This is a genomic window from Streptomyces sp. NPDC014995 (assembly GCF_043080745.1).
GTDB lineage: Bacteria > Actinomycetota > Actinomycetes > Streptomycetales > Streptomycetaceae > Streptomyces.
Window position 1 is genome coordinate 114,693 of sequence record NZ_JBIBVX010000009.1, and the last position, 55,062, is coordinate 169,754.

Sequence of the window (55,062 nt, forward strand, 5' to 3'; positions counted from 1 at the left end):
TTCGACGCGAACAAGGGCGCCTCGGGCGGTGCGGAGCACCAGTTCCAGACGCTGGGCCTGTACCTGTACGAGCAGGGCTGGGTGAACCAGCACCTGGGCCGGGCCTCCGCGATCGCCTGGACGATGTTCCTGATCCTGATCGTGATCGGCATCGTCAACTACGTCATCTCGCGCCGGCTGCGCGCCAGTAGTTAAGGAGTACGGCCGTGACGACGACCCTGACGAAACCCGAGCCGCGGGATGCCGTTCCCACGGCCCGCCGGGTACGCCGCCCGAAGTCGGCGCGGGCCGGCGGCCAGATGCACGCCGGGCCGATCGCGTACGTGATCCTCGCCCTGTTCACCGTCGGCTCGCTGTTCCCGCTGGTGTGGACGGCGATCGCCGCGTCCCGCGACAACAACCGGCTGGCGCAGACGCCGCCGCCGTTCTGGTTCGGCTCGAACCTCTTCCACAACCTGGACGTGGCCTGGAACGACGCCAACCTGGGCAAGGCGTTCGTCAACACGACGATCGTGGCGGGGACTTCGGCGCTGACCATCGTCTTCCTGTCGACGATCGCCGGGTTCGCCTTCGCCAAGCTGCGGTTCAGGGGCCGGGGCGCGATGATGCTGATCGTGATCGGCACGATGATGGTGCCGCCGCAGCTGAGCGTGATCCCGCTGTACATGATGGTCGCCAAGCTGGAGTGGACCGACCAGCTCCAGGCGGTGATCCTGCCGTCGCTGGTGAGCGCCTTCGGTGTGTTCTTCATGCGGCAGTACCTGATCCAGGCGCTGCCGGACGAGATCATCGAGGCGGCCCGGGTGGACGGCGCGAGCAGTTGGCGCGTGGTGTGGCACGTGGTGTTCCCCGCGGCGCGCCCCGCGATGGCGGTGCTCGGCATGCTGATGTTCGTCCAGACCTGGAACGACTTCCTGTGGCCGTTCCTGGTGCTGAGCCAGACCGGCAACCCGACCGTGCAGGTGGCGGTCGCGGGCCTCGGCCGCGGGTACACGCCCGACCAGTCCCTGATCATGGCGGGCGCGCTGCTGGGCACGCTGCCGCTGCTGCTGGTCTTCGCGATCTTCGGCAAGCAGATCGTGGGCGGCATCATGCAGGGCGCGGTGAAGGGCTGACGCCCCATGCCGTACGGGGCTGACGCCCCGCGATCCCAGCGACATCGTTCTCGGGGGCCGGGTCACCGCCGCCTCGGCCCCTTTCGCACCCCCCGCATCTCTTCCCCCCATCCTTCGTCGGTCTCGATGACCTCGACGACCACCCATGGGAGCGCTTCCATGACTGAGTCCGCACAGCTGGTGAACCCGGTGACCTTTCCTCCCGCCTTCCTCTGGGGCGCCGCGACGTCCGCGTACCAGATCGAGGGGGCGGTGCGGGAGGACGGCCGCACCCCGTCGATCTGGGACACCTTCAGCCATACGCCGGGCAAGACCGCCGGCGGCGAGACCGGTGACATCGCTGTCGACCACTACCACCGCTACCGCGAGGACGTGGCGCTGATGGCGGAGCTGGGCCTGTCGGCGTACCGCTTCTCCATCTCCTGGTCTCGGGTCCAGCCGACCGGGCGCGGCCCGGCGGTCCAGGTGGGTCTGGACTTCTACCGCCGTCTGGTCGACGAGCTGCTGTCCAAGGGCATCAAGCCGGCCGTCACCCTCTACCACTGGGACCTGCCGCAGGAGTTGGAGGACGCGGGCGGCTGGCCGGAGCGCGACACGGCGTACCGGTTCGCCGAGTACGCGCAGATCGTCGGGGAGGCGCTCGGCGACCGCGTGGAGCACTGGATCACGCTCAACGAGCCGTGGTGCAGCGCGTTCCTGGGGTACGCGTCCGGCGTGCACGCGCCCGGCCGTACGGACCCGGCGGCGTCGCTGAGGGCGGCGCACCACCTGAACCTGGCGCACGGTCTGGGCACGTCCGCCCTGCGGTCGGTGATGCCGGCCCGCAACTCGGTGGCGATCAGCCTCAACTCCTCGGTGGTCCGGCCGCTGTCGCAGACGCCCGGGGACCTGGTGGCGGCCCGGAAGATCGACGACCTGGCCAACGGCGTCTTCCACGGCCCGCTGCTGCGGGGCGCGTACCCGGAGACCCTGCTGACGGCGACGTCGTCGCTGACGGACTGGTCGTACGTCCTCGACGGCGACCTGCGCGCGATCAACCAGCCGTTGGACGCGCTGGGCCTGAACTACTACACGCCCACCCTGGTCTCCGCGGCGGACGCCGACCCGAAGGGTCCGCGGGCCGACGGGCACGGCGCCAGCAACCACTCCCCCTGGCCGGGCGCGGACGACGTCGCGTTCCACCAGACGCCGGGTGAGCGCACCGAGATGGGCTGGACGATCGACCCGACGGGCCTGCACGAGCTGATCATGCGTTACACGAAGGAGGCGCCGGGCCTGCCGCTGTACATCACGGAGAACGGCGCGGCCTACGACGACAAGCCCGACTCCGACGGCCGCGTCCACGACCCCGAGCGGATCGCCTACCTGCACGGCCACCTCAGGGCGGTGCGCCGCGCCATCGCGGAGGGCGCCGACGTCCGCGGCTACTTCCTGTGGTCGCTGCTGGACAACTTCGAGTGGGCGTACGGCTACGAGAAGCGGTTCGGCGCGGTCTACGTGGACTACGCGACGCTGGCCCGCACCCCCAAGTCGAGCGCCCTGTGGTACGGCCAGGCGGCGCGGACGGGCTCCCTGCCGGCGCTCGAGATCGCCTGATCACCCGACCGACCGGCCCGGGGAAGCGGGGAGGGGCGCGGCACGTCGTGGGGGCGTGCCGCGCCCTGGTGTCGCGGGGCGGCCGGCGCCGCGGACGGCCGGGCCCGCACCGCCTCCGGGTGACACACGGTCGTGCCCGCGGCCGGCCGGCGAGTCACCGCAGGACGGTCACGGTCACCACGACGGCGACCACGGCCACCGCGACGGCGGCCCATGCCAGGGCGACGAGGCGGCGCCTGCTGAAGCGGCGGATGACCTCGATGTCGCCGGAGAGGGCGGGGAAGGCGTAGTAGACGTGGTGCGGGTCGGCGGAGGCCTGGACCCGGGCGAGCGGGAGGTAGCGGAGGCGGACCCGGCGGCGGACCTCCCGTTCCTTGACGGCCAGGAGGGGCGTGACCTGTTTGAGGTGGGCGTCCTCCAGGAAGTCCGGGAGTTCGCCGGTGGCGCTGGTCAGTTCGGCCGTGCGCCACTGCCCGGTCTTCAGCCTGCTGAAGCGCGGGTAGACGGGCTCCAGCCGGTCGAGGTCGGGGGTGTGGGTGATGACGCCCTCGGTCCAGACGGTGAGGCGTCCGGTGCCGTCGCACCCCCGGTGCGTGACGCGTTTGGCGCCCTTGCACGTGTCGCAGGGGGCGAGCCCTTTCCCCTTGCACGTCGGGCACCGCCACTTCCACTCGCCGGAGCATTTCGGGCAGGCCACGTCCGCGCCGTCGCAGCGTCTGCACCTGGCGGCCCGCGCCGGCGCGCCCTCGCGGCGGGGCCGGGTCGCCGTCCGGGCCCGCCGCGTGCGCGGTGTGCCGGTGCCGTCGCACTCCCAGCACGCGTCGGGGCCGCCCCGGCAGACCTCGCACTCGACCCAGGCGGGGCAGTCGGTCCCGCCGCGCCCCTCGCACGTGTCGCAGTCCTTCCTGCCGCCGACGCACCCCTCGCACGCCACCTCGTCGAGCGAGCCCTCCCGTACGAGCCTGACCACCTGGGGGCGCGAGGGGTCGGCGGGCGGTTCGACGGGGTACGCGTCGAGGTCGGTGTAGGACGGACGGTCGGCGATGTCCTTGTTCCTGCCGCGGGGCCCCTTGGCCTGCTGCGGCCGCTCCTTCCGCCGCTCGATGGAGCGGTGGACCTGGCACTCCAGCACCGACCGCCACGCCAGGGACGCCGCACCGGGCACGGAGAGGCGGGTGGTGATCCTGTGGCGGGCCAGGTACCGCTCGACGGCCTGCAACACCTCTTCGTCGGACGGTTCCTCGGCCAACGCCGCTCCCTCGTCAACGCGTGACACCTGCGGGAAGAGCAGGGTAAGAGGCCCTCAACCCAGCGGCAAGAGGGCCTCGTTCCCTACGCCCGGCGTGGCTGCCGGACGACCGCGACCCCGCCCGGCGGGACGGTGACCGTGCCGTCCGACAGCGGCCTTCCGGTGAGGAGTTCGGTCCCGTCGCAGGCGACCCGCACCCGCGCTCCCGCTCCCCCGTGGTCGATGTGTCCTCGGCCCACACCTCCTCGGGTCACTGCTCGGGGTTGTAGTCGCCGCCGTGGGCGATGCCGGGGACGCCCGGCTCGCGGCTCATCGGGCGGCTCCCGACAGCAGGCGGCGGGTCGTCTCCACGCCCCACCGGTCCAGGGAGAGCAGGCGGTCGCTGGAGGCCATCAGGCCGCCCGTCGCCTCGACGTGCGCCGCCCAGCGCTCGCGGGTCTCCACCGCCGGGCGGGCCATCAGACAGTCGGGGTCGTTGATCCACAGGCGGCCGTGCTGCCACTGGCGGCCCACGCCGGTGAACTCGGCGCTGTCCTGGCCGGGCTGGCTGTGGTCGTCGGCCTCGGGGCGGCGGTGCGGGGCCGTGTCGGGGCTGACCCGCATCGCGTCGAACAGGCCGATGGAGGGCAGCAGGGGCGCGCCGCAGCCCAGCAGGTAGGCGTCCGCGCCGATCGCCTCGCGGATCAGACCGATGCCGGCGCGGTACGCCGTCAGCGCGTCCACCGACGCGTGGCGTACGCCGTCCAGGGCGCCCGCGTACAGGAAGTCGGCCTTGAAGTAGTCGTAGCCCTCGGCGCGCAGGGTGCGGAAGACGTCCGTCAGGTACGCCGCCGCCTCCGGGTGGGTGGTGTCCAGGACGTTCAGGTCGTGGCCCCAGTTGCGGCCGGCGTGCGCGAAGCCGCCGCCGGGGTCGCGGACCAGCCAGTCCGGGTGCTCGGCGGCCAGGTCGCTCGCCGGGTCGACCAGGAAGGGGGCCGTCCAGATGCCCGCCCGGCGGCCCCGGGCGCGGATGGCGTCGGCGATGTCGGCGCGGGAGCGGAAGCGGCCCGAGAGGGTGAGCCAGTCGCCGAGCGCCTTCTGGTAGCCGTCGTCGATCTGGACGACGTCGATGGGCAGGTCGAGGGTGTCCATCGCGCGGAGGTTCTCGTGGATGTCGTCCTCGGTGACGGCGGTGAAGTACTCGTACCAGGAGCACCAGACGGTGGGTGCCGGGCGGGGATCGTCGAGGCCGAGGCTGTCGGCCCAGTCGGCGAGGGCGCCCTGGATGCCGCCGGGGCCCAGGTAGGAGTAGAAGTCCACCTTGCCGTCGGCGCTGATCTCCGCGCGGTCGTCGCGCACCTCCAGCCGGATGGAGGGGACGGAACTCAGCGGATCGACCGCCGCGCACACGACGACCGGCCCGTCCTCGCCCTTGGGAGCCACTGCCAGCAGCCCCTCCCCCTGGAAGGTCCCGGCCGGCACGGTGACACCCGGCCGGTAGCAGACGGTCGCCCAGTTGTCGTTGGCCGGGCGGTACGGGCGGGCGCCGAGGGGGTAGGCGCCGCTGGGGCTCCAGGACTGCCAGCCCTCCTCGTGGACGAGGGCGTTGCGGACGTCCACGGGGACGGAGGCGACCGGGGTGAAGGGGTGGTGCACGGGGGTCTCTTTCACGGAAAAAGGGGTGTCAGCCCTTGTTGGCGCCGAGGGTGAGGCCGCTGACGAACTGCCGCTGGAGCACGAAGTACACGATCAGCGTGGGGATCGCGGTGAGCAGGGCGCCGGCGGCGACCAGGTTGGGGTCGGTGAAGTACTGGCCGGAGAGGTTGTTCAGGGCCGAGGTGATCGGCATGTTCTCGCCGGTGGAGATCAACACGATCGCCCAGAAGAAGTCGTTGTAGATCCAGATGGACAGCAGCGTCGCCAGGGCCGCCATCGCGGGCTTGCACAGCGGCAGCACGATCTGCCAGTACAGGCGCCACACCGAGGCGCCGTCGACGAGCGCGGCCTCGGTCAGCTCGTGCGGCAGGGAGCGCATGTAGTTGCTGAGCACGAAGGCGCAGAAGCCGGACTGGAACGCCACGTGGATGAGGACCAGGCCGAGCGCGGAGTCGTACAGCTTGCCGCTCATGGTGATGCCGGGCAGGTCGATCAGCAGGTACAGCCGGTACAGCGGCGTGATGATGACCTGCTGCGGGAGCAGGTTGCCCGCGGTGAACACCAGCAGCAGCGCCAGGTTGAGGCGGAAGTCGAAGCGGCTGACGTAGAAGGCGACCATCGAGGACAGGAACAGCGTCAGCAGCACCGCCGGGATCGCCACCAGCAGCGTGTTCCCGAAGTAGTGCAGCATGTCCGACTGCTGGAAGGCGTTGATGAAGTTGTCGAGGCTCAGCTTGTCGGGCCAGGACACGTAGCCCTTGGTGCTGGTCTCGGCGTACGGCCGCATCGCCGCGTACATCGCCCACAGCAGCGGGCCGAGCCAGGCCAGCGCCGTCACGGCGAGGAAGGTGTGGAGCAGGATCCGGGCGGGGCGGACGGGGGTGCGCTGTTTCCCGAGCGCGCTCACGGTGCTCATGCGCGCCGCTCCTTCCGGAAGGTCGCGATCAGGTACGGGATGATCACGGCGAGCGAGATGACGAGCAGGACGACGGCGATGGCGGAGCCGTATCCGATCCGGCTGGACTCGCCGATGATGTTGTTGGTGACCAGGATCGACAGCAGCTCGGTGCCCTCGGCGCCCTTGTTGAAGACGAAGACCAGGTCGAAGGCGCGCAGGGCCTCGATGATCGTGACGACCAGGACGACCGTGTTGGTCGGGCGCAGCGTCGGGAAGACGACGCTTTTGAACGTCTGCCACTCGTTGGCGCCGTCCAGTGCGGAGGCCTCGCGCAGGGCCGGGTCGACGCTCTTGAGACCGGCCAGGTAGAGGATCATCATGTAGCCGGTGTGCCGCCAGGAGGCGGCGACGAGGATCGCCCAGAGGTTGAGGTCCGGGTCGCCGATCCAGTCGATGTAGTGGCCGGGCTCGTTGGCCCCGACGATGCTGTTGATCAGGCCGGTGTCGGGGTTGTAGACGAGCTGCCAGACGAAGCCGATGACGGCCATCGACACCACGACCGGGAGGAAGAAGGCCGTCTGGTAGACCCGGCTGAAGCGGATGTTCTTGTCGAGCTGCACGGCCAGGAACAGACCGAGCGGCGTGGGGATCAGGATCAGGACGACGAACCAGACGACGTTGTGCTCGACGGCCGGCCAGAACTGCGGGTTGGTGGTGAACAGCTCCTTGAAGTTGTCCAGGCCGACCCACTGGATCGAGTCGAAGCCGATGCCGTTCCAGGTGGTGAAGGCCAGCGCGATCGAGGCGAGCGCCGTCAGCCACACGAGGGCCACGTGCAGGATCGTCGGCAGCCCGGCCATCAGGCCGAGCGTGAGCCGGTCACGGCGGGTCAGCAGGCGCCGGTGGCCCTGCGCAGCCCGCCGCTTCTTCGCGGATGCGGCGCCCGGAGGCGGCACGGCGGCCGCCTCACGGGACTTCACGGGGGATTCGGTGGTCATACCGCTGTCGCTCATGGATCCCCGCTCAGGAGGACGCGAAGATCGTCTTCTTCTGGCGCTCGATCGACGCCAGCAGACTGTCGACACCCTTGGGGTCACGGATGAACTTCTGCAGGGCGGGCTGCATCACCGTGGAGGTGAAGTCGGGCCGGCTGTCACGGTCCATGAACTGGGTGAGGTGCTTGGCGCCGCTGATCATCTCGTACGCCTTCTTCTGCAGCGGCGTGTACGAGGAGGTGTCGGCCTTGGAGGAGGCGGCGACGACGCTCGGGTCGGCCTTGAGGTAGATCGCCTCGGCCTCCGGGGTGCCCAGGTACTCCAGCAGTTGGAAGGCGCCGTCCTTGTTCTTCGGGGCCTTGGAGAGCATGAAGCCGTCGGTCGGCGCCTCGACGGTCTCCTGGCCGTACGCCGGGTCGATCTCCGGGAAGGCGAAGAAGTCCAGGTCGTCCGCGTCGGCCTGGTTGGTGAACTGCTGCGCCACGAAGGTGCCCAGCAGGTACATGCCGGCCTTCTTGGAGACGAGCGTCTGGGCGGCGTCCTGCCAGGTGCGGCCGACGGCGCCGTCCTGGTGGTAGGGGAGGATCTCGGCCCAGTGGTCGAAGGCCTTGCGCACCTTGGCGTCGGTCCAGGAGGCCTTGCCGGCCATCAGCTCGACGTGGAAGTCGTAGCCGTTGGTGCGGAAGTTGATCTGGTCGAACGTACCGAGCGCGGGCCAGGCGTCCTTGTCGCCGAACGCGATCGGGACGAGCTTGTCCTTCCGCATCTGCTTGCACAGGGCGACGAACTGGTCCCAGGTGGTGGGGACGGTGTAGCCGTACTGCTGGAAGACGCTCTTGCGGTAGAAGATCGCCCACGGGTACGTGTACAGCGGCACGAAGTAGTACTTGCCGTCCTCGCCCTTGCTGAGCGCCTTCATCGCGTCGGGGAAGTTGCCCCCGATCTTCTCCCACACGTCGTCGACGGCGGTGGCGAGGCCCTTGGCCGCGAAGAACTGCATGCGGTAGCCGGCGAACCAGTTGAACACGTCATCGGGCGTGCCCTGGAGGTAGGAGTTGATCTGCTCCTGGAACGTGTTGTGGTCCTTGGTGTTCACGTCGACCGTGATCCCGGACTGCTTCGTGAAGGCCGCGTAGATGTCGGCGAAGGCCTTCTTCGGCACCGCGTCGGACGCGTTGGAGCCGACGGTGACGGTCTTCGGGTCGGCGGCCGTGCCGCTTCCGCCACAGGCGCTCAGCAGGGGGACGCCGGCGCCGAGGACGGCGGCGCCGCCTATGCCGCGCAGCAGGGTGCGGCGGCTCGTGGCGAGGCGGGAGAGGCTGGAGGGGGAGAGGTCGCGCATGAACGGCTCCAGGGGAACAGGGTTCGGCCACGGAGGTCTGGCTGAAATCCGGTCGTAAACGACCAGAAATCAACTTGACCGAACACGGTGGCGCCATCACAGCCGCATGTCCTGTCATGCGTCAAGAGCAGTCGCCTTCATTTGTCGAAACGTGACCGACACGGCCTCGCCCGCTTCGCCGGTGCGAGCGAGGTCCGGGACAGATGTGACACGAGAGGCGATCAAGAGACCTTTCGGACGGCTGTCCGAGCGGGGATCACCGGAAAGCGGCGAACGCCTTCGAGAACGCGTTCGCGTCCTGAACGACGGAGCTGCACGTCGCGTCCGCCGAGGGCTTCGCGCCGCCCGGGCACTGCCTGTCGCGGGTCGCGGACCACATCGACAGCCAGCCCAGCCCCTTGGCCTTCGCGAACGCGACCAGCTGGGTGGCGTCCTCGACCGCGAAGATCTCGGACGGGACGTCGTTCACACCGATCATCGGCGTGACGGCCACGGTCTTCCAGGCGGCGGAGTCGCTCAGCCCGAGGACGCTCTTGACCTGCGCCTGGGTGGCGGTGGCCGCCTGCTCGGCATAGGTGCCCATGTCGCCGCTGTACGCCGGGCCGTAGTCCATCGCCATGATGTTGACCGTGGCGATCCGCACGCCGTTGGCCCTGGCGTCGGCCAGCAGGTTCACGCCGTCCTGGGTCAGGCCCTCCGGCATCACCGGGAGCGTGAAGGAGACGTCCAGGGCCGGGTGCCGCTGCTGGAGCTTCGCTATGGCCTGGGCACGCCGGGTGTTCGCCGCCGTGTTCAGCAGCGCGCCGCCCTCGACGTCGAAGTCGACCTTGGTGAGGTCGTACGCGTCCACGACCTTGGCGTACGCCGCCGCCAGCGCGTCGGCCGACGAGCAGGCCGTGGCCAGCTCGGCGCCGGCCGCGCCGCCGAACGAGACCCGGACGTCACCGCCCCGGGCACGCAGGGCCCCGATCTGCGCGGCCACCGCGTCGCTCGCGAGGTCGGTGACCCCGCCCCACTTGGGCGTGCAGCCGCCGCCGTCGGTGACGAAGGCGAGGTTGTAGTCCTTCACCCCGGTCGCGGTCGCACTCGCGAGGAGGTCGAAGGCGGGGTGGAGGGAGGTGTCGACGTAGGGCGCGAAGGCGGCCGGGGCGGGGGTGCCGGTGCTCGGCGAGGCGGGGGTGGTCGGGCTCGCGCTCTGGGAAGGGGTCGCCGTCGAGGGCGCGCTCGCAGTGGCGGGCGGGGCGGTGGGCGGGGTGGAGGGCGGGGTCGTGGTCTGTGTCGGGCGGCCGCTCGGCTCGGGCGTCGCGCCGTCGTCCACCGAGCACTTGACGCCGTCGACGCGGCAACCGGCCGGATCACCCGCGCCGTTGACGACGAAGCCGACGGTGACCGACTCGCCGGGGGCGAGACCGTCGGTGTCCCACTTCGGGGGCGTCACCGTGATGTGCTGCCCGCTCACCCTCGACTCGGCGTTCCAGAGGGAGCCGAGCCCGGCCCCGGCCGGCAGGTCGAACTCCAGCGTCCAGTCTCCCTTCGCCCGCCCGCTGGTGTTCGTGACGACGTACTGGGCGGTGTAGCCGGTCGACCAGTCACTGGTCCTCGTGTAGGCGGCGCCCACACCGGCGGCCTGCGCGGTGCCGGTGAGCAGGACGGCTCCACCGCCGGCCACGGCCGCGGCGACCACGCCGCCGATCGCCTTGTTCCTGCCACTGATCCTGCGCCGGTGCGTGCTCATGGCGTGCCTGCCTTCGCTGTTCACGGGGGGTGGGGGTGCGGCAGCACGCTAGCGAGCGGGAAACGGACAAACTGCCTGATCGGGGCAGGGGTTGGCGATCTTAGGGCGCGCTTAAGGGCGGGATCGGGGCCGGTTAAAGAGAGAGACCGGCCGGCCCGGCCGACGCCTGCGCACCGTCCCCCGGTGCCCCCTGCGCACCGGCCCTCGCCCGTCCCGCCCGGCCCCTCCGGCCCGTCCGTCGACCTGGATCCATATCCGCACCTCGGCCCCGCCCAGCACCGACGACCCGATCCGTACGTCCCCGCCGGTCGACTCGGCGAGCCGGCGCACGATGTCCAGGCCGAGCCCGGTCGACCCGGCGCTTCCGGAACCCCGGCCGCGGGCCATCGCCGCCTCGGGGTCGGATATGCCGGGGCCCGCGTCGGACACGAGCACGATCACCGCGTCCTCGCCGTTGTGCACGTCGACCGCGAAGGCCGTGCCCTCGGGGGTGTGCCGGAAGACGTTGCCGAGCAGGGCGTCCAGCGCGGCCGCCAGGTCGGCGCGGGCCACGGGTATGCGCACCGGGCGGTCGACGCCGGCCACCCGCACCTTGCGGCCCTCGTCCTCCGCGAGTGCCGACCAGAACGCCATCCGCTCCCGCACCACCTCGGCCGCGTCGCATCCGGCCCCCGGACCGGCCGCCGCGGTCTGCGGCTTGGCCTCGCGGGCCGTCCGGATGATGGTGTCGACCTCGCCCTCCAACTGGGCGACGGCGGCCCGGGTCTGCTCGGCGGCCGGGGAGTCGCCGAGGGAGGCCGCGTTGAGCCGCAGCACGGTCAGGGGCGTACGCAGCCGGTGCGAGAGGTCGGCGGCCAGCTCCCGCTCGTTCGCCAGGAGTTGGACGACCTGGTCGGCCATGGAGTTGAACGCGACCGCCGCGAGCCGCAGTTCGTTCGGCCCCTCCTCCGGCACGCGTGCTCCCAGCTTCCCCTCCCCCAGTTCGTGCGCGCCCTCGACCAGTCGCCGGGCGGGCCGCACCATCCGTACGCCCAGCCGGTCGGCGACGGCGACCGAACCGACGACGAGGGCGACGCCGACCGCGGCGAGCACCGCCCAGGCCGTGCCCACGCCGTTGCTGACCTCGGACTCGGGGACGTACACCTCGATCACCACGGTCCCGAAGCTGAGCGCGACGGGCTGGAGCAGGGCGGAACCGCCGGGCACCTCGGCAGTCGAGACGCGGCCCAGTTCGCGGACGGCGGCGATGTCGGTGGCGGTGGCGCGCTGCCGGCCGAGGTCCACGGCGGCCCGGCCGTCGCCCGCGGGGATGTGCACCGCCATCCCGTCGTCGGAGCCGGCGGAGGCGAGGACCCGTTCCACCTGGTCGCGGTCGGTGGTGATGGACAGTGCGGGAACGACGACCGCGGCTTCCCGCTCGGCGTTGGAGAAGGCACGGTCGCGGGCCATCTCCTTGACGACCAGCCCGAGCGGGACGGCGAAGGCGACCACGACCATCGTGGTGACCGCCAGACAGACCTTGACCAGTGCCCATCTCATCGCGGCGGCTCCCCTCCGGGAGGCACCGCGGTGTCCGGCCCGGCAGCGGGCGGCCCTGCTGCGGGCGGTTCTACGGCGGATGGCCCGGTGGCGGGTGGTTCCACGGCGGGCGGTTCCAGTTTCACGCCGACGCCCCGCAGGGTGTGCAGATAGCGCGGGCGGGCCGCCGTCTCACCCAGTTTGCGGCGCAGCCAGGACAGATGGACGTCGATGGTCTGGTCGTCGCCGTAGGACTGCTGCCAGACCTCGGCGAGCAACTCCCGGCGCGGGACGACGACACCGGGCCGGCCGGCGAGGAAGGCGAGCAGGTCGAACTCGCGTCGGGTGAGGTCGAGTCGGGCACCGTCCAGCTCGGCCTGACGGCGCAGCGGATCCACGGTGAGGCCGCCGACGCGCAGGACGGTCGACGGCGGGGCGCTCCCGGCGCCGGCGCGGGAGCGGCGCAGGACGGCCGCCATGCGCGCCGAGAGGTGCTCCACCGAGAAGGGCTTGGTCAGGTAGTCGTCCGCCCCGGCGTTCAACAGCCGGACGATCTCCGTCTCTTCGTCGCGGGCGGTGGCGATGATGACGGGCACGTCCGTGATGCCGCGCAGCATCTTCAGGGCCTCGGAGCCGTCCAGGTCTGGCAGTCCGAGGTCCAGGATGACCACGTCGAAGCGGAAATGGGCGACCTCGCGCAGCGCCTCCAGTGCCGTCCCGACGCTGCGCACGGTGTGTGAGGCGTCGGTCAGGTGCCGGATGAGCGCCGAGCGCACGAACTGGTCGTCCTCGACCACGAGCACACTTGCCATGCGCCGCACCGTACGCCATGCGGCCGAGGGTCATCCGGGCCTGTGGACAACGCGCCCCCTGTGGACAACCGGTGGGCCGTCCGTGCGACACCCGTGAGTCGCGTGGGGCAAGATGGCCCGCGATGCGCAGAGGACTCGTACACCTACTGGCCTGGGCGCTCGCCACGGGCGCGGCGGTCACGCTGTCGTGGTGGGGTGTCCACACGGTCATGACCGGCACGGTGTACGACCCGCCGCGCGCCCTGCCGCTGACGGCGGGGGACACGACCGCACAGGAGTCGAAGGCCCCGGCGCCGGCCATCGGCCGCCCCACTCCTTCCGCTCCTCCTCCTTCCGCGAGCCCGTCGGACGGCCCGTCCCCGGGGCCGGGCCGGACACCCCGCTCGCCCTCCCCCTCGGACTCGGATCCGGCGGCCTCCGCTCCCCCGGGCGCCTCCGGCCGGGTCAAGAGCTACGACACCGACGGCGGCCGGGTGGTCTTCGACCTCGGGAGGACCTCCGCGAGCCTGGTCTCGGCCACGCCGGGCGCGGGCTGGTCGATGCAGGTGTGGAAGACGGAGACGTGGATCCGGGTGGAGTTCTCCTCGGGCGCGGACCGGGTGTCGGTGTTCTGCACGTGGCACGACGGGCCGCCGCGGGTGGAGATCGGTACCTACTGAGACGGGCGGCCTACCGGAACACCGACGGCGGCGGGGCCGGTGACGCCACCGCGGAGGCGTCCACGACCGGTGCGGCGCCGCCGGTGAAGTCGGTGAGCGGTCCGCCGTGCTCGACCCGGCCGGGGTGCGGGTCGGAGGCGGCCCGGCGGGTCAGTTCGGCGACCGGCAGGGGCAGGTCGGAGGCGACGAGGACGGCGTTGCCGAACCGCTTGCCGCGCAGCACGGTCGGGTCGGCGACGAGGGCGAGTTCCGGGAAGCGGGCGGCGACGGTGGCGATCTGGCCGCGCAGGTGGGCCAGTGGCGGGCCGTCGGCGAGGTTGGCGGCGTAGAGCCCACCGGGACGGAGGGCGCGGCGGACCTCGTCGAGGAACTCGGTCGAGGTCAGGTGCGCGGGTGTGCGGGCCCCGCTGAACACGTCGGCGATGACGAGGTCGGCCCACCCGTCGGGCACCTTGACCAGCCCTTCACGGGCGTCGACGGACCGGACCCGGATCCGTGCGCCCGGGTCCAACGGCAGCTCCCGGCGGACCAGTTGGACGAGGCTCGCGTCCCGCTCGACGACCTGCTGGGTGGAGCGGGGACGGGTGGCGGCGACGTACCGGGCGAGGGTGAAGGCGCCGCCGCCGAGGTGGACGACGTGCAGGGGCTTGCCGGGCGGCGCGGCGAGGTCGATGACGTGCCCGAGGCGCCGTTGGTACTCGAAGGAGAGGAACGCCGGGTCGTCGAGGTCCACGTGCGACTGGGGCGCGCCGTCGATGAGCAGGGTCCAGGCCCGCGTCCGGTCCCGGTCGGGTATGAGCTGCGCGAGCCCGCCGTCGACGGTCTCGACGACGGTGGCGTCGGCGTCCCGCTCCCGCCGCCGGGTGTTCCTGGACTTTCCCATACGGGCATTTTCGCAGGCGGGAAACGCCCGTGCCGAGCGGCGACCACCCACCTCCCCGCTCGCGGCCCTCGACAGCCGTCCACCTCACCGATCACCATCCGCCACCGACCGCTCACCGCCCACCGGCACCCGGCACCCGGCACCCGGCACTGTCCGCCCCACTGCCCACTGCCCACTGCCCACTGCCCACTGCCCACTGCCCACCGGCACTGTCCCCCCCCCGCCGGTCACCGCCCACGGCACCTGCCCGCCCCCTGGTCACCGCCTACCGGCAGTTGTCCGCCGCCTCGATCGTCCGTGCCGCTTCCCCCAACGCCCGCCGCAGCACCGCCGGATCCGTCGCGAGGTCCGCCTCGCCGGGCGGGACCAGCCAGTCCGAGCCCTCGGCCAGGGGCTCGGGGGCGAGTCTCAGTCCTCTCCCGTCGGTCCCCGTGCAGGTGCTCCCCGGGACGTCCCAGGCGGCCGCGGTTCCCGGTGGCACGAGGAAGGCGAGTGTGCCGCCCCCGTCGTCGTGCAGCACGGGCCCCACCGTGTCCCCGGTTCCCCTGCGCAGGATGTCGACCGCCTCCAGCCCGTGCCGGGTCGGCACCGTCACGAGGTCCCAGGCCGCCACCGACGGCGCACAAGGATCGTTGCTCTGGCTGGTCTCCATGCCGGCCTCCACCACGCAGCCCTCTTGCAGTCCACAGGACTCAACGCGGCACGCCGTCAAGGGCTACGGCGGAAGTCCGCCGCAAAGGATGGCAGTTCATGGCAGATCCTGGATGACATATCCGGTTTGTAGCCAAACACTGCGTGGCGGCCCGGCTACAGCAGGTACGTTCATGCCCGCCGGAAACCAGGGTGAGCGCCTCGAAAACAGCGGTCGGCTCAGTCGGGACCGGCATGGTTCGACGGTTCGCACGAGAGGACCCGGCCATGGCGTCGTCAACGGTGACCCCACCCCGGCCCAACCGGCCACCACGGCCCAACCTCGCCTTCCGGCAGGCGCGCGGGCAGCGCTCCCCGGCCGAGTTCGCCGCGCTGGTACGGCGGGCCGCCCACGAGATCGGCGAGCGGGTCAGCTGCGACGCGCGCTACATCGGCCGGGTCGAGGCGGGGGAGATCCGCTGCCCCAACTACGCGTACGAGCGGGTGTTCCTGCACATGTTCCCCGGCCGCACGCTCACGGATCTGGGGTTCGCGCCCCGCTCGTCCGTACGCGGACGGGGGGCGCGCGCCACCGGGGACGCGCCGGACGCCGATGAGACCCGCGCGGCGTACGAGCCGTACGACCCGCAGGACCCGTACGACACGCACCACGACCACGAGGAGAGCGACGTGCTGCGTCGCGCATTCATGACCGGCGGAGGCGCCACGGTGGCCGCCGCCTCGCTGGGCCCCCTCGGGCTCGCCCTGGACGCATCGGCGGCGGAACGTCCCGTGCGCCGCGCCGGGGCGGGCGAGGCGAGCGCCCTCGAAGAAGCGGTCCGCAGGATCCGGCTGCTCGACGACCGGCACGGCGCCGACGGCCTCTACCGACGGGCGGCGGCCCCCCTGCGCGCCGCGTACGCGCTGCTGGACGCCGGCGCCACCCGGCAGGCCACCGCCGACCGGCTCCACTCGGGCGCCGGTGAACTCGCCATCTCGGTGGGCTGGCTGGCGCACGACTCGGGCCGGTTCGACGACGCGCGCTCGCACTACGCGGAGGCCCTGGCGACCGCCCGGACGACCGGCGACCAGGCGCTGGAAGCGCACGCCTTCTGCAACACGGCGTTCCTCGCACGCGACGCGGGCCGCCCGCGCGAGGCCGTGCGCGCGGCCCAGGCGGCCCAGCGCGTCGCCCGCCCCCTCGGCTCGTCCCGGCTGATGTCGCTGCTCGCGCTGCGCGAGGCGGGCGGCTGGGCGGGGCTCGCCGACCGCACCGGCTGCGAACAGGCACTCGCGCGTGCCCAGGTCCTCTACGGGCGGGGCCCCTGCGACGCCGACCCCGAGTGGATGAGCTTCTACGGCGAGGCCGAACTGGAGGGACTGGAGGCGCAGTGCTGGTCCACCCTGGGCGACTGGCCGCGCGCCGCCCGGCACGCGCGGCGGGCGGCACAGCTCCAGCATCCCCACTTCACCCGGAACATCGCGCTGTACACCGCGGAGCTGGCGGACGACCTCGCGCGCGGGGGGCGGCCGGACGAGGCCGCGGCGGCGGGGATGCGGGTGCTGGACCTGCTGGAGCAGGTGCAGTCGTCCCGGATCCAGACGATGCTGGCGGGGACGGCGAGGGTGTTGCTGCCGCACCGGCGGGCCACGGAGGTGTCGGAGTTCCTGGAACGGCACGCGTCGGCGCCCCGCCAGATCTAGCCACGGGACACGGGACGTCGTGCCGCTGAGGTGAGAGGGTCCCCCGGCGAGAGCGAAGCCGGGAGCCGGGCGGGGCACCCCGCCCGGAGCCGGGTGGGGCACCCCGCGCGCGGGTGAGCGCACCCACCCGCCCGCGGCTGCCGCTGTCACCTGTGGCGCGTGGCCTGTCGCCTGTCACCTGTGGCCTGTGGCCTGTGGCGGTGGCTAGCCCAGGTGTCCCAGGTCGTTCCAGCTCTCGATGGCCGGTTCCCCGTAGGCCCAGCCCAGCACCGACAGCGACGTCGGGTTCAGTCGTATCCGCGCCGCGAAGTCCAGTGGCAGCCCCAGCCATCGCGCCCCGATGGACCGGAGGATGTGCCCGTGGGCGAAGACCAGCACGTCCCGGTCCTCGGCCCGGGCCCAGGCGATGACCTCGTCCGCGCGCGCGGTGACCTCGGCGAGGCTCTCGCCCTCGGGCACGCCGTCGCGCCAGATGAGCCAGCCGGGGCGGACGGCATGGATGTCGGCGGGGGTCATGCCCTCGTAGGCGCCGTAGTCCCACTCCATCAGGGTGTCCCACGCGGTGGCCCGCTCGCCGAAGCCGGCGAGTTCGCACGTCTCGCGCGCGCGTGCCAGCGGGCTGGTGCGGACCTCGACGTCGGACAGGCCGTCGAACGGCGCCCGGTGCAACCGCTCGCCGAGCAGCTTGGCGCCGCGGCGGCCCTCCTCCAGCAGGGGCACGTCGGTCCTGCCGGTGTGCTTGCCGGACAGCGACCACTCCGTCTGTCCGTGCCGGGCCAGCAGGATGCGCGGTGCCATGAGGAACCCTTCCGGGGAAGTCGAAGGCGGAACCCCTCCATCATCGCTCACGCCGAACAGGGGCAACCCGGTGGGCGATCTCAGCGTCTTTGAGGGCCGGGGGCGTCCGGAGCGGGGGCGTTCGCACGCCGTAAAGTGACACCTCCCGTGCCACCGGCGACGCAGTGACAAGAAGGGGGAGGCGATCGGATGCGGCAGACCGAGACACCGGGCACCGAGGCGGCTCCGGGGAGCCGGCTGCGCTGGTGGACCGAGCTGCCGCTGATCCTGTTGGTGTACCTCTGCTACTCGGCGGGCCGGCTGCTCGCGCGGGGCGACGTCGGCACCGCCGTCGACCACGGCCTGGCGATCCTGCGGATCGAGAAGTTCCTGCGCATCAACGCCGAGCACCCGCTGAACCGTCTCTTCAGGAGCGAGGCGTGGATCGGGATACCGGCGGACTTCTGGTACGCGTCGCTGCACTACCTGGTGACCCCGGTGCTCCTGGTCTGGCTGTTCCGCTCCCGTGCGGCGCACTACCGGGCGGCCCGCACCTGGCTGATGACGTCGACCTTCATCGGTCTGATCGGCTTCACCCTGCTGCCCACCTGCCCGCCCCGGCTGCTGTCGGCGGAACACGGCTTCGTCGACACGATGGCCCAGTACAGCGCCTACGGCTGGTGGGGCGGCGAGGCGAGCGCGCCCCGGGGGCTGGGCGGCATGACCAACCAGTACGCGGCGATGCCGAGTCTGCACGTGGGCTGGGCGCTGTGGTGCGGGGTGATGCTGTGGCGCCACGGCGGCACCCGCACGGCGAAGTGGGCGGGCGTGGTCTACCCGCTGGTGACGACGATCGTGGTGATGGGCACCGCGAACCACTACTTCCTCGACGCGGTCGCGGGCGCGGCCGTGATGGGGGCGGGCCTGCTGCTGGCGCCGCTGGTGATGCGCCGGATGGACCGGATCCGGGTCCGGATCCAGGTCCGGCTCGCGGCCCGCGCCCCGCTCGCCGCGGCGCCTGTCCCGTCCGTCTCGATTCCCTCTCCGAGCACGGAGACCTCGATTGTCAGTGGCGGATGCCAGACTTCCACGGGTGAGCGAATTCCACGGCAGCGCGAGTCAGGGTTCGGGCCCGGAGCCGAGCCGGATCCCTCCCCCTCGGACGCGGGGGACGGCACTCCGGCAGCGGCTCGCTGACCTGCGCGGTCCGGACGTACCCGCCAAGGCGCTGGACGCCCGGGCCCTCGCGGCGCTCGCCGCGAACCCGGGCTGCAAGCGGCGCGCGATCCTCGACGGCGCCGGGGTGAACAAGGCGGCGCTGGCGAGCGCGCTGGGCTCGCCGTCGGCCTTCGGACAGTCGCAGTTCGCCCTCACGCGCGGGAACGCGTTCGAGGCCAAGGTGAAGGCGGACGGCGGCGCGGAGCTGCTGCGTCTGGTGCACGAGAAGCTGGACCCGCGCGCCGTACCGCCCGCCGGGGCGAGCGTCCCCGACCTGTCGGCGATCGGCCCCGAGGGCCGCACCGCGCGGACGGCGATGACGCTGCGCGAGGCCGCCGAGGTGCCCGGTACCTGGACGCTGCTCGACCATCCGATGCTCGCGCTCGACGTCGCCGGCTCCCCCGCGTTCCTGGAGCCGGACGCGGTCGTGGTGCATCCGGACGGCAGCTGGACGGTGGTGGAGATCAAGTCGTTCCCGATGCTGGACGGGGCGGCGGATCCGGCGAAGGTCGGCGCGGCCGCCCGCCAGGCCGCGGTGTACGTGCTGGCGCTGGAGGAGATCGCCGCCCGCCTCACCCCGGCGCCGACGGTGCGTCACCGCGTCCTGCTGGTCTGCCCGAAGGACTTCTCCAACCTGCCCACCGCGTCCGCCGTGGACGTCCGCAAGCAGCGCGCGGTCACCAGCCGCCAGCTGGCCCGGCTCACCCGCATCCAGGACATCGCCGACGCCCTCCCGGAGGGCACCTGCTTCTCCCCCGAGCTGCCCGCCGAGCGGCTCACCGCGGCCGTCGAGTCGGTCCCGGCGACGTACGCGCCGGAGTGCCTGGCCGCGTGCGAGCTGGCCTTCCACTGCCGGGACCGCTCCCGCGCGGCCGGCGCGGTGACCACCCTGGGCCGCCCGGTCCGCGCCGAGTTGGGCGGGCTGGCGACGGTCGAGGACGTGCTGGCGGCCGCGCGCGGGGAGGCCGGCGATCCGGACGACCCGGCGGTGGCGGCCCTGCGCAGGGCGGCACAGCTGCGCAGCGAGGCCCTGGAGGCGATGTGTCGCTGATCGCCACCCTCGCCCGCCTCGAGGCCGTCACCACCGGCCGGGCCCAGCCCGCCGCCACCGTCCGGCACCGGCATCTGTCCGAGCGGCCGCTGGTGTTCGTCCCGCTGACCACCGCCGGTGAGGCCGGCGCCCCGCTGGGCGCGCTGGTCGGCACCGACCGGGACGCGCCCCGCCTGCTGGTCGTCCCCCAGCCGCGCGACCGCGACCTGAGGTTCGCGTTCCTGGCCGAACTGGCCGACGTCGTCCTGCCGTACATCGACTCCCACGCCGACGTCGTCGAGGCCGCCGAGCGCAGCGAGACCGACCCGGAGACCGGCAAGCGCGTCAAGGTCGAGGTGGAGCTGTGCGCCGACGCGCCCCAGCTGGTCGTACCGAGCCGCGCGGGCGTCGACTTCGTCCGCCTGCTGGGCCGTTCCATGCGCTTTCGGCGTACGACGGAGCAGGACCCGGAGACGCCATATCCGGCGCCGCCACGCGTGCCGCTGCTCGGGCGGTGGCTGACGCACTTCGGGGAGCGGGCCCGGGTGCCCGGCTCCTCGCTGCTGCTGGCGCTGACGGAGGTGCTGGGCCGGCACTGGGCGACCGGGCAGTCCAGCCTGGAGGACCAGCATCTGGGGGCGCTGCTCGCCTGGATCGACCCGCCCGAGGGGCTGACCGGCGCCGATGCCGCGCTGCGGGCCGAGCTGGCGCGCGACGCCGAGGGTCAGTTGCTGTGCCCGCCGGCCGGTCCGGCGACCGACCCGGCGTTCGACAACAAGCTGCTCGCCCCGGCCATCGAGCGCTACGACCGGGCGCGCACCGCCCTGGCCGCCGCCGAGGACGGGTTGCAGGCCGACGACCGGCTGGGTGAGCTGACCGCCGCCGAGCGGCGGATCCGCGACCTGGTGCGGAGCCGGACGCTGCCCACCTGGGACGCGGTGTGGCGCGGGCTGGACCTGCTGCGTGCGCTGCCGGAGGGGGCGCACGTCGAGGAGCGGTGGACGCGCGACCGGTGGTCCTTCACCGGCCACCGCGACCGGGTCCTGGCGGGCGAGCCGCCGCAGCCGCGCCGCGACGACGCGGTCACCGCGGCCAACAAGCTCGCCACACGCGAGCGCGAACAGGCCCGTCTGGAGGCGCAGGAGGCCCTGGACGACCCGCTGGTGATGGCGGGGCGGCGGCTGGCCGGGGAGGCGTTCGCGGGCGAGGTCGTCGACGTCGTCATGGCGTACAGCGAGGGCAAGCGGCCGAGTCCCCGCCCGCTGGTCACGGTGCGTACGGAGGACCGGCCGCACCTCGGGGAGCGGGCGAGGGTGTTCCGGTCGCTGGGCGGGAAGCCGCAGGCGGCGGAGTACGTCGGCCAGGAGGACGAGGGTCTGCTGGTGCTGCGGATCGTCGACAGGATGGGCCGCGGCAAGGAGCCGGAGCAGGGGTCGGTGCCCGAGAAGGGCGACCGGGTGTGCTTCACGCTCTTCGAGCACGAGCAGCGCGGCGGCGCGAAGCTGCCCGACCCGGAGGAGACGCCGTGGACGCACGGTGGGCCGCCCGGGGAGCAGGTCTCCGAAGCCGCCGACCCCCTCACCGAGGAGGACACCCTGTGACCACCGAGGCCGCCTTCGACCCCGGTACGGCCGCCGCCCGCGCCACCGACGCGATCCTCCACGACACGCTGCACGGCGCGGCACGCGGTGTGGTCGTCGACTCCCCGCCCGGTGCCGGCAAGTCCACGCTGGTGGTCCGCGCGGCCCTGGAACTCGCCGACGCGGGGCGCCCGTTGATGGTGGTCGCGCAGACCAACGCCCAGGTCGACGACCTGGTCCTGCGGCTCGCCGAGAAGAGCCCCGAGCTGCCGGTGGGCCGCCTGCACAGCAGCGACACCGACGCCTACGACAAGGCGCTGGACGACCTGCCGAACGTACGGAAGTCGGCGAAGGCGGGTGACCTGACCGGGCTGCCCGTCGTCATCTCCACGGCGGCGAAGTGGGCGCATGTGAAGGTCGACGAGCCGTGGCGGCACGCGATCGTGGACGAGGCGTACCAGATGCGCTCGGACGGTCTGCTGGCCGTCGCGGGGCTGTTCGAGCGGGCGCTGTTCGTGGGCGATCCGGGGCAGCTGGACCCGTTCGCGATCGTGGGCAGCGAGCAGTGGGCGGGCCTGTCGTACGACCCGTCGGCCTCGGCGGTGACGACGCTGCTGGCCCACAACCCGGGCCTGCCGCAGCACCGGCTGCCGGTGTCGTGGCGGCTCCCGGCGTCGGCGGCGCCCCTGGTCTCGGACGCCTTCTACCCGTACACCCGGTTCCGCAGCGGCACGGACCACGGCGACCGCCGGCTGGCCTTCGCCGTGCCGTCGGACGGCTCCGGTCCCGACCGGGTGATCGACGAGGCGGCGGAGTCGGGCTGGGGCCTGCTGGAGCTGCCCGCCCGGCACACGCCCCGCACGGATCCGGAAGCGGTACGGGCCGTCGCGACGGTCGTCCGTCGCCTGCTGGACCGGGGCGGCGCGGCCACCTCCGAACGCTCCCCCGTCCCCTCCCCGCTGACCGCCGACCGGGTCGCCGTCGGCACGGCCCACCGCGACCAGGCGGCGGCGATCCGGGCGGCCCTCGCCGACCTGGGCGTCACGGACGTCACCGTGGACACGGCGAACCGGCTCCAGGGCCGCGAGTTCGACGTCACCGTCATCCTCCACCCCCTCTCGGGCCGCCCCGACGCCACCGCCTTCCACCTGGAGACGGGCCGCCTCTGCGTCCTCACCTCCCGCCACCGGCACGCCTGCATCGTGGTGTGCCGCGCGGGAGTGGGCGACCTGCTGGACGACTATCCGTCGACGGAGCCGGTGCAACTCGGGACGCTCGTGAAGTTCCCGGACGGCTGGGAGGCGAATCACTCGGTACTCGCCCACCTGGCGGAACACCGGATCACCTGGCGACCATGACCGCACCACCGCACACGCTGGGCTTCGGGCCACGGCACCCACTCGGCTCCGGGAGCCCTGAGAAGGGAGGTCAGGCGCCTCGTGCGAGCGGGTTCGGCGTCCCCTTGCGCCGCCGGGGGACAATGGAAGGTGGTCCGCTCACCAGTGGTGCCATTCACGACCGTACGAGGAGGAGAAGACATGGCGGAGCACACGCCGCGTCGGAACGAACCGCGGCTACGCCCCGCGCCCCTGCTCTTCGAGCCCGCGGAAGCCGCCGGTGATCCGGAGCACTTCTTCGATCTGGAGTCGATCGACGACCCTCAGGCGCTGCTGGCGCGCGCCACGGAACTCACCCAGGCGTTCCGCGCGGCGGCCGACCGGGCGGTGGAGTTCCAGGCCATGGCGGCGGCCCAGCTCGCCGACCCGCGCCGGTTCGACCGGCTGACGCCCGCCGCCATCGCCGAGCGGGCCGAGTGGACCGAGGACTACGCCAAGAAGATGGTCGAGTTCGGGCAGGACCTGCTGCGGGGTGACGTCGAGGGGCGGGGGCACGTCGACCCCGTGTAGCCGAGGGCGCTCCCCCGAGCCCACGGCGCGTACCGCACCGGCATATGCCAGCCGGGCAAGATACCCCCTCCGGCCCCCTCCCGTCCCCGTTTCCCGCAACCCAGGGAAATCGTCCGCTCACGCCGGGTAGACCTGGATCCCATGAGCAGCGCATGGGACGCCCACCTCACCGATCACGCCGCCGGAGTCACCCCGGACGGCGCCGCCTGGCTGGCCTCCGCCGGCACGTATCCCCGCAGCACGCTCGCCCTCTGGGAGGAGCGGCCGCACGCCCCGGTCGTCCTGCCCTGCGGTTCCGTCTTCGACGTGGTGAGCGCGCCCGCGATGTTCGGGCGGCTGATGCTGGACCGGCTGTGGGGCGAGGGACCGGGCTCCGGGCCGGTGGCCGCGTTCCGCGGGCGGACGCTGCTGTTCGCCGCGCCGGGGACGGCCCAGCGGCTGCCCTCGCTGCTGGAGTGGGAGGAGTGGAGCGCCGACGGCCGCCCGAACGGCCGTACGGGCACCGTCCCGCCGCTGCTGTGCCACGGCACCGGCGACGCGGTGACCGTGCCGCCCCCGCTCACCTCCCCGCAGGACGCCGCCACCCGCTGGATGGTCGCCCCCGACACCCGCCACCCGTGGCTGCCGGGCCCCGAAATCCTGCTCTGGGCGGCCGTCCGGGCCGCCCGGGCAGCCGTGCGGATATCGATTTCTCACCCCGCCGACCAGGGTGCTAAGGTCTACGACGTCAGCAGGCGCCGCTAGCTCAGTTGGTTAGAGCAGCTGACTCTTAATCAGCGGGTCCGGGGTTCGAGTCCCTGGCGGCGCACGACACGAAAAGGCCCCTCGCGCGAGCGAGGGGCCTTTCGCGTACACGGGAACCCCCATGCCGGAACACCCCTGTTCCCGGACGCCTGCACCGGGGCGCCTGCACCGGGCGCCCGCACCGGTCCGCGTTCACCGGTCCGCGCCGCCGCCCCACCGCTCCGCCACCCCCGGCCACAACTACGCGGCAGTGATCTTCACGGTCCACGACCCCGTCACCGTCCTCCCCTCCACCTCCACCCGCACGTCCGCCCCCGGCACCGTGAAGCTCTCACCGAGGGCGACCGGGGCGTCCGCGAGGGGTGGGTAGACGGACTCCTGCCAGCAGGCCTCCGTGCGGGGGTGGGCGTCGATCACCTCGACCGGGCCGCGACCGGACTCCGCGCCGTTGTGGACGCGGTAGACGAGGATCCCGGAGCGGCAGGCGGAGCGGTCGTTGCCGATCGGGCCGCGCGCCTCGAAGGCGAGGACGCTGCCGGTGCCGGTGCGGACGACCGCGAGCTTGGTGCCGTTGCCGAGGCCGAAGGCCGGCGCGCCGAGGGCTCCCGTGACCGGGACGCCCGGGCCGGCGCTCAGGGGCTCCAGCGTGAGCCGGGTCGCCGCCCCCGTGGGCACGCACGCCACCTGGCGCTGCTCCAGCCACCCCAGCTTCCACTTGTGCCAGGCGAAGAGGTCCGGTGCCAGCCCGAACTGGCTGCCCATCAGGTCCCAGTCGCCGACGTGCGTGTCCCAGTCGCCCTTGCCGTCCGTCGGGCGGCGGTAGAGGTCGGGCAGGTCGAAGACATGGCCCGTCTCGTGGGCGAGGACGAGCCGGTCCGGCGGGTGCTGCTCGAAGACCGTGACGATCCGGCGGATGTCGGTGCCGTCGGCGCGCAGCGGGTGGTCCATGTTGACGACCTTGGTGGCGTCGGAGTCCACGCCGGGGGCGTCCGGGTCGGCGACGAAGTAGACGACGTCGTAGCGGGAGAAGTCGACCCGGCCGTCGGCGGCGGCGAGCGCGTCGCGCAGGTAGGCGGCGCGTCGCTCGGCGCTCCAGTCCCGCCGTATGGCGTACGCGGTGGACGGCTTCGGCATGCGGATCCACTGCCGCAGTGGATGCGCGGTGAGGGTGAACCTGCCGTAGGACGCCTGACGGAAGTAGTCGCTGGTGGCCGGGAAGTGGTCGGCGGCGAGTGCGGCCGGGGAGGTCATCGGGGCCCAGTCCGGGAAGGACAGGAAGATCATCACCGCGTCGAGGTTCCGGTCCGGCTGCGGATAGGCGGTGTTCCAGGTGTCCAGGCCCTCCGAGTGGTGGGCCTCGGTGCGCTTGAGGGCGCAAGGGAGCACCGAGAGGGGTTCGGCGACCGAGGGGCCGGTGACGAGGGAGGTCGCGGCGAGCGCCGAGAGGGTGGTGAACACGGCCGCGGTGCTGCGCAGTCGGGGACGCGGAAGCGGTCGCGACACAGGGACCTCCGGGAACGGTTCAACGGGACACCGCACCCAGCCTGTGTGGGTTTGTCACATTACGCCCTGTTTACCTGCCCCAGACGAGTGAAGGGAGAAAAGCGGGCATCACTACCGACACCCCCGGAATCCTCACGGAACGTCACAAGTGGGCGCCCGTCCGCAGAACCGGCCCACCTGGGGGCAGAAACGATCTGTCAGAAGCGTGGGGGTTCCGGGACACTGGACAGTGGCTGCGCGAGTCCGGGGCCAGCCTCTATGATCGGCACACTTTCCTGCGCGGACAGAGATCGAGTGCACTGCGGGAGCGAGCGGTGAGCGGAACGTCCGAAGGGCCGACGCCCGCGGCAGACCTCGACCGGTCGGCCGTCACAGAGAGTGACATCGAGGCCTCTCCTCGTGGGGAGGCCACGGCAAGCACGGAAGGCGCGGCAGAAGCGGAAGGCACCGAAGGCGCGGCGGGCACGAGAGGCGGGGACGCCACGAACGGCTGGGAAGACCTCGACGGCGGTTCGCCCGCCTACCGTTCCGTCTTCACGTCCGCTCCCCTCGCCATGGCGGTGGTCGACCGCGAGGGCCTGGTCATGGACGCCAACGCGGCGCTCGGCACGCTGCTCGGCGGAGGGGCCGAGGGCCTGGTCGGGCGGGTGGCCGCCGATCTGCTGGACCTGGCCTCCGACGCCCGCACCTGGCACGCCTACCGCGAGGTGCTCCGCGGCCGCCAGGCCAGACTGCGCTGCACCCGACGGCTGAAGCAGCCCGACGGGCGCTCGCTGTGGGCGCAGGTCACCGTGGCACCGCTGGACGGCGACGCGTCCGGCATCCTGCTGTCCGTCGCCGACATCAGCGCCCACCGCGACCTCCAGGCGCGGCTGCGCCACCTCCAGATGCACGACCCGGTGACCCGGCTGCCCAACCGCACCCTGTTCTTCGAACGGGTGTCGGCCGCGCTGGAGGCGGAGTCGTACGAGCAGAGCGGGACCGGCCGGATCGGGCTGTGCTATCTGGACATCGACGGGTTCAAGGCGGTCAACGACACCCTCGGCCACCGGGTCGGCGACCGGTTGCTGGCCGCCGTGGCCGAGCGGCTGACGGAGTGTGCGCAGGAAGCGGGGCGGACCCGGCCGAGCGTGCCGCTGGTGGCGCGGCTCGGCGGTGACGAGTTCGCGCTGCTGGTGGAGGACTCCACCGGCACCGAGCAGCTCGCGGACCTCGCCGAGTCCGCGCTGAAGGCGCTCCAGGCGCCGTTCGACCTGTCCGGGCAGCGGCTGAACGTCTCCGCGTCGATCGGGGTCGTCGAACGGCACGCGGCCGGCACCACCGCCACCGGGCTGATGCAGGCCGCCGACACCACGCTGTACTGGGCGAAGGTGGACGGCAAGGACCGCTGGACGCTGTTCGACCCGGAGCGCAACGCCCATCTGATGACCCGCCAGGCCCTGGCCTCCACGCTGCGCCCCGCCATCGAGCGGGGCGAGTTCCGTCTGGAGTACCAGCCGCTGGTCGGTATGGCGGACGGACGGCTGCGCGGGGTGGAGGCGCTGGTGCGCTGGGACCACCCGCGGTTCGGGATGCTGCCGCCGAATCGGTTCGTCGCGCTGGCCGAGGAGGACGGCTCGATCGTGCCGCTCGGCCGCTGGGTACTGGCCACCGCCTGCCGGCAGGCCCGCCGCTGGCAGCTGGAGCGTCCCGACGAGCCGCCGCTGTTCGTGAGCGTCAACGTGGCGGTCCGTCAGGTGTGGGACTCCGACCTGGTGTCGGACGTGGCGGAGATCCTCGCCGAGACCGGGCTGGCCCCGCATCTGCTCCAGCTGGAGCTGACGGAGTCGGCGGTGATGGGCTCGGCCGGACGGCCGCTCCAGGCGTTGCAGGCGCTCAGCGACATGGGCGTGAACATCGCCATCGACGACTTCGGTACCGGCTACTCCAACCTCGCGTACCTGAGCCGGCTGCCGGTGTCGGTGCTGAAGCTGGACGGGTCGTTCGTGCGCGGCTTCCAGTACGAGGGAGCCGGGGCGCCGCCGAACCCGGCCGACCAGGTCGTCGTCGAGGCGATGATCGACCTCGCGCACCGGCTCGGGCTGACCGTCACCGCCGAGTGCGTGGAGACCGCCGCGCAGGCCACCCGGCTGAGAAGCATCGGCTGTGACACCGGGCAGGGCTGGCTGTACTCCCGCCCGGTGGCACCGGACCGCATCTCCGAGCTGCTGGCGTCCGCGTCCTACGCGGTCGGCAACCCGTAGGCGTCCGCGACGAGTTCGTAGGAGCGCAGGCGCAGCTCACCGCGGTGGGCGTGGCTGGTGAGCATCAACTCGTCGGCGCCGGTGCGCTTGTGGAGGTCGTCGAGCCCCGAGCGGACCTCGTCCGCCGTGCCGTGGACGATGTTCGCGGTCCAGGAGTCGACGAACTCCCGCTCCAGCGGGCTGTACGCGTGGGCCTCCGCCTCCTCGGGGGAGGGGAACAGACCGGGGCGGCCGGTGCGCAGGCGGACCATGTTCAGGCCGGTGGCCAGGACCTGACGGCGGGCCTCGCGCTCGTCGTCGGCGGCGAGGACGGAGACGCCGATGAGGGCGTACGGCTCGTCGAGGACCTCGGACGGCCGGAAGTGCTCCCGGTACAGGTCGAGCGCGGGGATCGTGTTCTGCGCGGAGAAGTGGTGCGCGAAGGCGAACGGCAGGCCGAGCAGGGCCGCCAGGCGGGCGCTGAACCCGGAGGAGCCCAGCAGCCAGACCGGCGGACGGTGCCGGGACTGGACGCCACCGGGGGAGGTCGCCTGGACCGGGCCGGGCACCGCGTGGATACGGCGGTAGGGGTGGCCGTCGGGGAAGTCGTCGTCCAGGAAGCGGGTCAGCTCGGCGAGTTGCTCGGGGAAGTCGTCGGCGCCCTCGCCCGGCCGGTCGGTGCGGCGCAGGGCGGCGGCGGTGGCGCCGTCGGTGCCGGGGGCGCGGCCGAGGCCGAGGTCGACGCGGCCGGGGGCGAGGGCCTCCAGGGTGCCGAACTGCTCGGCGATCACCAGCGGTGCGTGGTTGGGCAGCATGACGCCGCCCGAGCCGAGCCGGATGCGGTCGGTGTGGGCGGCGAGGTGGGCGAGGATCACGGCGGGCGAGGAGGAGGCGACGCCCGGCATGGAGTGGTGCTCGGCGACCCAGTACCGGTGGAAGCCGCGCGCCTCGGTGAGCCGGGCGAGGTCGACGCTGGTGCGCAGGGCGTCGGTGGCGGTGCGGCCGGAGCCGACGGTGACCAGGTCGAGAACGGACAGGGGGACGGGGGCGGTGCCGTGCGCCACGCCTCGGATCTCGTCGTCGGCCGCCGTCGCGCCGGCCGGGGGCCCGCCTGCCGCCGTCCGCTCCGCCGTCCCGTCCGACGGCTTCTCACCCGCCGTCTTCTCACCCGCCGTCTTCTCGCCTGCCGCCGTCTCGTCTGCCGCCACGGGTTCCTCCTGGTCTCGGCCTGCGGTGTCCTCGGACCAGCAACAGGAGACAGTCCCCGTTTGTTCCCGTGCCGCCGCGCGCCGAGCCGGTCACACCTGCACGATCGGCTCCCGCGTGAACAGCGACCCGAGGCCGGGCGCGTTCACCCGCCGGTCCGCCAGGCGCAGCGCCTCCCAGACCGTGACCTGGTTGGCGGTGAGGACCGGCTTGCCCAGCTCCTTCTCCAGGGCGGGCAGGTACGCGGCCGTGTGCAGGGCGGTGTCGGGCAGCAGGACCGCCTGCGCGCCGGGGTCGTCGGCCGCCCGGGCCAGCGCGAACACCTCGGCCTCGCCCCAGGTGCCGACCTCGGCGGCCGTGACGATCCCGGAGCTGTGGACGCCGGTCACCTCCAGGCCGCCGACCCGCAGGAACTCCGTGAAGAGCTCCGCCACGTCGTCCGGGTAGGTGGCGCCGACGCCGACCCGGCCCGCGCCGATCTCCTGGGCCGCGTGCACGAAGGCGAAGGAGGTCGAGGAGGCCGGCATCCCGGCGGCCCGGGCCAGCGTGCGCACCTGTTCCTGGGCGCCGTCCCAGCCGTGCACGAAGCCGCCGCTGGTGCAGGCCCACACGATCGCCTCCGCGCCGGACAGCCGCAGTTGCTCGACGCCCGCCGCCAGCCGCTCGGGCGCGCCGATCTGCCGCAGCGCGTCCACCCGGTGCGCGTCCTCACCGATGTCCGTGTGGACCAGGTCCACCCGGATGTCACTGCCCAGGAGCTGCTCGATGCGGGGGTAGTCGTCCTCGGCCGAGTGGCCCGGGTAGAGGAATCCGAGTGCGGTCATGTCCAGCCTTCCTGCTGTTCTTCGGGCAGTACGGGAGGCCACTGCCGCGCCCCCTCGTCCAGCAGAGCCTGGTACGGCCCCACGGCTCGGGTACCCATTCGGCGCAGCGCCGCCCACATGGTCACCTGGTTGGCCGAGATCACCGGTATGCGCAGCTCCGCCTCCAGTTGGGGGATGACGTCGTACGTCGGAAGGTTGGTGCAGGAGATGAACAGCGCGTCGGCGGCAGCGGTGCGCACCGCCCGCCGGGCCATGTCGGCCACGTCCCGGTACGGCACCTTCCAGATGTGCCGGGTCAGGCCCATGAACGCGCACCCGGTCACCGTGACGCCCGCCTGCCCGACGTACTCCTGAAGGGCCCGGGTCACCGACTCGGTGTACGGGGTCACCAGGGCCACGCGGAGCGCGCCGAGCTCCGCCAGCGCCTCCAGGAGGGCGCCGGACGTGGTCACGGAGGGCATGGCGCCGGCCCGGGTCATCGCCTCGCACATCGCGCGCTCCCCGGCGAGCCCGCCGACGAAGCTGCCGGAGGCGCAGGCGTAGGCGACGGTCTCGGGGGTGACGGCGATCAGGGCGCGGACGGCGTCACCGAGCGTCTCGTGCTCGCTGACCCGACGGGCGAGGTCCAGACTGACCTCGACGGGCACGTACGGGGTACGCGTGAGGTGGAGCGAGATGTCGTCGGGCGTCCAGCGCCACAGCTCGCGGTCGAGCGCGAAGTCGAAGGGGGCGACGACGCCGAGGCCGCGCTGGGCGCGGGGGCCGCCGAGAAAGGTGACGTCCATGGCGGGCACCGCCCTCACCGGGAGACAGGATGCGGCAACGGGCCGTGTCGACGGCCGTGTTGACGACGGTAGGTTCGGGTGCGAACGTGGTCAATCCGTGCACGTCAGGCCCTTGGTCACCGGGGTCGGGTCCCTGGTCGCGCACGTCCGGGCCCCCGGTCCGGTACGTCAGGCCCCCGATCACGTACGCGGGACCCCGGGTCGCGCCGTTCACGCCTGTCACGCCCGTCACGCCCGTCACGCCCGAGGAAGGGGCATCCGGATGTCCGCCGTCCCCACGCTCCTCGTACTCGACGCCGACCCGCCGCCGCGGCTCGGCCGGCTCACCGGGCGGGCCCGGGTGGTGCGCACCGGCGAGGAGGGCCTCGCCGCGCGGCTGCCGGAGGCGGACGTGCTGCTGGTGTGGGACTTCACCTCGCACGCGGTGCGGGCCGCCTGGCCGGGCGAGGGCCCGCGGCCGCGCTGGGTGCACACGGCGAGCGCCGGTGTGGACCACCTGATGTGTCCGGAGCTGGCCGCGTCGGACACGGTGGTGACGAACGCCCGCGGTGTCTTCGACGAGCCGATCGCCGAGTACGTGGCGGCGCTGATCCTGGCGATGGCGAAGGACCTGCCGCTCACCTGGGAGCTCCAGCAGCGGCGGGAGTGGCGGCACCGGGAGGGCATTCGGGTCACGGGCACGCACGCCGTGGTCGTCGGCTCGGGGCCGATCGGCCGGGCGATCGCCCGCACGCTGAAGGCGCTGGGCGTGACCACGGCGGTCGTCGGCCGCGTCCCGCGCACCGGCGTCCACGGACCCCAGGACCTGGACCGCCTCCTCGCCCGCGCCGACTGGGTGATCGCGGCGGCCCCGCTCACCGAGCAGACGCACGGCATGTTCGACCTGCGCCGCTTCGGCGTGATGCAGCCCTCCGCCCGGTTCGTGAACGTCGGCCGGGGACAGCTCGTCGTCGAGGAGGCGCTCGTCCAGGCGCTGGAGCGGCGGTGGATCGCCGGTGCCGCGCTGGACGTCCTCGCGACCGAGCCCCTCCCCGCGGACAGCCCGTTGTGGCAGGTGCCGGGGCTGCTCGTGTCCCCGCACATGAGCGGTGACACCGTCGGCTGGCGGGACGAACTCGGCACGCAGTTCGTGGAGTTGTTCGAGCGGTGGGCGGCGGGCCGGCCGTTGCGGAACGTGGTCGACAAACAGCGCGGGTACGTGCCCGGACACTGACGTCCCTGGAGGGTGCATGACGGACCTCACCACCATGACCGCGGGGCGGCTCCTCGACGGCTACCGCGAGGGCGAGTTCGGCCCGGTGGAGGCGGCCCGGGCGGCCCTGGAGCGGGCCGAGCGGATCCAGCCGGAGGTGAACGCGTTCGTCCGCCTCTTCCCGGAGGAGGCCCTCGCGCAGGCGCGCGCCGCGGAGGAACGGTGGCGGCGCGGGGAGCCGTGCGGACCGCTGGACGGGGTGCCGGTCACGGTCAAGGACATCCTGCTCCTCGAGGGACACCCGACCCTGCGCGGCTCGACCACCGTGGACCCCGGAGGCCGTTGGGACGAGGACGCCCCGTCCGTGGCCCGGCTGCGGGAGGCGGGCGCGGTCTTCCTCGGCAAGACGACGACCCCCGAGTACGGCTGGAAGGGCGTCACCGACTCCCCGCTCACCGGCGTCACCCGCAACCCGCACGACCCGGCCCGCACCCCGGGCGGCTCCAGCGGCGGCAGCGCGGCCGCCGTCGCCCTCGGCGCGGGCCCGCTGTCGCTGGGCACGGACGGCGGGGGCAGCGTCCGCATTCCGGCCGCGTTCTGCGGCATCTTCGGCCTGAAACCGACGTACGGCCGCGTCCCGCTCTACCCGGCCAGCGCCTTCGGGACGCTCGCGCACGTCGGCCCCATGACCCGGGACGCGGCGGACGCGGCCCTGCTCCTCGACGTGATCGGCGTGCCCGACTCGCGCGACTGGTCGGCGCTGGGCCCGGCCGGCGGGTCCTTCACAGCGGCGCTGGGCGGGGGAGTGCGGGGGCTGCGGGTGGCGTACTCGCCGTCCCTGGGCGGCCAGGTCGCGGTGCGCCCGGCGGTCGCGGCGGCGGTACGGCGGGCCGTGGAGCGGCTGGCCGGGCTCGGCGCCTACGTCGAGGAGACCGACCCCGACTTCACCGACCCGGTGCACGCCTTCCACACCCTGTGGTTCGCCGGGGCGGCCCAGGTGACCCGGCGCCTTCCGCAGGAGTCGCTCGATCCCGGGCTGCGGGAGATCAGCGCCGAGGGCGCCCGGTTCACCGCGCTCGACTACCTGGCCGCGGTGGACGTCCGCATGGAACTCGGCCGCCGTATGGGCCTCTTCCACGACACCTACGACCTGCTGCTCACCCCGACCGTGCCGATCACGGCGTTCGAGGCGGGGGCGGAGGTGCCGAAGGGCTCGGCACACCGGCGCTGGACCGGGTGGACGCCGTTCACCTATCCCTTCAACCTCACCCAGCAGCCCGCCGCCACCGTCCCGGTGGGGACGGACGGTGACGGGCTGCCGGTGGGGCTCCAGATCGTGGCCGCCCGGCACCGCGACGACCTCGTGCTACGGGCGGCGCACGCGCTGTACGAGGCCGGGGCCGCCTTCTCGCCGGCGGGGCGGGTCACCTCCTGCGGAAGCTGAGCGTCTCCCCCGCCGCCCCCGTCCGCCACAGGTCGTTGCAGGCCTCGGCCATCGCCTCCAGGCCCTCGACGACCTGGCCCCAGACGATGCCGGGGACCCAGCCCACGTCCCCGTTGAGGAGCAGGTTGTTGCGCTCGTAGAACAGGGCGAGGTCGACGACCGTGGTGCCGGCGCGGACCTCGCGGTCGTAGCCGTAGGCGCGGGTGCCCAACTCCGCTCCGGAGAAGGAGAAATAGCAGAGATCTCCGGGGATCGGAGTAACTGTCGGGTTTTCCAGGGGCGGTTCCCGTTCCGCGAACGGCGGGAAAAGGGCGTAGATCTCGTTGCGGGCGTACTTCGCGTGGTAGACGTCACCGGTGAGCGGCAGGGCGTTCCAGACGGCGGCGCAGGTGACCGGGGCGCGGTCTTCCAGCAGTTTTGCCGTGCAGTGGATTCCCCGCGCCATCAGCGATACGTCGATGTAGCGGTCAGCCATGGGTTCCATGGTGCATAACTCGCGTGGTCTCGGGTAGCCGCGCCGCCATGGCTCCACCGAACAGGCACGTCAGACAGAACGCACACATGACGAAACCCACACGCCGGTCGCTGCTCGCGGGGGTGGCGGCGCTCGGCGCGCTGGGCACGACGGGCTGCGCGCGCGTGGCCACGGCCTCCTCCGCACCGGGCGGCGACCTGCTCGAGCGACTGCGCGCGCAGGGTGTCGTACGGCTCGGCATCGCGGGTGAGATTCCCTTCGGATACATCGACAGGGACGGTCGACTCACGGGCGAGGCACCCGAGTTGGCGAAGGTGATATTCAAGCGGCTCGGGGTCGACACGGTGCAGGCCGTGCCGACCGAGTTCGGGTCGCTCATTCCCGGGCTGAATTCCCAGCAGTTCGACGTGGTGGCCGCCGGGATGTACGTCAATCCCGAGCGTTGCGAGCAGGTGATATTCGCCGATCCCGACTATCAGATGCTGGATTCCTTCATCGTCCGGAAGGGAAATCCCAAGGATCTTCACAATTACCAGGACGTCGTGAAGAAGAAGGCGCGGTTCGCGACCGGCACCGGGTACGCCGAGATCCAGTACGCCGTCGACGCGGGGTACGAGGAGAGCGACATCCTCATCGTCCCCGACCAGGTCGCCGGCCTGAACGCCGTCGAGGCGGGCCGGGTCGACGTGTTCGCGGGGACCGCGCTGACCGTCCGCGAGGTGGTGAAGAAGTCGGCCAAGACGGAGGCGACCAAGCCGTTCGCCCCGCTCGTCGACGGCAAACCGCACGTGGACGGCGGCGCGTTCGCGTTCCGGCCGACGGAGACCAAGCTGCGGGACGCCTTCAACGTCGAGCTGCACAAGCTCAAGAGGAGCGGTGAGCTCTTCCGGATCCTGAAGCCCTTCGGGTTCACGGAGGCCGAGATGACCGACCTCACGGCGAAGGAGCTCTGCGGCGGATGACCTCGGGACTCTGGGAACTCGTCCTCAAGGGGATCTGGACGACCCTCCAACTGCTGGTGTTCAGCGCCCTGCTGGGGGCGGCCGTCTCCTTCACCGTCGGGATCGCGCGCACCCACCGGCTGCGGATCGTCCGCTTCCTCGCGGGCTTCTACACCGAGGTGTTCCGCGGCACCTCGGCCCTCGTCATGATCTTCTGGGTGTTCTTCGTGCTGCCGCTCGCCTTCGGCTGGCAGCTGGTGCCGATGTGGGCGGGCACGCTCGCCCTCGGCCTGACCTACGGCGCGTACGGCTCGGAGATCGTGCGCGGCGCGCTCGGCTCCGTCGACCCCGCGCAGCGGGAGGGCGGCATCGCGCTCGGCTTCACGCCGGCCCAGCGGATGCGCAAGATCCTGCTGCCGCAGGCGGTGCCGGAGATGATCCCGCCGTTCTCCAACCTGCTGATCGAGCTGCTGAAGGGCACCGCGCTGGTGTCGGTCATGGGCATGGGCGACCTCGCCTTCAGCGGCAACCTGGTACGCCTCGCGCTCCAGGAGAGCGCGGAGATCTACACGTACGTGCTGCTCATCTACTTCGTGATCGCCTTCCTGCTCACGCGGGTGATGCGAGGGCTCGAGCGCCACCTGAAGGCGGGTGTCCGATGAACTGGGACTGGAGTGCCGTCGGCGACTTCATGCCGCTCTTCTGGGAGGGGCTGGGGGTCACCCTTCAGGCGTTGGTCCTCGGCTCGCTGATCTCCTTCACCCTGGGGCTGGTGTGGGCGCTGCTGATGCGGACGCCGACCCGGTGGGTGCAGTGGCCGGTCGGGGTCGTCACGGAGTTCGTCCGGAACACGCCGCTGCTGGTGCAGCTGTTCTTCCTCTTCTACGTGCTGCCCGAGTGGGGCCTGACCCTGTCCGCGATGGCCACCGGCGTCCTCGCGATCGGCCTGCACTACTCGACGTACACGATGCAGGTCTACCGGGCCGGCATCGACGCGGTGCCCCCCGGCCAGTGGGAGGCGGCGACCGCGCTGAACCTGTCGAGGACCCGGACCTGGCGTGCGGTGATCCTGCCGCAGGCGGTCCGCAGGGTCGTGCCGGCCCTCGGCAACTACGTCATCGCGATGCTCAAGGACACGCCGATGCTGATGACGATCACCGTCCTGGAGCTGCTGGGCCGGGCTCGGCTCTTCTCCCAGGAGCACTTCCAGTTCACCGAGCCCGTCACGGTGATCGGCGTGGCCTTCATCGTCATCTCCTACCTCGCCGCCCTCCTCCTGCGCACCCTGGAGCGACGCCTTGTCCGTTGAGACCAGCAAGACCCCCGTCGACAGCACCCCCGAGAGCACCGAGCTGATACGCCTGGACCAGGTCACCAAGCGGTTCGGGGACAACACCGTCCTCGACCACCTGGACTTCCGCGTGGAGCCGGGCAAGCACGTCACCCTCATCGGCCCCTCCGGCTCCGGCAAGACCACGATCCTGCGGCTGCTGATGACCCTGACCAAGCCCGACGAGGGCACGATCACCGTCGACGGGCAGCGGCTCTTCCCGGCGCCGGAGAAGCAGGTCCGCGAGGTCCGCAAGAAGATCGGGATGGTGTTCCAGCAGTTCAACCTGTTCCCGAACATGAGCGTCCTGAGAAACGTCACCGAGGCGCCGGTGAGCGTGCTCGGCCTGTCCAAGGACGAGGCGGAGGAGCGGGCGCGCGAGCTGCTGGACCTGGTGGGCCTCGGCGACAAGTGCGACGCCAAGCCGTCCCGGCTCTCCGGCGGCCAGCAGCAGCGGGTGGCGATCGCGCGGGCCCTGGCGATGCGGCCGCAGGTGCTGCTCCTCGACGAGGTGACCTCGGCGCTCGACCCCGAGCTGGTCGCGGGCGTCCTCGACGTCCTCCGGGACATCGCCCGCTCCACCGACATCACGATGCTCTGTGTGACCCACGAGATGAACTTCGCCCGGGACATCTCGGACCAGGTCCTGATGTTCGATTCCGGCCGGGTCATCGAGGCGGGCCCGCCGGAGAAGATCTTCAGCGACCCGGAGCAGGAGCGGACCCGGGAATTTCTCAGCGCCGTGCTGTGACTACGGGTTGTGATCGCTCGATCACCGCAGGTCTCGGCGGCGGTTCATGCCGTCGGCATGTGCCGCCGGATCATAGACGCAGTTGAGAGAGACGCAATCTCGTGAACAGCCGCTCACCACGAGCGGTCCGCCCCTTATCGTGGAGGGGATTCGCTGCAAGGATCACGGCCCAATGAGCGAGCGCAGGGGGAAACCGTGGCGCTGAAGCACGAGCCGACCACTCCACACCACTCGGCCCAGGACGCCCTGCGCGTCCTGGAGACGGTGGCCCGGCACACCACCGGCGTCACCGACGCCGAACTCGCCCGCCAGACCGGCCTCGGCACGGAGCGACTGACCCCGCTCCTGCGGATGCTGCGGCGCGAGGGATACGTCGAGCAGATCACCGACGGGGCGTACGTCACGGGGGACGCCCTGACCCGCCTGGGCTCCGCGCACCACCGCGAGCGGGCCCTGCGCGAGAAGCTCCAGCACACCCTGGACCGGCTGCGCGACTCCGTCGGCGCCGCCGTCTACATCAGCCGGTACGTCGACGGCGAGGTCACCATCACCCAGTACGCCGACAGCCCGGCCACCCCCGCGGTCCACGAGTGGGTCGACTTCCGCTCCTGCGCGCACGCCACCGCGCTCGGCAAGAGCCTCCTCGGCCAGCTCGACCACAACGGCCGGCGCGACCACCTGTCCCGGCACAAGATGGCCCGCCTCACCTCGCGCACCATCACCAGCGACAAGCTGCTGCTCTCCCGCCTGGAGTCCCAGCCGCCCACCGTGCCCCACCTCGACCTCCAGGAGTACGCCGTCGGCACGGTCTGCGCGGCCGTCCCGATCACCGCCGGATCCACCGCGGGCTGCCTGGCGCTCTCCCTGCCCGTCGAACACGCCCACCGGCTGCGCCAGGCCGCCGACACCCTGAACAGGCACGCGGCACCCGTCCTGCTGTCACTGGCGATCTAGCCCCCGCCGGGATCCCCCCGGCGGGCGGTCCGAACCACCCCTGCGGACCAGGTACTATTTTCTCCGTCGCCGGCCGCCGAGAGGCGGAGGGCGGGAGTCATGCGCCGCTAGCTCAGTTGGTTAGAGCAGCTGACTCTTAATCAGCGGGTCCGGGGTTCGAGTCCCTGGCGGCGCACGATGACGATGGCGGCTTGTGTTCGCGCACTGTGCGAACACAAGCCGCCATCGTCGTGTTCGCGCGACCTCGCCGCGCGTGGTGGGGGGCTCCGCCACCCACGCACCCCCCTCAGACCCGGCCTCTCGTCCGCACGAGGGGTCCTTCGGCATCCTCCCGGGTCAGCCTCCGGTACGCCCGCTCCCCCGGAGGCCGCCACCACACCGGGTCCGCGCACCACGGGCCCTCCCTCCGGAGCCGCGCCCGGTGGATCTTGTTCGTGGCCGTGACGGGCATCCGCCGCACCACCCGCACGAACCGGGGGGCCATCTTCGTCCCCAGGTCGGGCTGGGCGAGCAGGAACGCGGCGAAGGAGCCCGGCTCGAAGTCCCCGGCGATCGTCGCCATCACCTGGTCCCCGGTCACCGGGTCCGGCACCGCGTACACGGCGACGGCGTCGGCCCCGTCGTACCGGGCGAGGATGTTCTCGATCATCGCGGCGGCCAGGTTCTCGCCGTCGACGCGCAGCCGGTCGTCGGCGCGGCCCGCGAAGTGGAGGAAGCCGTCGGCGTCCCGGAAGAAGAGGTCGCCGGTCCAGTACCAGCCCGCCCTGAGCCGCTCGGCGTCCGCCTCGGGGTTGCGCCAGTAGCCCTCGAAGGGGTTCGGGCCGCGGTTCACCAGTTCCCCGATCGCCACGTCCCCGTTCAGCAGCCGCCCGGCCGCGTCGAACACGGCCGGCGGGCACTCGGCGTGGGTCTCCGGGTCGAGGACGACGAGACCGGGTCCCGCCCGGCCGACCGCGCCGGCCGGGGTCCCCGGCGACCACTGCACCGCCGCACCGCCCTCCGACGACCCGTACCCCTCCACCAGCCGCGCCCCGAAGCGCCGCTCGAACGCCGCCGCGTCCGCCGGCCCCGCCTCGGTGCCGAAGCCGAGCCGCAGCCGGTGGTCCCGGTCGTCCGGGCCCGGCCCGGTGGCCAGGACGTACTGGATCGCCCGGCCCACGTAGGTGAAGTACGTCGCCCGGTAGCGCCGTACGTCCGCGAGGAAGCCGGACGCCGAGAAGCGGCGCCGCAGCGCCACCCCCGCTCCGGCCGCCAGGGCCGGTGCCCAGTCGGCGATCACCGCGTTGCCGTGGAACATCGGCATGCACACGTAGTGCACGTCGTCCGGTGTGACGCCGAACCGCCCGGCCAGTGAGCGACCGGCCGCGGTCAGCCGGCCCTGGGTGCAGATCGCGGCCTTGGCGGCGCCGGTCGAGCCGGAGGTGAAGTAGAGGAGCAGGCGGTCGGCGGGCGTGGCGCGGGAGGGGTCGGGGCGGGCGTTCGCGTAGGGGGCGAGCAGAGCCGCGTACTCCTCGGTGCCGGTCACCAGGAGCCGGACGCCCGGCAGGTCGAGGCCCTCGGTCAGCGGCAGGTGGGCCCGCTCGGTGACCAGCAGGCGGCACTCGGTGTGCAGGATGTCCCGGGCCAGTTCCGGGCCGCGCCGGGTGGGGTTGATCCCGGCGACCGCCGCCCCCGCGAGCGCGGCCGCGCCCAGCCACAGCGGGAACTCCGCAACGTTGTCCAGCAGGACCCCGATGTGCGGCGGCCCGCCCGGCGGCAGCAGGTCGGCCAGCAGCGCCGCCCGGGCCGCGGCGCCGGCCGCGACCTCGTGGTGGGTGAGGGTGTCGTCCGCGCACCACAGCCCCGGCCGGTGGTCGCCCCACCGGGCGTGGACGAGTTCGGCGACGGTGCCGTTCGTCGACTCCATGGGAACGCACGGTAGTTGACATGACGTCAGATATGGAGGGCTACGGCATGAGGTACTCGTTCCCGGTGAGGGCCACGTGCGAGGTGACCATGAGGACGACGCAGAAGGCGACGGCCACCCCGAGGAGGAACAGCGTGCAGCCCGACTCCGCGAGGAGCCGTCCGCGGGCCGGTGGCCTGGCCGTGGCCCGCGCGGGACGGTCCGCCGCGTAGTGCACGGTGACCAGGTCGCCCTCCACGGTCGTGCCCGGCCCGCCCCCCTCCTCGAAGCGGACCGTGCGCCCCTCACGGGTGGTGAACTCGTACACGTGGTGCAGGTTCGTGCGCACCGCGCGGCCGCCGCCCCCACTGGTCGTCGTGTACGACCGCAGGCAACGCGCCTCGGCCGTGAGACCGCCGGCCCAGGCCCGGGTGATCCGCCGGGAACGGCGGATCACCGTGCCGGCGGCGAAGAGAAGGCCGGCGATCATGATCGACGGGACGATGAGGAAGATGACGTCCATGCGGTTCCCCCGAGGCGCGTACGCCGACCCGGTCGGCCGGTGTGGAGGGTATGTACCCGGCCGACCGGTGCGTCCGCCTCAAGGGGAGCTCAGAGATGCCGAGGCCCTGGGGACCTCAGAAGGTGACGTCCGAGCAGGCGTGGAACGCGTTGCCGGTGTCCGCGATCGTCCACACCGCGAGGATCACGTGGTGACCGCTCAGGCCGGACGGCAGCCGTCCGGTGTGGGAGAGCGTGGACGGCGGGCGCTGGCCGTTGTAGGGGACCGTGAAGAACGGCGTGAGGTTGAGGTCCGAGCGGGCGAGGGCGTGGTTCTGGTTCCAGCCCTGCTTGGTGACGTAGTACCGGAAGTCGGTGGTGGCGTGCATGGCCGTGAACTGCCAGCGGAACGTGTAGTTCTGGCCGCCCGTCACCTTGGTCGTCGGCCAGGCGCCGCCGCCCGGCTTCGTGGGGGAGTCGAGCCGGCCGAACCGGCTGTTCCCGGCGGAACAGAGCTGTCCGTCGGCGGGTCCGGCCGCCGGGAAGCCCTTGGGCCCCTCGACGCTCTGCGGCTCCCACTGGATGTCGCCGCAGCCGGTGACGGTGCCGTTCTGGCAGAGCTTCTGCCGGCTGACGGGAAGGTCGGTGTAGCCGTGGCCGCTCGCGCCCCCGGCGGTGAGCACGAAGGCTCCCGCCGTGGTGAGCCCGAGCGCGGCGGCGTACCACTTGGTCTGTTTGCGCATGCTGCCGCTCCTGGAGAACGTGGGGAGTTCAGTGAGCTGTGCGAGCTGTGCGTGCACGTCGCATTCAGGTCTAGACCAAGTCCGAGGTTATGGCGGTTACTTGAACATGTCCATACCAATCGCGGTACGTGTTCGAGGGACCGTCAGGGCGTCTGCTCGCCGCGTCCCGCGCAGAACGCCACCGTCAGGTCCTTCACCAGCGCCTTGCGCTCGTAGTCGTCCAGCTCCACGAGCCCGCGCATGGTCAGCCGGGTCACCGTGTCCTCCACCGAGTCCACCACCGAGGTGAGCACGGACGCCCGGTGCTGGGCGTCGAGCGCGGCGATCCGGCGGCGGTTCATCGCGGCGGCGACCTCGGGGGCGTACTCGATGCGCACCGGCTGCACCGAGTACACCTCCAGGCCGACCGCGCCCGCGTCCTGCGCCACCCGCCGGGTCAGCGCCTCCCCGGTCGCCTCGACCGAACCCCGGCCCGAGCCCGGCGTCTCCACCGGGATCCGCGCGAGGGCCGCCTCGACGCACTCGCGCAGGTACGTCTCGTGGTCCTCGACGCCGAGCGTGGCCCGCGCGGTGTCCCGCATCCGCCACACCACCAGCGCCACCACCCGCAGCGCGACCCCGTTGCCGTCGGCCGCGGGCATCGGCTCGCTGCGCCAGTGCCGCAGCCGTACGTCGACCCGGCGGCGCAGCAGCAGCGGGTTGACCCACAGCAGGCCGGTGCGCCGGACCGTCCCCCGGTAGCGGCCGAACAGGTCGAGCACCCAGGCCCGCCCGGTCCGGCCCCGCGCGAGCCCGCCGAAGCCGAACAGCCCCAGGCCGACCGCCCCCGCGTACGCCGCCCACTGCGCCGGACCGAGTCCGGGACCGGCGTACGCGGGCAGTCCCAGCGCCTCCACCACGAGCGGCGGCAGGGTCCCGGCCCACCACGAGGTCACCGCACAGCCGGCCGCGCCGCAGGCCCCGGCGGCCACGCCCGCCGCGCCGGGCAGCACCCGGGCGGGCCGCTCCACGAGCGCGGGGTCGACCTCCGCGACCGGCCGGGGCTTCGCCGGCGCGGGCCGCCGGAACCGCGGCTGCTCCCCCGTACCCGGCCGGCTCCCCACCACGGCGGCCCCGACGGGCACCGGCCGCGGCTCGGGCTCGTCACGGAACAGCAGGTGGAGGGGGATCTCGGTGGTCGCCTCGTTCTGGATGAGCCGGACGGGCCGGGACGGCCCCTCGGGCTCGGGCGTCTGTGAAGTGCTCGTGTTCACTGCGTGCCTCCAGCCTCCGCGCCAGATACGCCATGCCAGGGAAAGGGACGGGACCCACGGAGACGCCCGTGGGCCGGGCCGGGCTAGGAGAACAGCCGCCGCCAGGTCTCCGGCCCCGGGTAGCCGTCGGCCGCGCCGCCGCGCCAGCCCTGGGCGCGCTGGAAGGCCTCGACGCCCCGCCGGTCCGCCTCGCCCCAGCGCGGCCCCGGTCCCGTCGTGTAGTGCTTGCCGAACCCCTTCTTCACCAGCTGCCTCCCCAGCTGGGTGACGTACGCGTTGCTGGCACCGGGCCGGAACATGGCCCGGCCGGGGTAGGCGGGGACGCGCGCGGCCGGAGCGGGTGCGGGCCGGCCCGCCGTGCCGGTCGCGGCCGCGATGTCCTTGCCCTTGCCGGTGGTCAGCAGCGCCCAGGTCCGCGGACCGGGCAGCCCGTCGGCGTCCGCGCCGCGCCAGCCCTGGGCCAGCTGGAACGCCTGGGTGGCCCGCCGGTCGGCCTCCGACCAGCGCGGACCGGGCCCCGAGGTGTAGAAGCGCCCGCCGCCGCGCCCGACGAGGAGCCGGCCGAGCTGGGTGACGTACTTGTTGTCGGCGCCCGGTCCGAAGTACCCCCGCCCGGGGTACGGGGCCGGCGTGACGCCCGCACCGGCACCCGGTGTCGCGCCGCCCGCGCCCGCCTCCGCCTTGAGGCCGTTGTAGCGGTAGGGGACATAGCGAGCGGAATTGGCCCAGTAGGCATAGGGAGTGGACAGCCGGCGGGCGCTGGGGCGGGTCTGTTCGTAGGCGATGTAGTAGGTGTGCGTGTAGTCCGTCCAGCCGCCGAAAAGGACCACGTGGGAGCCGTTGTGCGGATTGGACGGATTGTGGAACAGCAGAATGTCGCCCGGCTGGAGTTCCTCCTTGGTGATCCGGGTCGCGTACTGGTGGAGACTGCCCGTCCACTCGTTCCCCGGCAGCTTCCAGGCCATGGAGACGTAACCCGAGCAGTCCTGCCGGTAACCGTCGGACCAGTAGGCGCTCATGCTGTACGGCACCGCTGCCGCGACCCAGGTCTTGGCCCGCCTGATGATGTCCGCCCGGGTCGTCGCCGGCGTCGTGACCGCTCCCGCCGGTTTCGCCGGCCGGCCACCCCGGCCGTGCAGCGGCGCCTTGTCGCCCTGCGGGGTCTCGGGCTCCTCACCTGCGGGAATGCCGGGCCAGTCCGGGCCGTGCGGGGCGGCCAGGGCGGGCACGGCGTGCCCGGCACCGAGCACCGCGGCGGCGGCCGCGACGACGACGGTGCGGTGGGCGGCCGGGTGCCCGCCGAGCCGGCCGGGCAGGGAACGCGGACTCACCCGCCGCCAGTGAACGCATCCGGGGCAGTCGCAGTCGCTCGCGGGATCGAATTCCTCGAATACCGGAGTCTCCATGCGATTCCCCTCACACTCCAGATGGAAATGTCCGCGACTGTGCACGTTGGCCAGTCTTTCCCAACAGTGATGCGCCCGCGCATGCTGACGGTCCGAATGATGTACGCGGCCCCCTTTCGGGAGGTCGGAGGGCCGGCCGCCCGGCCGGACGGTGGTCCGGAGCACCCCCGGACGTCATGTAGAGTTGATGACGTCAGCAGGCGCCGCTAGCTCAGTTGGTTAGAGCAGCTGACTCTTAATCAGCGGGTCCGGGGTTCGAGTCCCTGGCGGCGCACAGACGAGAAAGCCCCTCGCGTGAGCGAGGGGCTTTCTGCTGTCCTGATCAACCGTGGTCACGCCCTGGTCGTGGTCGTCCCGGTCAGGTACGCCGACACGATCACGTTCGCCGTGTAGCTGCGGCTCGCCCGGTCGAAGGTGCCGCCGCAGGTGATCAGCCGCAGCTCGGCGCGGCCCGACGCGCGGGGTCCGTAGGCCTGCCGGGCGTCGAAGCGGTCGCGCCGGACCACCTCGACCCCGTCGACGGTGAACTCGGCGACCGTGCCGTCGTCCCGGACCACCCGGATCGTCTCGCCGGCCTCGAGCGTGCTCAGCTTGTAGAAGACGGCCGGCCGGGTCTCGGTGTCGACGTGCCCGACCATCAGCGCGGTGCCGACCGCGCCGGGCTTCGCGCCGGCCGCGTACCAGCCGACGACGCCCGCCTGGTCGTAGGGCGGCGGGTCGATCGCGCCCTGCGCGTCCAGCCCGCGGGCCACGACCGGCGCCTGCACAGCCAGCTCGGGGATGTCGACGCGCTGCGGCAGCGCGGCCCCCAGCGGCTTGGCGGCGGGCGGCAGCTCGGCGCCCCCGGGCCGGCCCACGGCGGCCACGTCACCCGTGGTCGGCGCGGACATCCCCGGCTGTACGTCGGTCACCTCACGTCCCCACAGCCACAGCCCGAGCAGGAGCAGCGCCCAGGCGACGCCGGTCATGAGGCGCCCGGAGGAGCGCTCGCGATCGGACATGGTCACTCCGTCCCGCGGCTCCGGCGCACCGTCCGGAGCGCTACGGCGGCGGCGGCGAGGCCCGCCAGGACCAGACCGGTGACCGCGTGGGCGGTGCCGGGGCTGTCGGCCCGGGCCTCGCCGGCGGAGGCGAGCGGGGCGGCGCCACCACCGCCCGCGCGGACCGGGGCGACCGGGGACGCGGGCGCGGACGGACTCGTCGACGCCGCCACGACCTTGATCGTGCCCTTGATCCGGAAGTCGGCGCAGACGATCGTCACGGCGTACGCACCGGGGTCGAGCGCGGAGCGGACCCGGGTCTCGCCGGCCAGGGTGCCGTCCGCGCCGACGAGCCGGGCGTCCGAGACGAACGCCTCCGACGCCGCGGTGGCCGTCTTCCCGACACAGCCGCCGACCCTGAGGGAGACCTCGGCGCCCGGGGTGGGGGTCGACGGGGTCAGCGAGACCTCGCCTCCCCCGCTGCCGCCGTCCACCGCGTACGCCGTCGGGATGAGCGTCGTGGCGACGACCGCGACACCGGCACAGAGAGTTGCTTTCAGTGAACCCATAGTGAACCTCCAGCTCTTCGGAGGCTCCTCCCGGAGGCGGCGGCCCGCATCTCCAGAGGGGTCTCGCTACTCCGAACGGGTTCGTTTCCCGCGGGGGCGGGTTTCAGACGCGGTCGACGAGGTCCGCGATCGAGTCGACGACCTTCGACGGGCGGTACGGGAAGTTCTCCACCTGCTCGGGCCGGGTCAGACCGGTGAGCACCAGGAACGTCTGCATCCCCGCCTCCATGCCGGCCAGCACGTCGGTGTCCATCCGGTCACCGATCATCGCGCTGGTCTCGGAGTGGGCCCCGATCGCGTTCAGCCCGGTGCGCATCATCAGGGGGTTCGGCTTGCCCGCGAAGTACGGACTCCTGCCGGTCGCCTTGGTGATCAGCGCGGCCACGGCTCCGGTCGCGGGCAGCGGGCCCTCGGTGGAGGGGCCGGTCTCGTCCGGGTTGGTGCAGATGAAACGGGCGCCGTCGTTGATCAGCCGGACCGCCTTGGTCATGGCCTCGAAGGAGTACGTGCGGGTCTCGCCCAGGACGACGTAGTCCGGCTCGTGGTCGGTGAGGATGTAACCGATGTCGTGCAGCGCGGTGGTCAGACCGGCCTCACCGATGACGTACGCCGAGCCGCTCGGCCGCTGGTCGTCGAGGAACTTCGCGGTGGCCAGCGCCGAGGTCCAGATGTTCTCGATCGGCACGTCCAGCCCCATGCGGCGCAGCCGGGCGTGCAGGTCGCGCGGGGTGTACATCGAGTTGTTGGTGAGGACGAGGAACGGCTTGCCGGACTCGCGCAGCTTCTTCAGGAAGGAGTCGGCGCCGGGGATCGGAATGCCCTCGTGGATGAGCACACCGTCCATGTCGGTGAGCCACGACTCGATGGGCTTGCGGTCTGCCATGTGCGGGATCTCCTGCCGTACGCGACGCGGTGCTGCGTGCGCCCCAGGGTAATCACAGGCCCGATCATGAGGGAATGGCCGGTTTACGCGGGGTCGAGGACGTGGCCGAGGCCCGGCCGGTCCACAGCCGGGCCTGCGACCGGCCCCTCGGCACCCGAGGTCGGCCGGTCGGCGTTCAGCGGCGTCTGCGGGCCAGCAGCAGTACGGCGCCCGTGGCGAGGAGACAGGCGGTGGCGGCGAGGGCTCCGGCCGGGGAGAACAGGCCGGTGCGGGCGAGTTCCTTGGCCTCCTCGGCCAGGTACGGCAGACCGGTGGCCGGGGCGGAGGCCGAGGGCTCGGGCTCGGGCTCGCGGTCGGGTTCGGGAGTGGCGGGCCGGGCGTCGGCCTCCACGGTGAAGCGGTAGTCGTTCGACTGCCCGACCCACTCGCCGTCGTCGCCGTGCCGCTGGACGACCGCCGCGTTGGCGGTGACCTCGTTGGGCACGGCGTCCGAGGTGAGGGCGAGGCGCAGCTTGACGGTGACGGTCCGGCCCGGGGGGACGGTGAAACCGGGGAAGGGGGCGGGCGGGGTGGCCGCGGCGGCCTCGGGTTCCCCGGAGGCCCGGCCGGTGAGCACGCCGACGAGTTCGTCCTCGTCGGTCGTCTCGAAGCGGACGGGGTGGGGCCGGCCGTCGGCGTAGAACTCCAGATGGGGCTGGGACGGCTTCAGGGCGCGCTCGGTGTCGACGAGGACGACGACCGGGTGGATGCCGGCGCAGGTGTTGGCCGTGGTGTTGGTGAGGTCGAGGTACCAGGTGCCGTATCCGCCGCCGGCCCGGTACGAGGCGGGGCCGCCGTGGAGGCGGGTGGTCAGCGGGAAGTCACCGGTGTCCGGGCCGGCACAGCGCGGGCCGGCTTCCGCGTACGCGGGCGCGGGCAGGAAGACGGCGGCTGCGGCGAGGCAGAGGGAGACGGGCGTGCACAGTCGCATGAACACGTGAGCCTGCCGGACGGGACGGGGTGGGGAGCGGCGCCGCTCCGTACGGTCGTGCGAATCCATTCGTTCGGCGCAGGGGCGGGGCGGGTGACGGGGGCTGGGGGTGGAGGCGGGGCGTGGAGGCGGGGCGTGGAGGCGGGGGGCGTTCAGCCGTTCCCGCGGCCGAAGACCGGGCCCAGGAGCAGTTGGGCCGCGCCCTCCGCGACGGCGCGGGCGCCGCCCGGGGCGAGACGGACCGGTACCGCGCCTTCGGGGGCGCCCTCGCGGTGGGCGCGGGCGGCGAGGACGGTGGTGACTCCGTCGACGAAGGGATCCGGGGTGGCCGTGATCGTCCGGCCGCCCAGCAGGAGCAGGTCGATGTCCAGGAGGCCGGCCAGGTTGGCGGCGGCCGTACCGAGGACGCGGGCCGCCTCGGCCACGTCGCCGCGGGCGATGGCCGCGAGGCACAGCGCCTCGACGCAGCCGCGGTTGCCGCAGGGGCAGGGCGGTCCGTCGAGCTGGAGGACCTGGTGGCCGAACTCGCCCGCGCCGGTACGGATCCCCCGGTGCACGCTCCCGCCGATCACCAGGCCCGCGCCGAGCCCCGTCCCGAGGTGGAGGTAGGCGAAGGAGCCGCGCTCGCCGCCGACGGCGAGACCGAGGGCGGCGGCATTGGTGTCCTTGTCGACGACCACCGGCACCCCGAGCCGCCGCGCGAGCGTGTCCCGCAGGGGGAAGCCGTCCCACTCGGGAAAGCCGGTGACCCGCTTCAGGACACCGTGGGTGTGGTCGAGGGGACCGGGGAGGGCGACCCCGACGCCGAGAAGAGTGCGGCAGCCCTTCAGCATGTCACCGACCGCACCCTCGGCCAGTGCCCCACCGACCGCACTCCCGGCCGGCGCCTCACCGACCGCCCCGCCGGTCAGCGCCTCACCGACAGCCCCCTCGGCCTCCCGGACCACCGCGCCCACGACGGCGTCCGCGCCCGCCCCCAGGTCGAGCGGCACGCACCGCTCCCCCACCACGCGTCCGTCGAGTTCGGTGAGGACCACCCGCAGTTCGTCGCGGTCGAGGTGGACGCCGACCGCGTGCCCGGCCGCGGGGACCAGGCGCAGCACCGTGCGCGGCTTGCCGCCCGTGGAGGCGCGCCGGCCCGCCTCCGCCGCGAATCCCTCCTCCCGCAGCCGGGCGGTGATCTTGCTGACCGCCTGCGGGGTGAGCCCGGTGCGCTCGGCGAGCTCGAGCCGGCTGATGCCGTCCTGGCCGGCCGTGCGCAGCAGGTCGAGCACGAGCGCGGTGTTGTGGCTGCGCACGGCCAGGAGGTTCGCGCCCGCCATGCCGCGGACGGGACCGCCCGTCGTACCGGTCGCCGGGCCACCTGTCGTCCCGCTCGCCGGGCCGCCCCTCGTCCCGCTCGCCGGGCCGCTCGTCATGCCGCTCGCCGGGCCGCCGTTCGTCCTGTTCACGCGCCCATTGTCTCCCGCGCTTGCACTTTGGCAACAGCGTTGCGAAAGTGGGGCGCATGACTGGTACTCCCCTCCGCGTCGGCCTGATCGGCTACGGCCTCGCGGGCTCCGTCTTCCACGCGCCGCTGATCGCCGCCACCGAGGGCCTCGCCCTGGACACGGTGGTCACCTCGAACCCCGAGCGGCAGGAGCAGGCCCGCGCCGAGTTCCCGGACGTACGCGTCGGCGCCACCCCCGACGAGCTTCTCGCCCGGGCCGGTGACCTGGACCTGATCGTCATCGCGTCCCCGAACAAGACGCACGTCCCGCTCGCCACCGCCGCCCTCGAGGCCGGCCTCCCCGTCGTCGTCGACAAGCCGATCGCCGGTACGGCGGCCGAGGCGCGCGGGCTGGCGGCGCTCGCCGAGGAGCGCGGCCTGTTCCTCTCCGTGTTCCAGAACCGCCGCTGGGACAACGACTTCCTGACCCTGCGCAAGCTGCTCGGCGAGGGGGAACTGGGCGACGTGTACCGCTTCGAGTCGCACTTCGAGCGCTGGCGGCCGCAACTGAAGGGCGGCTGGCGGGAGTCCGGCGACCCCGCAGAGATCGGAGGTCTGCTGTACGACCTCGGCAGCCATGTCGTCGACCAGGCGCTGGTCCTGTTCGGTCCCGTCACGCGGGTCTACGCCGAGGCCGACGTACGCCGCCCCGGCGCGGAGACGGACGACGACACGTTCATCGCGCTCACGCACGCGAACGGCGTCCGCTCCCACCTCCACGTCTCCGCGACGACCGCGCAGCTCGGCCCGCGCTTCCGGGTGCTGGGCTCGCGGGCCGGGTACGTGAAGTACGGCCTGGACCCGCAGGAGGCCGCGCTCCGGGAGGGCGGGCGCCCCGGCCCCGGCTGGGGCACGGAACCGGAGGACCTCTGGGGCCGGGTGGGAGCCGGAGAGTCCCCCGTGACCGGCGGTGGACGACCCGTACGAACCCTGCCCGGCGACTACCCCGCCTACTACGCTGCGGTGGCCAAGGCACTGACCGACGGCGGCGCCAACCCGGTGACCGCCCTGGAGGCGGCCGCCGCCCTCGACGTACTGGAGGCGGCCCGCCGTTCGGCACGAGACGGAGTGGCGGTGACGCTGTGACCCACGAGATCACCCCGAAGTTCACCCCGGAGATCACCCCGACCCTGGAGGAGCTCCAGGCCCAGGAGCGACGGCTGGTCTTCCGCCGGTTCACCCACGACGACGCCTGGGCGCTCGGCTCCCTCCTGGTGGAGCTGGCCCGGGAGCGCCAGGCCCCGGTCGCCATCGACATCCACCGCGCCGGCCAGCAGCTCTTCCACGCCGCCCTGCCCGGCTCCACCCCCGACAACGACGCCTGGATCGCCCGCAAGCGCCGTGTCGTGGAGCGCTACGGCGCCTCCTCCTACCTGGTCGGCTCCCGCTTCCGCGCCAAGGGCACGACCTTCGAGGAGTCCTCCCGCCTCGACCCGGACACGTACGCGGCCCACGGCGGCTCCTTCCCGGTCAACGTCGAAGGGGTCGGCGTGATCGGCGCGGTGACGGTGTCGGGCCTGCCGCAACTGGAGGACCACCGGTTCGTGGTGGAGGCGCTGGAGCAGTTCCTGGAGAAGTACCTGTGGCCGTGAGAAATACCTGCGGCGGTGAGAAGTACCTGTGGCCGTGAGACGTGAAGGGGCGCGGGGAACTCCCCGCGCCCCGCGCCTCGTCAGGCGTCCTTGAGCTCCTGCCGCTGCCGCCCCAGCCCCTCGATCTCCAGCTCCACCACGTCCCCCGCCCGCAGGTACGGCTTCGGCTCGGGCCGTCCGAAGGCCACCCCCGCCGGGGTCCCCGTGTTGATGACGTCGCCCGGGTACAGGGTCATGAACTGGCTGACGTACCGCACGACCTCTCCCACGGGGAAGATCTGCTCGGCGGTCGTGCCGTCCTGCTTCAGCTCGCCGTTGACCCACAGCCGCAGCGACAGCGCCTGGGGATCCGGTACCTCGTCCGGTGTCACCAGCCACGGCCCCAGCGGGTTGAACGTCTCGCAGTTCTTGCCCTTGTCCCAGGTCCCGCCGCGGTCCATCTGGAACTCCCGCTCGGAGACGTCGTGGGCGACCGCGTACCCGCCGACGTGCGCGAGGCCCTGCTCCGCCGAGTCCAGGTAGCGGGCGGTACGGCCGATGACGACGGCCAGTTCCACCTCCCAGTCGGTCCTCGTCGACCCGCGGGGAACGAGCACCGTGTCGTACGGCCCGACGACGGTGTCCGCCGCCTTGAAGAAGACGACGGGCTCCGCGGGCGGCCGGGATCCCGTCTCGCGGGCGTGGTCGTGGTAGTTGAGCCCGATGCACACGACCTTGCCGATCCGGCCGACCGGCGGGCCGATCCGCAGGCCGGCCGGGTCCAGGAAGGGCAGCTCGCCGGAGTCCGCGGCGGACCGGACCCGGCCGAGCGCCGCGTCGTCGGCGAGCAGCGCGCCGTCGATGTCGTCCACGACACCCGACAGGTCCCGCAGCGTTCCGTCGGGTTCGAGCAGCGCGGGGCGCTCGGCGCCCGCCGTACCGACTCGCAGCAGCTTCATGATCACAATCTCCCTCGATCGCGGGCAGCCCGCCGACGGGTGCAGCCATCGGAGGACTGGTCGATCCTCCAAGCTGGGCGTCCGCTCCGCAATACCCGGTTCACGTGCTGGACCGTCACCCGTTTCACGGCCGGTACAGGACGGCCCGCTCGACGGCGCTCCACGCCGTGCTCGTGACGACGTACAGCGCGGCGGCCAGCGGGACGACCGCCACGGTGACGAGGGTGAAGAAGGACAGGAACGGCATGACCTTGGTGACGGCCCCCATCCCGGGCACCTCCTCGCCGCCGGCCGCGGCGGCCATCGCCGGGTTCGTCGCCATCATCCGCCGGGAGAGGCGGTAGCTGAAGGTGGCGACCGCCGTGACGACGGCGAACAGCCCGACGTAGACCAGCCCGGCCCCGTCGAACACGCCGCCGGCGGCGAGGGCGTCCGTCCAGCGGTCGCCGAGGGGTGCGTCGAGGAGCCGGTGGGTGAGCAGTCCGTTGGTCTCGCCGCCGATCGACGCGTGCGAGAAGACGTAGTAGAGGAGGAAGAACGCGGGCAGCTGGAGCAGGCTCGGCAGGCAGCCCGACAGCGGGGACACCTTCTCCTCGGCGTGCAGTTCCAGTACCGCCTGCTGGAGCCGCTCCGGGTTCCGGGCGTGCTTCCTGCGCAGTTCGGCGATCCGCGGCTGGAGCGCGGCCCGGGCCCGCTGGCCGCGCGCGGCGGCCCGGGACAGGGGGTGGACGAGGAGCCGTACGAGCGCGGTGAACAGGACGATCGCGGCGGCGGCCGCGGAGGCCTGGAAGAGCGGTTCGAGCAGGTCGGCGAACCACTCGACGAGCTGGACGAAGGCGGACATGAGGACGGACATGGGTGAGGAGCCCTCCGGGGGTCTCGTCGTGCCGGGGATGGGGAACCAACTGGCGGCATGACGACCCGCGCGGGGTCACACAGGGTGGGTGCTGATGCGGGAGTGTGCCCTACGCGGCGGCCGTCGCGAGGGCGTGCCCGGGCGCCCTGGGCCGTGGCCGGCCGGAGGCGTCGGGGTCGCGTTGGGGCAGGAAGGCCGTACGGCGGTCCCGGTCACGGATGGCCGTCCGCACCCGGGTGGGCGGCACGACGGGCGCGCACCGCGCGGCGAGGAGACAGCAGACGGCGAACGCGGAACCGGCGGCGGCGGTCGCGGCGAGCGCGACGGTGGCGGAGAGGCCGCCGGCGTCGAAGAGGGCGACGTCGAGGAGGAAGAAGAGGAGAACGGCGGCGGGACGCACGGCGGTACACCACTCGCGGATCACCGCGCCCCCTTTCCGCCCCGCATCCTGCTCTGCCTGCCATCCGGCCTGTCGGCCGGCCTGTCGTCGTTATACCTGAGAACGTCCGGGACCGGTACGACGGTTCCGCGGAGACAGGACTCACCCGGCGATGCGGTCAACCCCGACGACCGTCACCGCCCCGGCCGGACCGGCGACGCCCGCCCCGGAGAAGCGGACCCTCGCGCTGTGGGGCGGGTCGATGGAGTCCACAGGACGTCCGTACCTCTCGATCCGGTCGAGCAGGATCGGCGCACTCCCGGAGCCGCCCGCGTACCACCGGCCGGACCGCACGACGCCGCCGACGCACCGGATGACGCACGTGGCGGACGCGGGCCCGCTCTCCTCCACGGCGTAGATCTGGATCTCCCCCGGACCGTTCGCTTCGCCCCTCACCCCGCCTGTACGACCCCGAGCACGGGGCGCGGCTACGGCCGGGCTCGTGTGGCGACCAGCTTCGCCCACACCACCAGACGGTACTTGGAGCTGTACTCGGGCGTACAGGTGGTGAGGGTGAGGTAGCGGCCGGGGACGTCGTAGCCGTGCGCGGGTCCGGCGGTGGAGCGCGGTACGGGCCGGATCACGTCCGTGTCGCGGGGTGAGGTGCGTGGCAGGACCTCGTCGACGGCGTACGTGTGGATCGCCCGGGCCGTCTCGACCTCGATCCTGTCCTGCGGCCGGAGCCGGTCGAGGTGGCGGAAGGGCTCGCCGTGCGTGTTGCGGTGCCCGGCGAGGGCGAAGTTGCCGGTCTGTCCGGGCTGTTGGGTGCCGGTGTAGTGGCCGGCGTACCCCTTGTCGAGGACGTTCCACTTGCTGGTGCCCTCGGCGACGGGGACGCGGAGGTGGAGGCGGGGGATGGTGAGGATGGCGTAGGCCCGGGAGGGGGTGGGCCGGGGCGGGGCCGAGCCGTCGACGGTGCCGGGCCGGTGGACGCTGCCGCTGTTCCGGTCGAGCCCGTCGTCGAGCCCGGAGTCGGAATCGGCCTCCGCACCGGGGGTGGTGTCGCCCCCGTTCCCCCACTCCCGCTCCAGCGCCTCCACCTTCCGGTCGGCGCCCTCCCGCGCCTCCCGATTGGTCCACCACATCTGGTGGACGACGAGGAGCAGACCCAGTACCCCGGCGGTGACCAGCAGTTCGGCACCGCACCACAGCACCCGCCGGCGCCGGGCGCGCCGCCGCCGGACGCGGTGGTGCACGACGGGAATCCGCACGCCGACGCCTCCTCCCTCGTGGGACGCCCGCACGATAAGGGCCGCGGGACGAGGTCTCCAGAGCCGTACGCCGACGAGTGGGAGCAAGACGCGGCGCGGGAGCGGGTGTTCGTCCCCTCGAACCTTCCTCCACCGGTTTGAGAAAGGGCTGTCGGAACCCTCGACAACACCACGCGCCACACCCGATGCTTCGTGACGCGCTCAAGCGTTCAGCCGCACCACGCGGCTCCAGAACTCACGTACCCGCATGCATCACGGCCCGGCTGGGACGGCCGGCCGTTCTCAGTCGAGTGAAGCGGAGAAGTCATGATCCGACGCAGAACCCTGCTGGCGGCCTCGGGCGGCGCGCTCCTCGGAAGCGCCATGGCGACGGGTACGGCCCACGCCGACGCGACGATCGCCGTCAACCCGTCGACCACGTACGGCACCTGGGAGGGCTGGGGCACCTCCCTCGCCTGGTGGGCCAACGTCTTCGGCGCGCGGAACGACTTCGCCGACCTCTTCTTCACCACCAACTCGGTGACGTACAACGGCACGACGCTCCCGGGCCTGGGCCTCAACATCGCCCGCTACAACCTCGGCGCGTGCAGCTGGAACACCGTCAACGGCGAGACGATGGTCGAGTCGCCGAACATCCCCGGCTTCAAGCAGATCGAGGGCTTCTGGCAGGACTGGAACAACGAGGACCCCACCTCCTCGGCCTGGCGCTGGACGGCGGACGCCAACCAGCGCGCGATGCTCCAGAAGGCGACGCAACGGGGCGCCACGACGGAGCTGTTCGCCAACTCCCCCATGTGGTGGATGTGTCTTAACCACAACCCGTCCGGCGCCGCGAACGGCGGCAACAACCTCCAGTCCTGGAACTACCGCCAGCACGCCTCCCACCTGGCGGCGACGGCCCTGTACGCCAGGAACAACTGGGGCGTGAACTTCGCGACGGTCGACCCCTTCAACGAGCCGGCGTCGTCCTGGTGGACGGCGACCGGAACGCAGGAGGGTTGCCACATGGACCCGGCGGTCCAGGCGGCCGTACTCCCGTACATGCGCAGCGAGCTGGACAAGCGAGGCCTGACGGGCATCCGTATCGCGGCCTCCGACGAGACCAACTACGACACGGCCCGCTCGACGTGGGCGTCGTTCGGCTCCTCGACGAGGGCCCTGGTGAACCAGGTCAACGTGCACGGCTACCAGGGCTCCGGTGGCCGCAGGGACCTGCTCTACACGGACGTGGTGACGACGTCCGGCAAGAAACTGTGGAACTCGGAGACGGGCGACAGCGACGGCACCGGCCTGACCATGGCGTCGAACCTCTGCTACGACTTCCGCTGGCTGCACCCCACGGCCTGGTGCTACTGGCAGGTCATGGACCCGTCGACGGGCTGGGCGATGATCGCGTACGACGCGAACACGTTGCAGCCGACGACCATCCAGACGAAGTACTACGTGATGGCCCAGTTCAGCCGCCACATCCGCCCCGGCATGCGGATCCTCGACACCGGCGTGAGCTACGCGGCGGCCGCGTACGACGCGGCGGCCCGCCGCCTGGTGATCGTCGCGGTGAACACCTCCACCTCGGCCCAGACCCTCACCTTCGACCTCTCCCGCTTCACGACGGTCTCCGGCGGCTCGGGCGGCCTGGTCCCCCGCTGGAACACGGTCACGACGGGCGGGGACCGGTACCGGGCGTACTCGA

General features: G+C 72.7%; 54 protein-coding genes and 3 tRNA genes (2 of these 57 running past the window's edge). 25 read left to right on the forward strand and 32 right to left on the reverse strand.

What is annotated here, in order from left to right:
* The 3 genes from ACF1A1_RS19485 to ACF1A1_RS19495 form a co-directional block, all read left to right on the forward strand.
* Positions 1–195, forward strand: partial view of a carbohydrate ABC transporter permease gene (locus tag ACF1A1_RS19485; protein WP_392001591.1) — the 3' end only. 816 nt of this gene lie to the left of the window's left edge; only the last 195 of its 1,011 coding nucleotides appear in the window; its start codon lies beyond the left edge, outside the window; its stop codon occupies positions 193–195.
* An 11-nt stretch (positions 196–206) separates the two neighbouring features.
* Entirely contained in the window at positions 207–1,115 is a 909-nt protein-coding gene (locus tag ACF1A1_RS19490) for a carbohydrate ABC transporter permease (protein ID WP_392001294.1), read from the forward strand.
* A 159-nt stretch (positions 1,116–1,274) separates the two neighbouring features.
* Positions 1,275–2,711, forward strand: a complete 1,437-nt coding sequence (locus ACF1A1_RS19495; protein ID WP_392001296.1) for a GH1 family beta-glucosidase — start codon at positions 1,275–1,277, stop codon at positions 2,709–2,711.
* A 154-nt stretch (positions 2,712–2,865) separates the two neighbouring features.
* On the opposite strand, the gene ACF1A1_RS19500 is transcribed toward ACF1A1_RS19495, so the two are convergent.
* The 9 genes from ACF1A1_RS19500 to ACF1A1_RS19540 form a co-directional block, all read right to left on the reverse strand.
* On the reverse strand, positions 2,866–3,960 hold the full coding sequence (locus ACF1A1_RS19500; protein WP_392001298.1) for a hypothetical protein: 1,095 nt from the start codon (positions 3,958–3,960) through the stop codon (positions 2,866–2,868).
* A gap of 83 nt (positions 3,961–4,043) precedes the next feature.
* Positions 4,044–4,199: a Beta-galactosidase C-terminal domain gene (locus ACF1A1_RS19505; RefSeq protein WP_392001300.1), complete on the reverse strand. Its 156-nt coding sequence runs from the start codon at positions 4,197–4,199 to the stop codon at positions 4,044–4,046.
* Between the two features lie 70 nt (positions 4,200–4,269).
* A complete protein-coding gene (locus ACF1A1_RS19510) occupies positions 4,270–5,595 on the reverse strand; it encodes a glycoside hydrolase family 36 protein (RefSeq protein WP_392001593.1) in 1,326 nt (441 codons plus the stop codon).
* Between the two features lie 28 nt (positions 5,596–5,623).
* Positions 5,624–6,511, reverse strand: a complete 888-nt coding sequence (locus ACF1A1_RS19515; RefSeq protein ID WP_392001302.1) for a carbohydrate ABC transporter permease — start codon at positions 6,509–6,511, stop codon at positions 5,624–5,626.
* Positions 6,508–7,491 (reverse strand): carbohydrate ABC transporter permease, encoded by a 984-nt coding sequence (locus ACF1A1_RS19520; protein ID WP_392001304.1) that lies wholly within the window; start codon positions 7,489–7,491, stop codon positions 6,508–6,510. Before ACF1A1_RS19520 ends, ACF1A1_RS19515 begins: the two co-directional genes overlap by 4 nt.
* Positions 7,492–7,516: 25 nt before the next feature.
* Positions 7,517–8,830, reverse strand: coding sequence for an ABC transporter substrate-binding protein (locus ACF1A1_RS19525; RefSeq protein WP_392001305.1), 1,314 nt, complete (start codon positions 8,828–8,830; stop codon positions 7,517–7,519).
* Between the two features lie 256 nt (positions 8,831–9,086).
* On the reverse strand, positions 9,087–10,565 hold the full coding sequence (locus ACF1A1_RS19530; RefSeq protein ID WP_392001307.1) for a cellulose binding domain-containing protein: 1,479 nt from the start codon (positions 10,563–10,565) through the stop codon (positions 9,087–9,089).
* 111 nt (positions 10,566–10,676) lie between these two features.
* Complete coding sequence (locus ACF1A1_RS19535; protein WP_392001309.1) at positions 10,677–12,104, reverse strand: sensor histidine kinase; 1,428 nt, start codon at positions 12,102–12,104, stop codon at positions 10,677–10,679.
* Positions 12,101–12,895, reverse strand: a complete 795-nt coding sequence (locus ACF1A1_RS19540; RefSeq protein WP_392001311.1) for a response regulator transcription factor — start codon at positions 12,893–12,895, stop codon at positions 12,101–12,103. The genes ACF1A1_RS19535 and ACF1A1_RS19540 overlap by 4 nt, the downstream gene beginning before the upstream one ends.
* 122 nt (positions 12,896–13,017) lie before the next feature.
* Here ACF1A1_RS19540 and ACF1A1_RS19545 point away from each other — a divergent pair, with 122 nt between their 5' ends.
* The gene (locus ACF1A1_RS19545) at positions 13,018–13,554 is read left to right on the forward strand and encodes a hypothetical protein (protein WP_392001312.1); all 537 of its coding nucleotides are present in this window, start codon (positions 13,018–13,020) and stop codon (positions 13,552–13,554) included.
* Between the two features lie 10 nt (positions 13,555–13,564).
* Here the strand turns inward: ACF1A1_RS19545 and ACF1A1_RS19550 are convergent, their stop codons facing one another.
* Together ACF1A1_RS19550 and ACF1A1_RS19555 are read right to left on the reverse strand one after the other, a co-directional pair.
* On the reverse strand, positions 13,565–14,437 hold the full coding sequence (locus ACF1A1_RS19550) for a spermidine synthase (protein WP_392001313.1): 873 nt from the start codon (positions 14,435–14,437) through the stop codon (positions 13,565–13,567).
* A gap of 265 nt (positions 14,438–14,702) precedes the next feature.
* Complete coding sequence (locus tag ACF1A1_RS19555) at positions 14,703–15,089, reverse strand: hypothetical protein (protein WP_392001314.1); 387 nt, start codon at positions 15,087–15,089, stop codon at positions 14,703–14,705.
* A gap of 266 nt (positions 15,090–15,355) precedes the next feature.
* Between ACF1A1_RS19555 and ACF1A1_RS19560 the strand changes: the two genes are divergently transcribed.
* Entirely contained in the window at positions 15,356–16,771 is a 1,416-nt protein-coding gene (locus ACF1A1_RS19560; protein ID WP_392001315.1) for a hypothetical protein, read from the forward strand.
* A 204-nt stretch (positions 16,772–16,975) separates the two neighbouring features.
* Here the strand turns inward: ACF1A1_RS19560 and ACF1A1_RS19565 are convergent, their stop codons facing one another.
* Positions 16,976–17,569, reverse strand: a complete 594-nt coding sequence (locus tag ACF1A1_RS19565) for a histidine phosphatase family protein (protein WP_392001317.1) — start codon at positions 17,567–17,569, stop codon at positions 16,976–16,978.
* A gap of 189 nt (positions 17,570–17,758) precedes the next feature.
* Here ACF1A1_RS19565 and ACF1A1_RS19570 point away from each other — a divergent pair, with 189 nt between their 5' ends.
* From ACF1A1_RS19570 to ACF1A1_RS19600, 7 genes are all read left to right on the forward strand, one after another.
* Positions 17,759–18,745 (forward strand): phosphatase PAP2 family protein, encoded by a 987-nt coding sequence (locus ACF1A1_RS19570; protein ID WP_392001319.1) that lies wholly within the window; start codon positions 17,759–17,761, stop codon positions 18,743–18,745.
* The gene (locus ACF1A1_RS19575; RefSeq protein WP_392001595.1) at positions 18,696–19,817 is read left to right on the forward strand and encodes a hypothetical protein; all 1,122 of its coding nucleotides are present in this window, start codon (positions 18,696–18,698) and stop codon (positions 19,815–19,817) included. Before ACF1A1_RS19570 ends, ACF1A1_RS19575 begins: the two co-directional genes overlap by 50 nt.
* Positions 19,808–21,397 (forward strand): hypothetical protein, encoded by a 1,590-nt coding sequence (locus tag ACF1A1_RS19580; RefSeq protein ID WP_392001321.1) that lies wholly within the window; start codon positions 19,808–19,810, stop codon positions 21,395–21,397. Before ACF1A1_RS19575 ends, ACF1A1_RS19580 begins: the two co-directional genes overlap by 10 nt.
* The gene (locus ACF1A1_RS19585; protein WP_392001322.1) at positions 21,394–22,734 is read left to right on the forward strand and encodes an AAA domain-containing protein; all 1,341 of its coding nucleotides are present in this window, start codon (positions 21,394–21,396) and stop codon (positions 22,732–22,734) included. Before ACF1A1_RS19580 ends, ACF1A1_RS19585 begins: the two co-directional genes overlap by 4 nt.
* Before the next feature lie 180 nt (positions 22,735–22,914).
* Entirely contained in the window at positions 22,915–23,283 is a 369-nt protein-coding gene (locus ACF1A1_RS19590; protein WP_392001324.1) for a hypothetical protein, read from the forward strand.
* A gap of 141 nt (positions 23,284–23,424) precedes the next feature.
* Positions 23,425–24,027, forward strand: a complete 603-nt coding sequence (locus ACF1A1_RS19595) for a bifunctional DNA primase/polymerase (protein WP_392001326.1) — start codon at positions 23,425–23,427, stop codon at positions 24,025–24,027.
* Positions 24,018–24,091: transfer RNA gene (locus ACF1A1_RS19600), tRNA-Lys, on the forward strand. The genes ACF1A1_RS19595 and ACF1A1_RS19600 overlap by 10 nt, the downstream gene beginning before the upstream one ends.
* A gap of 176 nt (positions 24,092–24,267) precedes the next feature.
* Here ACF1A1_RS19600 and ACF1A1_RS19605 read toward each other — a convergent pair.
* Positions 24,268–25,530 (reverse strand): M6 family metalloprotease domain-containing protein, encoded by a 1,263-nt coding sequence (locus tag ACF1A1_RS19605; protein ID WP_392001328.1) that lies wholly within the window; start codon positions 25,528–25,530, stop codon positions 24,268–24,270.
* 314 nt (positions 25,531–25,844) lie between these two features.
* Here ACF1A1_RS19605 and ACF1A1_RS19610 point away from each other — a divergent pair, with 314 nt between their 5' ends.
* Positions 25,845–27,773: a putative bifunctional diguanylate cyclase/phosphodiesterase gene (locus tag ACF1A1_RS19610; protein WP_392001329.1), complete on the forward strand. Its 1,929-nt coding sequence runs from the start codon at positions 25,845–25,847 to the stop codon at positions 27,771–27,773.
* On the opposite strand, the gene ACF1A1_RS19615 is transcribed toward ACF1A1_RS19610, so the two are convergent.
* From ACF1A1_RS19615 to ACF1A1_RS19625, 3 genes are all read right to left on the reverse strand, one after another.
* A complete protein-coding gene (locus tag ACF1A1_RS19615; protein ID WP_392001596.1) occupies positions 27,752–28,825 on the reverse strand; it encodes an LLM class flavin-dependent oxidoreductase in 1,074 nt (357 codons plus the stop codon). The genes ACF1A1_RS19610 and ACF1A1_RS19615 overlap by 22 nt on opposite strands.
* Before the next feature lie 225 nt (positions 28,826–29,050).
* Positions 29,051–29,782, reverse strand: a complete 732-nt coding sequence (locus ACF1A1_RS19620) for an aspartate/glutamate racemase family protein (RefSeq protein WP_392001330.1) — start codon at positions 29,780–29,782, stop codon at positions 29,051–29,053.
* Positions 29,779–30,567, reverse strand: coding sequence for a decarboxylase (locus tag ACF1A1_RS19625; protein WP_392001331.1), 789 nt, complete (start codon positions 30,565–30,567; stop codon positions 29,779–29,781). The genes ACF1A1_RS19620 and ACF1A1_RS19625 overlap by 4 nt, the downstream gene beginning before the upstream one ends.
* A gap of 262 nt (positions 30,568–30,829) precedes the next feature.
* Here ACF1A1_RS19625 and ACF1A1_RS19630 point away from each other — a divergent pair, with 262 nt between their 5' ends.
* Positions 30,830–31,780, forward strand: coding sequence for a D-2-hydroxyacid dehydrogenase (locus ACF1A1_RS19630; protein ID WP_392001333.1), 951 nt, complete (start codon positions 30,830–30,832; stop codon positions 31,778–31,780).
* A gap of 16 nt (positions 31,781–31,796) precedes the next feature.
* Positions 31,797–33,203 carry an amidase gene (locus ACF1A1_RS19635; protein ID WP_392001335.1) on the forward strand — a complete coding sequence of 469 codons (1,407 nt, stop codon included), beginning with the start codon at positions 31,797–31,799 and terminating at the stop codon, positions 33,201–33,203.
* On the opposite strand, the gene ACF1A1_RS19640 is transcribed toward ACF1A1_RS19635, so the two are convergent.
* Positions 33,184–33,678, reverse strand: a complete 495-nt coding sequence (locus ACF1A1_RS19640; protein ID WP_392001336.1) for a DUF3830 family protein — start codon at positions 33,676–33,678, stop codon at positions 33,184–33,186. The two genes, ACF1A1_RS19635 and ACF1A1_RS19640, sit on opposite strands and share 20 nt — an antisense overlap.
* A gap of 47 nt (positions 33,679–33,725) precedes the next feature.
* Between ACF1A1_RS19640 and ehuB the strand changes: the two genes are divergently transcribed.
* From ehuB to ACF1A1_RS19670, 6 genes are all read left to right on the forward strand, one after another.
* Complete coding sequence (ehuB, locus tag ACF1A1_RS19645) at positions 33,726–34,640, forward strand: ectoine/hydroxyectoine ABC transporter substrate-binding protein EhuB (RefSeq protein ID WP_392001338.1); 915 nt, start codon at positions 33,726–33,728, stop codon at positions 34,638–34,640.
* Positions 34,637–35,281: an ectoine/hydroxyectoine ABC transporter permease subunit EhuC gene (gene ehuC / locus ACF1A1_RS19650; RefSeq protein ID WP_392001339.1), complete on the forward strand. Its 645-nt coding sequence runs from the start codon at positions 34,637–34,639 to the stop codon at positions 35,279–35,281. Before ehuB ends, ehuC begins: the two co-directional genes overlap by 4 nt.
* Positions 35,278–35,928 (forward strand): ectoine/hydroxyectoine ABC transporter permease subunit EhuD, encoded by a 651-nt coding sequence (gene ehuD, locus ACF1A1_RS19655; protein WP_392001340.1) that lies wholly within the window; start codon positions 35,278–35,280, stop codon positions 35,926–35,928. The genes ehuC and ehuD overlap by 4 nt, the downstream gene beginning before the upstream one ends.
* Positions 35,918–36,700 (forward strand): ectoine/hydroxyectoine ABC transporter ATP-binding protein EhuA, encoded by a 783-nt coding sequence (gene ehuA, locus ACF1A1_RS19660; RefSeq protein ID WP_392001342.1) that lies wholly within the window; start codon positions 35,918–35,920, stop codon positions 36,698–36,700. Before ehuD ends, ehuA begins: the two co-directional genes overlap by 11 nt.
* Positions 36,701–36,895: 195 nt before the next feature.
* Positions 36,896–37,654: an IclR family transcriptional regulator gene (locus tag ACF1A1_RS19665; RefSeq protein WP_392001344.1), complete on the forward strand. Its 759-nt coding sequence runs from the start codon at positions 36,896–36,898 to the stop codon at positions 37,652–37,654.
* Positions 37,655–37,755: 101 nt separating this feature from the next.
* Positions 37,756–37,829, forward strand: a tRNA-Lys gene (locus ACF1A1_RS19670).
* 111 nt (positions 37,830–37,940) lie between these two features.
* Here ACF1A1_RS19670 and ACF1A1_RS19675 read toward each other — a convergent pair.
* From ACF1A1_RS19675 to ACF1A1_RS19695, 5 genes are all read right to left on the reverse strand, one after another.
* Positions 37,941–39,560, reverse strand: coding sequence for an AMP-binding protein (locus tag ACF1A1_RS19675; protein ID WP_392001345.1), 1,620 nt, complete (start codon positions 39,558–39,560; stop codon positions 37,941–37,943).
* A 40-nt stretch (positions 39,561–39,600) separates the two neighbouring features.
* Complete coding sequence (locus ACF1A1_RS19680) at positions 39,601–40,062, reverse strand: DUF3592 domain-containing protein (RefSeq protein WP_392001347.1); 462 nt, start codon at positions 40,060–40,062, stop codon at positions 39,601–39,603.
* Between the two features lie 115 nt (positions 40,063–40,177).
* Positions 40,178–40,783, reverse strand: coding sequence for a lytic polysaccharide monooxygenase (locus tag ACF1A1_RS19685; RefSeq protein ID WP_392001349.1), 606 nt, complete (start codon positions 40,781–40,783; stop codon positions 40,178–40,180).
* A 143-nt stretch (positions 40,784–40,926) separates the two neighbouring features.
* Entirely contained in the window at positions 40,927–42,036 is a 1,110-nt protein-coding gene (locus tag ACF1A1_RS19690; RefSeq protein ID WP_392001351.1) for an SPFH domain-containing protein, read from the reverse strand.
* An 83-nt stretch (positions 42,037–42,119) separates the two neighbouring features.
* A complete protein-coding gene (locus tag ACF1A1_RS19695) occupies positions 42,120–43,442 on the reverse strand; it encodes a peptidoglycan-binding protein (protein WP_392001353.1) in 1,323 nt (440 codons plus the stop codon).
* 200 nt (positions 43,443–43,642) lie between these two features.
* Between ACF1A1_RS19695 and ACF1A1_RS19700 the strand changes: the two genes are divergently transcribed.
* Positions 43,643–43,716, forward strand: a tRNA-Lys gene (locus ACF1A1_RS19700).
* A 58-nt stretch (positions 43,717–43,774) separates the two neighbouring features.
* Here the strand turns inward: ACF1A1_RS19700 and ACF1A1_RS19705 are convergent.
* The 5 genes from ACF1A1_RS19705 to ACF1A1_RS19725 form a co-directional block, all read right to left on the reverse strand.
* Positions 43,775–44,443 carry a class F sortase gene (locus ACF1A1_RS19705; protein WP_392001355.1) on the reverse strand — a complete coding sequence of 223 codons (669 nt, stop codon included), beginning with the start codon at positions 44,441–44,443 and terminating at the stop codon, positions 43,775–43,777.
* Between the two features lie 2 nt (positions 44,444–44,445).
* Entirely contained in the window at positions 44,446–44,991 is a 546-nt protein-coding gene (locus ACF1A1_RS19710) for a hypothetical protein (protein ID WP_392001357.1), read from the reverse strand.
* Positions 44,992–45,094: 103 nt separating this feature from the next.
* Entirely contained in the window at positions 45,095–45,874 is a 780-nt protein-coding gene (locus ACF1A1_RS19715; RefSeq protein ID WP_392001359.1) for an HAD-IIA family hydrolase, read from the reverse strand.
* Positions 45,875–46,049: 175 nt separating this feature from the next.
* The gene (locus ACF1A1_RS19720; protein ID WP_392001361.1) at positions 46,050–46,844 is read right to left on the reverse strand and encodes a hypothetical protein; all 795 of its coding nucleotides are present in this window, start codon (positions 46,842–46,844) and stop codon (positions 46,050–46,052) included.
* Between the two features lie 152 nt (positions 46,845–46,996).
* The gene (locus tag ACF1A1_RS19725) at positions 46,997–48,262 is read right to left on the reverse strand and encodes an ROK family protein (protein WP_392001598.1); all 1,266 of its coding nucleotides are present in this window, start codon (positions 48,260–48,262) and stop codon (positions 46,997–46,999) included.
* An 89-nt stretch (positions 48,263–48,351) separates the two neighbouring features.
* Between ACF1A1_RS19725 and ACF1A1_RS19730 the strand changes: the two genes are divergently transcribed.
* Both ACF1A1_RS19730 and ACF1A1_RS19735 read left to right on the forward strand, forming a co-directional pair.
* Positions 48,352–49,419, forward strand: coding sequence for a Gfo/Idh/MocA family oxidoreductase (locus tag ACF1A1_RS19730; RefSeq protein ID WP_392001363.1), 1,068 nt, complete (start codon positions 48,352–48,354; stop codon positions 49,417–49,419).
* Positions 49,416–49,925, forward strand: a complete 510-nt coding sequence (locus ACF1A1_RS19735; RefSeq protein WP_392001365.1) for a heme-degrading domain-containing protein — start codon at positions 49,416–49,418, stop codon at positions 49,923–49,925. Before ACF1A1_RS19730 ends, ACF1A1_RS19735 begins: the two co-directional genes overlap by 4 nt.
* Before the next feature lie 80 nt (positions 49,926–50,005).
* Here ACF1A1_RS19735 and ACF1A1_RS19740 read toward each other — a convergent pair whose 3' ends face one another.
* The 5 genes from ACF1A1_RS19740 to ACF1A1_RS19760 all read right to left on the reverse strand — a co-directional run bounded on the left by ACF1A1_RS19740 (position 50,006) and on the right by ACF1A1_RS19760 (position 53,369).
* Complete coding sequence (locus ACF1A1_RS19740) at positions 50,006–50,863, reverse strand: fumarylacetoacetate hydrolase family protein (RefSeq protein WP_392001367.1); 858 nt, start codon at positions 50,861–50,863, stop codon at positions 50,006–50,008.
* Between the two features lie 124 nt (positions 50,864–50,987).
* Complete coding sequence (locus ACF1A1_RS19745; protein WP_392001599.1) at positions 50,988–51,707, reverse strand: YidC/Oxa1 family membrane protein insertase; 720 nt, start codon at positions 51,705–51,707, stop codon at positions 50,988–50,990.
* 121 nt (positions 51,708–51,828) lie between these two features.
* The gene (locus ACF1A1_RS19750; protein WP_392001369.1) at positions 51,829–52,143 is read right to left on the reverse strand and encodes a DUF6412 domain-containing protein; all 315 of its coding nucleotides are present in this window, start codon (positions 52,141–52,143) and stop codon (positions 51,829–51,831) included.
* Positions 52,144–52,260: 117 nt separating this feature from the next.
* On the reverse strand, positions 52,261–52,554 hold the full coding sequence (locus tag ACF1A1_RS19755; RefSeq protein WP_392001371.1) for a hypothetical protein: 294 nt from the start codon (positions 52,552–52,554) through the stop codon (positions 52,261–52,263).
* A 32-nt stretch (positions 52,555–52,586) separates the two neighbouring features.
* Positions 52,587–53,369 carry a class E sortase gene (locus tag ACF1A1_RS19760; protein WP_392001373.1) on the reverse strand — a complete coding sequence of 261 codons (783 nt, stop codon included), beginning with the start codon at positions 53,367–53,369 and terminating at the stop codon, positions 52,587–52,589.
* 306 nt (positions 53,370–53,675) lie between these two features.
* Between ACF1A1_RS19760 and ACF1A1_RS19765 the strand changes: the two genes are divergently transcribed.
* Positions 53,676–55,062, forward strand: the 5' portion of a protein-coding gene (locus ACF1A1_RS19765) for a glycoside hydrolase (protein WP_392001375.1). The gene runs 86 nt beyond the window's last position; the window shows 1,387 of its 1,473 coding nt (coding positions 1–1,387); it begins with the start codon at positions 53,676–53,678; its stop codon lies off the right edge, out of view.

Excerpts from the sequence above, each read along its gene's own strand:
- ACF1A1_RS19495 (WP_392001296.1), top strand. The coding sequence starts at position 1,275 with ATGACTGAGTCCGCACAGCTGGTGAACCCGGTGACCTTTCCTCCCGCC.
- ACF1A1_RS19515 (WP_392001302.1), bottom strand. The coding sequence starts at position 6,511 with ATGAGCACCGTGAGCGCGCTCGGGAAACAGCGCACCCCCGTCCGCCCC.
- ACF1A1_RS19520 (WP_392001304.1), bottom strand. The coding sequence starts at position 7,491 with ATGACCACCGAATCCCCCGTGAAGTCCCGTGAGGCGGCCGCCGTGCCG.
- ACF1A1_RS19525 (WP_392001305.1), bottom strand. The coding sequence starts at position 8,830 with ATGCGCGACCTCTCCCCCTCCAGCCTCTCCCGCCTCGCCACGAGCCGC.
- ACF1A1_RS19530 (WP_392001307.1), bottom strand. The coding sequence starts at position 10,565 with ATGAGCACGCACCGGCGCAGGATCAGTGGCAGGAACAAGGCGATCGGC.
- ACF1A1_RS19535 (WP_392001309.1), bottom strand. The coding sequence starts at position 12,104 with ATGAGATGGGCACTGGTCAAGGTCTGTCTGGCGGTCACCACGATGGTC.
- ACF1A1_RS19540 (WP_392001311.1), bottom strand. The coding sequence starts at position 12,895 with ATGGCAAGTGTGCTCGTGGTCGAGGACGACCAGTTCGTGCGCTCGGCG.
- ACF1A1_RS19545 (WP_392001312.1), top strand. The coding sequence starts at position 13,018 with ATGCGCAGAGGACTCGTACACCTACTGGCCTGGGCGCTCGCCACGGGC.
- ACF1A1_RS19550 (WP_392001313.1), bottom strand. The coding sequence starts at position 14,437 with ATGGGAAAGTCCAGGAACACCCGGCGGCGGGAGCGGGACGCCGACGCC.
- ACF1A1_RS19555 (WP_392001314.1), bottom strand. The coding sequence starts at position 15,089 with ATGGAGACCAGCCAGAGCAACGATCCTTGTGCGCCGTCGGTGGCGGCC.
- ACF1A1_RS19560 (WP_392001315.1), top strand. The coding sequence starts at position 15,356 with ATGGCGTCGTCAACGGTGACCCCACCCCGGCCCAACCGGCCACCACGG.
- ACF1A1_RS19565 (WP_392001317.1), bottom strand. The coding sequence starts at position 17,569 with ATGGCACCGCGCATCCTGCTGGCCCGGCACGGACAGACGGAGTGGTCG.
- ACF1A1_RS19570 (WP_392001319.1), top strand. The coding sequence starts at position 17,759 with ATGCGGCAGACCGAGACACCGGGCACCGAGGCGGCTCCGGGGAGCCGG.
- ACF1A1_RS19590 (WP_392001324.1), top strand. The coding sequence starts at position 22,915 with ATGGCGGAGCACACGCCGCGTCGGAACGAACCGCGGCTACGCCCCGCG.
- ACF1A1_RS19595 (WP_392001326.1), top strand. The coding sequence starts at position 23,425 with ATGAGCAGCGCATGGGACGCCCACCTCACCGATCACGCCGCCGGAGTC.
- ACF1A1_RS19620 (WP_392001330.1), bottom strand. The coding sequence starts at position 29,782 with ATGACCGCACTCGGATTCCTCTACCCGGGCCACTCGGCCGAGGACGAC.
- ACF1A1_RS19625 (WP_392001331.1), bottom strand. The coding sequence starts at position 30,567 with ATGGACGTCACCTTTCTCGGCGGCCCCCGCGCCCAGCGCGGCCTCGGC.
- ACF1A1_RS19630 (WP_392001333.1), top strand. The coding sequence starts at position 30,830 with ATGTCCGCCGTCCCCACGCTCCTCGTACTCGACGCCGACCCGCCGCCG.
- ACF1A1_RS19635 (WP_392001335.1), top strand. The coding sequence starts at position 31,797 with ATGACGGACCTCACCACCATGACCGCGGGGCGGCTCCTCGACGGCTAC.
- ACF1A1_RS19640 (WP_392001336.1), bottom strand. The coding sequence starts at position 33,678 with ATGGCTGACCGCTACATCGACGTATCGCTGATGGCGCGGGGAATCCAC.
- ehuB (WP_392001338.1), top strand. The coding sequence starts at position 33,726 with ATGGCTCCACCGAACAGGCACGTCAGACAGAACGCACACATGACGAAA.
- ehuC (WP_392001339.1), top strand. The coding sequence starts at position 34,637 with ATGACCTCGGGACTCTGGGAACTCGTCCTCAAGGGGATCTGGACGACC.
- ehuD (WP_392001340.1), top strand. The coding sequence starts at position 35,278 with ATGAACTGGGACTGGAGTGCCGTCGGCGACTTCATGCCGCTCTTCTGG.
- ACF1A1_RS19675 (WP_392001345.1), bottom strand. The coding sequence starts at position 39,560 with ATGGAGTCGACGAACGGCACCGTCGCCGAACTCGTCCACGCCCGGTGG.
- ACF1A1_RS19680 (WP_392001347.1), bottom strand. The coding sequence starts at position 40,062 with ATGGACGTCATCTTCCTCATCGTCCCGTCGATCATGATCGCCGGCCTT.
- ACF1A1_RS19685 (WP_392001349.1), bottom strand. The coding sequence starts at position 40,783 with ATGCGCAAACAGACCAAGTGGTACGCCGCCGCGCTCGGGCTCACCACG.
- ACF1A1_RS19695 (WP_392001353.1), bottom strand. The coding sequence starts at position 43,442 with ATGGAGACTCCGGTATTCGAGGAATTCGATCCCGCGAGCGACTGCGAC.
- ACF1A1_RS19705 (WP_392001355.1), bottom strand. The coding sequence starts at position 44,443 with ATGTCCGATCGCGAGCGCTCCTCCGGGCGCCTCATGACCGGCGTCGCC.
- ACF1A1_RS19710 (WP_392001357.1), bottom strand. The coding sequence starts at position 44,991 with ATGGGTTCACTGAAAGCAACTCTCTGTGCCGGTGTCGCGGTCGTCGCC.
- ACF1A1_RS19715 (WP_392001359.1), bottom strand. The coding sequence starts at position 45,874 with ATGGCAGACCGCAAGCCCATCGAGTCGTGGCTCACCGACATGGACGGT.
- ACF1A1_RS19720 (WP_392001361.1), bottom strand. The coding sequence starts at position 46,844 with ATGCGACTGTGCACGCCCGTCTCCCTCTGCCTCGCCGCAGCCGCCGTC.
- ACF1A1_RS19725 (WP_392001598.1), bottom strand. The coding sequence starts at position 48,262 with ATGACGAGCGGCCCGGCGAGCGGGACGAGGGGCGGCCCGGCGAGCGGG.
- ACF1A1_RS19730 (WP_392001363.1), top strand. The coding sequence starts at position 48,352 with ATGACTGGTACTCCCCTCCGCGTCGGCCTGATCGGCTACGGCCTCGCG.
- ACF1A1_RS19740 (WP_392001367.1), bottom strand. The coding sequence starts at position 50,863 with ATGAAGCTGCTGCGAGTCGGTACGGCGGGCGCCGAGCGCCCCGCGCTG.
- ACF1A1_RS19745 (WP_392001599.1), bottom strand. The coding sequence starts at position 51,707 with ATGTCCGCCTTCGTCCAGCTCGTCGAGTGGTTCGCCGACCTGCTCGAA.